54 protein-coding genes and 1 pseudogene are annotated in these 53,436 nt (G+C 44.4%); 32 read left to right on the top strand and 23 right to left on the bottom strand.

Translation table 11 applies throughout. The features are described 5' to 3' along the window. The 3 genes from BW947_RS17740 to BW947_RS17730 form a co-directional block, all read right to left on the bottom strand. Nucleotides 1–280, bottom strand: a 280-nt coding sequence (locus BW947_RS17740; protein ID WP_143562273.1) for a transposase, incomplete at its 3' end; no start/stop codon positions are given. A gap of 44 nt (nt 281–324) precedes the next feature. Further along, on the bottom strand, nt 325–1,146 hold the full coding sequence (locus BW947_RS17735) for an AAA family ATPase (RefSeq protein WP_076502122.1): 822 nt from the start codon (nt 1,144–1,146) through the stop codon (nt 325–327). Nucleotides 1,147–1,263: 117 nt separating this feature from the next. Beyond that, nucleotides 1,264–2,076: an NYN domain-containing protein gene (locus BW947_RS17730; protein ID WP_076502120.1), complete on the bottom strand. Its 813-nt coding sequence runs from the start codon at nt 2,074–2,076 to the stop codon at nt 1,264–1,266. A 1,198-nt stretch (nt 2,077–3,274) separates the two neighbouring features. Here BW947_RS17730 and BW947_RS17720 point away from each other — a divergent pair. Further along, complete coding sequence (locus BW947_RS17720) at nt 3,275–3,661, top strand: carboxymuconolactone decarboxylase family protein (protein WP_076502116.1); 387 nt, start codon at nt 3,275–3,277, stop codon at nt 3,659–3,661. Between the two features lie 124 nt (nt 3,662–3,785). Here the strand turns inward: BW947_RS17720 and BW947_RS17715 are convergent, their stop codons facing one another. Further along, entirely contained in the window at nt 3,786–4,037 is a 252-nt protein-coding gene (locus tag BW947_RS17715; RefSeq protein WP_076502114.1) for a DUF2999 family protein, read from the bottom strand. A 295-nt stretch (nt 4,038–4,332) separates the two neighbouring features. Here BW947_RS17715 and BW947_RS17710 point away from each other — a divergent pair, with 295 nt between their 5' ends. The 4 genes from BW947_RS17710 (at nt 4,333) to BW947_RS17695 (ending at nt 9,288) form a co-directional block, all read left to right on the top strand. Beyond that, nucleotides 4,333–5,829 carry an ATP-binding cassette domain-containing protein gene (locus BW947_RS17710; RefSeq protein ID WP_076502130.1) on the top strand — a complete coding sequence of 499 codons (1,497 nt, stop codon included), beginning with the start codon at nt 4,333–4,335 and terminating at the stop codon, nt 5,827–5,829. Between the two features lie 241 nt (nt 5,830–6,070). Further along, nucleotides 6,071–8,038: a M1 family metallopeptidase gene (locus BW947_RS17705; protein ID WP_076502112.1), complete on the top strand. Its 1,968-nt coding sequence runs from the start codon at nt 6,071–6,073 to the stop codon at nt 8,036–8,038. A gap of 453 nt (nt 8,039–8,491) precedes the next feature. Further along, nucleotides 8,492–8,788: a DUF134 domain-containing protein gene (locus BW947_RS17700; RefSeq protein ID WP_076502110.1), complete on the top strand. Its 297-nt coding sequence runs from the start codon at nt 8,492–8,494 to the stop codon at nt 8,786–8,788. Beyond that, nucleotides 8,785–9,288 (top strand): NifB/NifX family molybdenum-iron cluster-binding protein, encoded by a 504-nt coding sequence (locus BW947_RS17695; RefSeq protein ID WP_076502108.1) that lies wholly within the window; start codon nt 8,785–8,787, stop codon nt 9,286–9,288. Before BW947_RS17700 ends, BW947_RS17695 begins: the two co-directional genes overlap by 4 nt. A 39-nt stretch (nt 9,289–9,327) precedes the next feature. Here the strand turns inward: BW947_RS17695 and BW947_RS17690 are convergent, their stop codons facing one another. Beyond that, nucleotides 9,328–9,675 (bottom strand): thioredoxin family protein, encoded by a 348-nt coding sequence (locus BW947_RS17690; RefSeq protein WP_076502106.1) that lies wholly within the window; start codon nt 9,673–9,675, stop codon nt 9,328–9,330. Between the two features lie 59 nt (nt 9,676–9,734). After that, nucleotides 9,735–10,343, bottom strand: coding sequence for an excalibur calcium-binding domain-containing protein (locus BW947_RS17685; RefSeq protein WP_076502104.1), 609 nt, complete (start codon nt 10,341–10,343; stop codon nt 9,735–9,737). Between the two features lie 409 nt (nt 10,344–10,752). On the opposite strand from BW947_RS17685, the gene BW947_RS17680 reads away from it, so the two are divergent. The 7 genes from BW947_RS17680 (at nt 10,753) to BW947_RS17650 (ending at nt 19,925) form a co-directional block, all read left to right on the top strand. Continuing rightward, nucleotides 10,753–12,792: a TonB-dependent receptor gene (locus BW947_RS17680; RefSeq protein ID WP_076502102.1), complete on the top strand. Its 2,040-nt coding sequence runs from the start codon at nt 10,753–10,755 to the stop codon at nt 12,790–12,792. A 207-nt stretch (nt 12,793–12,999) separates the two neighbouring features. After that, a complete protein-coding gene (locus BW947_RS17675; protein ID WP_076502128.1) occupies nt 13,000–14,496 on the top strand; it encodes an alkaline phosphatase family protein in 1,497 nt (498 codons plus the stop codon). 40 nt (nt 14,497–14,536) lie between these two features. After that, nucleotides 14,537–16,177, top strand: coding sequence for an alkaline phosphatase family protein (locus tag BW947_RS17670; protein WP_076502100.1), 1,641 nt, complete (start codon nt 14,537–14,539; stop codon nt 16,175–16,177). Nucleotides 16,178–16,378: 201 nt separating this feature from the next. Beyond that, nucleotides 16,379–17,107: a hypothetical protein gene (locus tag BW947_RS17665; RefSeq protein WP_076502098.1), complete on the top strand. Its 729-nt coding sequence runs from the start codon at nt 16,379–16,381 to the stop codon at nt 17,105–17,107. 268 nt (nt 17,108–17,375) lie between these two features. After that, entirely contained in the window at nt 17,376–18,206 is an 831-nt protein-coding gene (locus tag BW947_RS17660; RefSeq protein ID WP_076502096.1) for an AraC family transcriptional regulator, read from the top strand. 112 nt (nt 18,207–18,318) lie between these two features. Further along, nucleotides 18,319–19,008, top strand: coding sequence for a LysE family translocator (locus BW947_RS17655; RefSeq protein ID WP_076502094.1), 690 nt, complete (start codon nt 18,319–18,321; stop codon nt 19,006–19,008). Nucleotides 19,009–19,169: 161 nt separating this feature from the next. Further along, nucleotides 19,170–19,925, top strand: a complete 756-nt coding sequence (locus BW947_RS17650; protein ID WP_076502126.1) for a phosphatase PAP2 family protein — start codon at nt 19,170–19,172, stop codon at nt 19,923–19,925. 61 nt (nt 19,926–19,986) lie between these two features. On the opposite strand, the gene BW947_RS17645 is transcribed toward BW947_RS17650, so the two are convergent. Beyond that, a complete protein-coding gene (locus BW947_RS17645) occupies nt 19,987–20,535 on the bottom strand; it encodes a DUF2799 domain-containing protein (protein WP_076502091.1) in 549 nt (182 codons plus the stop codon). 493 nt (nt 20,536–21,028) lie between these two features. On the opposite strand from BW947_RS17645, the gene BW947_RS17640 reads away from it, so the two are divergent. Both BW947_RS17640 and BW947_RS17635 read left to right on the top strand, forming a co-directional pair. After that, entirely contained in the window at nt 21,029–21,889 is an 861-nt protein-coding gene (locus tag BW947_RS17640) for a PA4780 family RIO1-like protein kinase (protein WP_076502088.1), read from the top strand. A 1,157-nt stretch (nt 21,890–23,046) separates the two neighbouring features. Further along, nucleotides 23,047–23,733, top strand: a complete 687-nt coding sequence (locus tag BW947_RS17635) for a YiaD family glycine zipper/OmpA-like lipoprotein (protein ID WP_076502124.1) — start codon at nt 23,047–23,049, stop codon at nt 23,731–23,733. A gap of 245 nt (nt 23,734–23,978) precedes the next feature. Here the strand turns inward: BW947_RS17635 and mgtE are convergent, their stop codons facing one another. The 11 genes and pseudogenes from mgtE to BW947_RS17580 form a co-directional block, all read right to left on the bottom strand. Beyond that, on the bottom strand, nt 23,979–25,343 hold the full coding sequence (gene mgtE / locus BW947_RS17630; protein WP_076502085.1) for a magnesium transporter: 1,365 nt from the start codon (nt 25,341–25,343) through the stop codon (nt 23,979–23,981). Between the two features lie 253 nt (nt 25,344–25,596). Beyond that, nucleotides 25,597–25,872: an HPr family phosphocarrier protein gene (locus BW947_RS17625; protein ID WP_076502082.1), complete on the bottom strand. Its 276-nt coding sequence runs from the start codon at nt 25,870–25,872 to the stop codon at nt 25,597–25,599. Continuing rightward, nucleotides 25,859–26,713: an RNase adapter RapZ gene (gene rapZ / locus BW947_RS17620; RefSeq protein ID WP_076502079.1), complete on the bottom strand. Its 855-nt coding sequence runs from the start codon at nt 26,711–26,713 to the stop codon at nt 25,859–25,861. Before rapZ ends, BW947_RS17625 begins: the two co-directional genes overlap by 14 nt. Continuing rightward, a complete protein-coding gene (ptsN, locus tag BW947_RS17615; RefSeq protein ID WP_076502077.1) occupies nt 26,710–27,153 on the bottom strand; it encodes a PTS IIA-like nitrogen regulatory protein PtsN in 444 nt (147 codons plus the stop codon). Before ptsN ends, rapZ begins: the two co-directional genes overlap by 4 nt. 2 nt (nt 27,154–27,155) lie before the next feature. Next, complete coding sequence (gene hpf / locus BW947_RS17610; protein ID WP_076502074.1) at nt 27,156–27,443, bottom strand: ribosome hibernation promoting factor; 288 nt, start codon at nt 27,441–27,443, stop codon at nt 27,156–27,158. Between the two features lie 28 nt (nt 27,444–27,471). Further along, nucleotides 27,472–28,950 (bottom strand): annotated as a pseudogene (locus BW947_RS17605) (RNA polymerase factor sigma-54). Between the two features lie 107 nt (nt 28,951–29,057). Next, nucleotides 29,058–29,789 (bottom strand): LPS export ABC transporter ATP-binding protein, encoded by a 732-nt coding sequence (gene lptB, locus BW947_RS17600; RefSeq protein ID WP_076502071.1) that lies wholly within the window; start codon nt 29,787–29,789, stop codon nt 29,058–29,060. Further along, nucleotides 29,786–30,340 carry a lipopolysaccharide transport periplasmic protein LptA gene (gene lptA, locus BW947_RS17595; protein ID WP_076502068.1) on the bottom strand — a complete coding sequence of 185 codons (555 nt, stop codon included), beginning with the start codon at nt 30,338–30,340 and terminating at the stop codon, nt 29,786–29,788. Before lptA ends, lptB begins: the two co-directional genes overlap by 4 nt. Beyond that, the gene (gene lptC / locus BW947_RS17590) at nt 30,327–30,887 is read right to left on the bottom strand and encodes an LPS export ABC transporter periplasmic protein LptC (RefSeq protein ID WP_076502065.1); all 561 of its coding nucleotides are present in this window, start codon (nt 30,885–30,887) and stop codon (nt 30,327–30,329) included. Before lptC ends, lptA begins: the two co-directional genes overlap by 14 nt. Next, nucleotides 30,884–31,435: a 3-deoxy-manno-octulosonate-8-phosphatase KdsC gene (kdsC, locus tag BW947_RS17585; protein WP_076502062.1), complete on the bottom strand. Its 552-nt coding sequence runs from the start codon at nt 31,433–31,435 to the stop codon at nt 30,884–30,886. The genes lptC and kdsC overlap by 4 nt, the downstream gene beginning before the upstream one ends. Beyond that, nucleotides 31,435–32,412 carry a KpsF/GutQ family sugar-phosphate isomerase gene (locus BW947_RS17580; protein ID WP_076502059.1) on the bottom strand — a complete coding sequence of 326 codons (978 nt, stop codon included), beginning with the start codon at nt 32,410–32,412 and terminating at the stop codon, nt 31,435–31,437. Before BW947_RS17580 ends, kdsC begins: the two co-directional genes overlap by 1 nt. 644 nt (nt 32,413–33,056) lie before the next feature. On the opposite strand from BW947_RS17580, the gene mlaF reads away from it, so the two are divergent. From mlaF to murA, 7 genes are read left to right on the top strand one after another with little or no spacing between them, the layout of a single operon-like run. Continuing rightward, a complete protein-coding gene (gene mlaF / locus BW947_RS17570; protein WP_076502055.1) occupies nt 33,057–33,875 on the top strand; it encodes a phospholipid ABC transporter ATP-binding protein MlaF in 819 nt (272 codons plus the stop codon). Continuing rightward, nucleotides 33,872–34,657, top strand: coding sequence for a lipid asymmetry maintenance ABC transporter permease subunit MlaE (gene mlaE / locus BW947_RS17565; RefSeq protein ID WP_076502052.1), 786 nt, complete (start codon nt 33,872–33,874; stop codon nt 34,655–34,657). The genes mlaF and mlaE overlap by 4 nt, the downstream gene beginning before the upstream one ends. 57 nt (nt 34,658–34,714) lie before the next feature. Next, nucleotides 34,715–35,188: an outer membrane lipid asymmetry maintenance protein MlaD gene (gene mlaD, locus BW947_RS17560; RefSeq protein ID WP_076502050.1), complete on the top strand. Its 474-nt coding sequence runs from the start codon at nt 34,715–34,717 to the stop codon at nt 35,186–35,188. An 11-nt stretch (nt 35,189–35,199) separates the two neighbouring features. Further along, nucleotides 35,200–35,862 (top strand): MlaC/ttg2D family ABC transporter substrate-binding protein, encoded by a 663-nt coding sequence (locus BW947_RS17555; protein ID WP_076502047.1) that lies wholly within the window; start codon nt 35,200–35,202, stop codon nt 35,860–35,862. Then, on the top strand, nt 35,859–36,143 hold the full coding sequence (locus BW947_RS17550; RefSeq protein WP_076502045.1) for an STAS domain-containing protein: 285 nt from the start codon (nt 35,859–35,861) through the stop codon (nt 36,141–36,143). Before BW947_RS17555 ends, BW947_RS17550 begins: the two co-directional genes overlap by 4 nt. 19 nt (nt 36,144–36,162) lie before the next feature. After that, the gene (locus tag BW947_RS17545; protein ID WP_076502042.1) at nt 36,163–36,420 is read left to right on the top strand and encodes a BolA family protein; all 258 of its coding nucleotides are present in this window, start codon (nt 36,163–36,165) and stop codon (nt 36,418–36,420) included. 9 nt (nt 36,421–36,429) lie between these two features. Further along, complete coding sequence (gene murA / locus BW947_RS17540; protein WP_076502040.1) at nt 36,430–37,689, top strand: UDP-N-acetylglucosamine 1-carboxyvinyltransferase; 1,260 nt, start codon at nt 36,430–36,432, stop codon at nt 37,687–37,689. 113 nt (nt 37,690–37,802) lie between these two features. On the opposite strand, the gene degS is transcribed toward murA, so the two are convergent. Both degS and degQ read right to left on the bottom strand, forming a co-directional pair. Beyond that, on the bottom strand, nt 37,803–38,885 hold the full coding sequence (degS, locus tag BW947_RS17535; RefSeq protein ID WP_076502037.1) for an outer membrane-stress sensor serine endopeptidase DegS: 1,083 nt from the start codon (nt 38,883–38,885) through the stop codon (nt 37,803–37,805). A gap of 115 nt (nt 38,886–39,000) precedes the next feature. After that, nucleotides 39,001–40,353, bottom strand: coding sequence for a Do family serine endopeptidase DegQ (degQ, locus tag BW947_RS17530; RefSeq protein ID WP_076502034.1), 1,353 nt, complete (start codon nt 40,351–40,353; stop codon nt 39,001–39,003). A gap of 425 nt (nt 40,354–40,778) precedes the next feature. Here degQ and zapE point away from each other — a divergent pair, with 425 nt between their 5' ends. From zapE to rlmB, 7 genes are all read left to right on the top strand, one after another. Beyond that, entirely contained in the window at nt 40,779–41,891 is a 1,113-nt protein-coding gene (gene zapE, locus BW947_RS17525; RefSeq protein WP_076502032.1) for a cell division protein ZapE, read from the top strand. Between the two features lie 290 nt (nt 41,892–42,181). Next, nucleotides 42,182–42,610, top strand: a complete 429-nt coding sequence (rplM, locus tag BW947_RS17520) for a 50S ribosomal protein L13 (protein ID WP_076502029.1) — start codon at nt 42,182–42,184, stop codon at nt 42,608–42,610. A 15-nt stretch (nt 42,611–42,625) separates the two neighbouring features. After that, the gene (gene rpsI, locus BW947_RS17515) at nt 42,626–43,018 is read left to right on the top strand and encodes a 30S ribosomal protein S9 (protein ID WP_076502026.1); all 393 of its coding nucleotides are present in this window, start codon (nt 42,626–42,628) and stop codon (nt 43,016–43,018) included. Between the two features lie 140 nt (nt 43,019–43,158). Further along, the gene (locus BW947_RS17510; RefSeq protein ID WP_076502023.1) at nt 43,159–43,347 is read left to right on the top strand and encodes a DUF2065 domain-containing protein; all 189 of its coding nucleotides are present in this window, start codon (nt 43,159–43,161) and stop codon (nt 43,345–43,347) included. A gap of 528 nt (nt 43,348–43,875) precedes the next feature. Next, entirely contained in the window at nt 43,876–44,517 is a 642-nt protein-coding gene (gene motX / locus BW947_RS17505) for a flagellar protein MotX (RefSeq protein WP_083948263.1), read from the top strand. A gap of 54 nt (nt 44,518–44,571) precedes the next feature. After that, nucleotides 44,572–47,043, top strand: coding sequence for a ribonuclease R (gene rnr / locus BW947_RS17500; protein ID WP_076502018.1), 2,472 nt, complete (start codon nt 44,572–44,574; stop codon nt 47,041–47,043). Beyond that, the gene (gene rlmB, locus BW947_RS17495; protein ID WP_076502015.1) at nt 47,044–47,784 is read left to right on the top strand and encodes a 23S rRNA (guanosine(2251)-2'-O)-methyltransferase RlmB; all 741 of its coding nucleotides are present in this window, start codon (nt 47,044–47,046) and stop codon (nt 47,782–47,784) included. 85 nt (nt 47,785–47,869) lie between these two features. Here the strand turns inward: rlmB and BW947_RS17490 are convergent, their stop codons facing one another. After that, nucleotides 47,870–49,306, bottom strand: coding sequence for an MFS transporter (locus BW947_RS17490; protein WP_076502013.1), 1,437 nt, complete (start codon nt 49,304–49,306; stop codon nt 47,870–47,872). A gap of 221 nt (nt 49,307–49,527) precedes the next feature. Next, nucleotides 49,528–50,271 carry a DUF481 domain-containing protein gene (locus BW947_RS17485; RefSeq protein ID WP_076502010.1) on the bottom strand — a complete coding sequence of 248 codons (744 nt, stop codon included), beginning with the start codon at nt 50,269–50,271 and terminating at the stop codon, nt 49,528–49,530. 213 nt (nt 50,272–50,484) lie between these two features. On the opposite strand from BW947_RS17485, the gene rpsF reads away from it, so the two are divergent. The 4 genes from rpsF to rplI are packed head-to-tail and all read left to right on the top strand — an operon-like array spanning nt 50,485 to nt 51,924. After that, nucleotides 50,485–50,880 carry a 30S ribosomal protein S6 gene (rpsF, locus tag BW947_RS17480; protein ID WP_076502007.1) on the top strand — a complete coding sequence of 132 codons (396 nt, stop codon included), beginning with the start codon at nt 50,485–50,487 and terminating at the stop codon, nt 50,878–50,880. Nucleotides 50,881–50,888: 8 nt separating this feature from the next. Then, on the top strand, nt 50,889–51,194 hold the full coding sequence (priB, locus tag BW947_RS17475; RefSeq protein ID WP_076502004.1) for a primosomal replication protein N: 306 nt from the start codon (nt 50,889–50,891) through the stop codon (nt 51,192–51,194). 12 nt (nt 51,195–51,206) lie between these two features. Further along, nucleotides 51,207–51,434 (top strand): 30S ribosomal protein S18, encoded by a 228-nt coding sequence (rpsR, locus tag BW947_RS17470; protein WP_006083042.1) that lies wholly within the window; start codon nt 51,207–51,209, stop codon nt 51,432–51,434. 37 nt (nt 51,435–51,471) lie between these two features. Beyond that, nucleotides 51,472–51,924 (top strand): 50S ribosomal protein L9, encoded by a 453-nt coding sequence (gene rplI, locus BW947_RS17465; RefSeq protein ID WP_076502001.1) that lies wholly within the window; start codon nt 51,472–51,474, stop codon nt 51,922–51,924. A 285-nt stretch (nt 51,925–52,209) separates the two neighbouring features. Here rplI and BW947_RS17460 read toward each other — a convergent pair whose 3' ends face one another. Further along, entirely contained in the window at nt 52,210–53,331 is a 1,122-nt protein-coding gene (locus tag BW947_RS17460) for an ISAs1 family transposase (protein WP_076501089.1), read from the bottom strand. Nucleotides 53,332–53,436 lie beyond the last annotated feature (105 nt).

Below are 53,436 nucleotides of genomic sequence, written 5' to 3'. Positions count from 1 at the left end.
AGAGAGCTGTAGCCTTTTTTAGGATTTCTTTCTCAAGGTTAATACGCTCAATTTCTCGTTTAAGTGCCCTTATTTCAATCTGCTCAGGCGTCATGGGTGAGGCTTTAGGAGCAATCCCTTGGCGCTCGATCTGAAGCTGCGTTACCCACTTACTGACCGTTGATTTACCTACGTTCATGGCTTTGGCTGCCGCTTCTTGTGTATAGCCCTGGTCAATGACTAATTGGGCAGTTTCGAGCTTAATCGCTGCGCTATATCGTGCACGTTTACTTTTATTCATTTTGTCACCTAAATTCGCTATGAATGAGATCATAACATTTCTTATTAGGTGGCCAAATTCACTATGCCACTACAGTGGGAGTCTAAAGTTGTAGTTGATTCTGCAATCGGCAAATTATTTAGTGATTGTAAAAACGCATTTACTTTAGTCGATGGGTTATATCCAAATATTGGGTGCGGTGCTGAATGATGTTTCTGTTCATCTAAAAGTCTTCTTTTCACTTCAAGACAAACACTTACTAGTTCATCAAGTAACTTGAGTTCTGCTGGTTTGTACTCAACGCGATCTTCTTTGGAAATATAATGTACTGCTGACTTCGAATCGAAAATACGAATGGACTTTAACTCTGGGCTATCCTCTCCATCCTTTTCCCATATATAAGGGATCGGCTCTCCACCTGCTGAGCTAAAACACAGTGTGGCTTGAGGATTTTCAGTCGATGGCTTGAAAATATTCGTCAGGATATTAGGGACCTCGCCACGAGTTAGACACGCGCTTTTTAGGATTTTTGCATAACTAGATTTACCCGCACCATTGTCCCCATAGACGACTGTTAAACCATTAGGGGCGAAGTTTAGGGTTTGGCCTGGTACAAGAGATGAAACGTTCCGAACCATACCTAGGGAAAGTAAATTTATAGAGTGTTCTTCAACATCGAATCCCATTACTTTTACTGGTGATATATTTGCTGGATAGATCTGATCTTTTAGTAAGAGTCCAAATTCCATTTTTGCAAGGTTATATAAGACATCAACAAATTCAGGTTTGATCTCTCCATGGCCTAAAGCTATGCGAATAGCGTGACGCCACCAAAGCGGTCTACCATCCTGATTAACCCATTCAACGACCTTTGCTACTTGTGACATAACGATATCCTATTTCATTAGCTTAAATTTGGTAACGGCAGCAGTCTTTAATGGTTGTTACTTGGTTCAATAAATGTAGGGCTTGTTTCGTCGGTATTTCCTTTGCGCTCAGCCCATTTATTTCCCACTTTTCTTTGCGCGCTTTATGTCTCTGACCAAAACCATTGATTTATTCGGTTTTCGTATTTCGAAGAGATCTATAGCCGCGAATAGATCTACAAGCTTTTTGAAACCATAGTTTCTTTGGTCGAAAGAGCTGTGGTTAGATATATGAGCGCCTATTGGACCGAGTTGCGCCCAACCATTTTCTTCTTCGGTTGCTTCAATCGCTTGACGCAGCATGTTGATTAGCTTGGTGTCGCTTTTCAGATTGCACTTTTGCAGGGCGATTGGTTTGGGAGGTTGGGGGGCTTTAGCTGTCTCGGATTGGGCCTTTGACTGCTCTGCGGTTTCTACCTGAATGGTTGCGTCTGCCTCTTCTGGTTCTATTACCGATACAGGCTCTGCGTCGAGGTAGAGGAAGCGAGAGCAGCTATTCACAAAAGCGGCTGGTGCTTTACGTTCTCCGAAACCAAAAACGGTTTTGCCGTCAGCTAAGGCTCGGGTTACCAAAGGGGTAAAATCGCAATCCGAGGATATCAGACAAATAATGTCGATATCTTTTGTATATAGAATGTCCATCGCATCAATGACTAGCGCAATATCACTGGCATTTTTACCCTTGGTTAAATCGAATTGTTGAATAGGCTGAATGGCATATTCATGCAGGATATCTTCCCATGGCTTTAGGTTCGGGCTTTTCCAGTTACCATAAGCCTTTCGAATACTGATTAATCCGTGTTTTGCAAGCTCAGCGAGTACCACATCAAACTTCTTGGCTGGCGCGTTATCAGCATCAATGAACACCGCAATTTTTTCTTTATTCTGCATTTTTGTTCCAACGAATGTGGTTGTTTTTAGTCGTTCATTAAGAAGATAAGTTGGTTTGAGCTTTGAAGTTAATGATGATTGCTTTTTATCCAATGATTTAAGCACGCTACCGCCCATGGCTCTTGCTACCAGACAGCAAATACAGACAATAAATTTTAATAAAAACAATAATAAAGCTATCAGTCTGTGGTTTGTAAAACCTTAAACTGAATCACAATTAGTTCAGAGGGGGAGCATCTTTAAGGAGAGGTATAGAAAGCTTTTCCTTGCCTTGTTCGCTTTTCTAGAGCGGATCTTCCCTGATTTATTTATATATCGCCATATTTTATTAGCGAGATTTTCGCTAACACCAAACTAGCGTTGATTGATTAAGTAATTGCTTAAGTGTTGTTTATCAATCAAAAATTTAAACTAGCGTACAGCATATGGTGAATCGCAACAATAGTGAGTTGTTGCCCAGTAAACCAAAGACGGAATATGCATCTTTTTATCAAATAGCACGCAACACCAAAGCGATAGACGTTAATTTAACGAGCCATCCATTGTTAAATTTGCAGAGTGTATGCTTATAAAAAGGCATACAGATAACTGGAGAGTTGGTTGAATTAAGCATTGGCATGTAAGTGACCGTTGACGGCATGGATGCCGTCGTCGAGCCCTCATGGATGAGTTTATGGCGTGTCACTGGAATGACAGTGCTTAATAATCAGCTTCCGCTGTTAAGCAGCAAACGAGCAGCAAAAGAATTTAACGAGCCATCCATTGTTAAATTTGTAGAGTGTATGCTTGTAAAAAAGGCATACAGATAACTGGAGAGTTGGCTCGATTAAGCATTGGCATGTAAGTGACCGTTGACGTCATGGATGCTCTTTCACATTTATGTGATCGCGGCATTTGCACTTCCGTATGCAGCAGATGCCGTCGTCGAGGCCTCATGGATACTTTTTGTGAAATAAAAGGGGTGGCGTGTCACTGGAATGACAGTGCTTAATCATCAGCTTGATTTACTTTGGCTATTAAGCCGCAAACGAGCAGCAAAATAGTCTGCCAACCTTTGAAAGATCGAAAGCGAGGACTGACACATTTCTTTCTGAGTTATTTACAAAAAAATATAGGTATCTTTGTGTATTCCAAGCTTTGGCGGTGGTTCAATAAGTCTAATTACATAGCTTAATCACATAAGAAGAAGGATGTATCGATGAACGATGAGCAATACGAGAAAGGGCTTGAGGTGCGTCGTGCTGTGATGGGCGATAGCTATGTAGATAAGGCGCTCAGTAGTGCGACGGATTTTACGCAACCGCTGCAAGATTTAGTTACGGCCAATTGCTGGGGTGAGGTTTGGGTGCGTGATGTCATTTCAAGGCAAACGCGCAGTTTGATTACCATTGCGACGCTGGCGGCATTAAAGGCACCGACTGAGTTGAAGGGGCATGTGCGGGGCGCGCTAAACAATGGCTGCTCGGTTGAAGAAATTCAAGAAGTCTTACTGCATTGCACCGTTTACTGCGGTATGCCCGCGGGGATTGAGGCTTTTAGAGCGGCAAAAGAGGCGATTGAGGAGTGGCAGGCGCAAAATAGTTAGCTCTCAACTGATGACTGTTTAGCATCAATGCTTTTGATATTTCATCGTTTTAACATTCGCTAGGGGAGTTGAGTTACGCGTATTCCCCTAGCGCACGATGGCGACAGACTTCAAAAGTCGGCGCTTATTGTTGCAGTTTGGCTTTTGCGGCTTCTACTTTTGAGAAATCCAAACCGAGTTCGAGTACGGCTTCTTTAATCAAGGCAGGTTTCTGCATCACTAACCCCAGCAGTTGTTGTAATTTTTCGGCAGGGATACCTAATTGACCGAGCGTGCCCATCGCCATTAATGGATTTTCGGTTAATGTTTGAAATAGCTCGTGAATTTTAGCGTCGCTGACGTTATGTTCTTTTAAGATGGCAATAATGGGGTTCATTACAATACCTTGTTGATATGAAAGTTAAACAGGTGCCGATTTTATCACAGTTCTGTCAGAGTGGTTGCCTCATACCAGCTTGACCATTACATTATACAGCCCCTTATCTATGCCATTCAGCGCATTAGATTTTATTCCCAATAAGCTTTACTCTGATGACTTATCCCTTATTAATCTACTGATAAAAGCCTGAGCTATTTTCGTGCTAAGTGATTGTGTTACTTAACAGGATTGCTTTGTGCAATTACGTTATGCCGCTTTTATCATCCCCTTAAAAATAGAAGGAACTGTGGTTATGCTTGATGTTGTCGCGAACCAAGACAAAAGTATTGTGGTTAAACAGTTGCGATATGGGCGTGACAATGAGGTGCTAGTCGTTGATGAATGGCAATTACATCCTGCAGAGCACTGGGCGATTTTTGCGACCGATAGTTACAGTGGTTCTTTGCTTGGGCGGATATTAACCGGTGACATTCAGCCCGATGAAGGGACGATTACTGGCCTGCCGCAACGTATCGGTTGGGTGTCACTGGGGCAGCAGCAAGCATTGCTGGAGCGCGAGTTAGAAAAAGACGAATTAGATTACGGCTCAAGTGTCGAATCCTTAGTGCTTGAATGCTGCCAAGATGCTAGCCAACTCCCAGTGCTATTACAAAAAGTGGGGCTTGAACATTTGCGTTTGCGTGGTTTTCAGCTGTTATCAACTGGCGAGACGCGCCGAGTTATGCTAGCGCGGGCACTGGCAATTTTGCCACAATTGCTGATCTTAGATGACCCTTACGCAGGGCTTGATATTGAGCATCAAACGAGTTTATCTGAGCTACTGAGTGAGGTAGCTGAGCATACTCAGTTGCTGATCATTACCTCACGCCAAGAAGAATTGCCGCCGTGTATCAGCCATGTGGCGCTGTTTAATGGCGAGATGCTCAAATCGGGGCAGAGTGTGCATAAGCTCAGTCCGCCTATGACAATTGAGCAATGGCACAAGCATCCGGTGATGGCGCAGCTTAATGCGTTATCGGCGCAGCGCAGCGATGAACTATTGGCCTTGATGGAGCGGCAACGGCATAACGCCGAGGCGTTTTCCCCTCTGGTCGAGATTAAAAATGGTAAAGTGGAATATGTCAGTGGGCTGATTTTTAGCGGTGTGAATTGGCGCATCGAAGCGGGGCAGCATTGGCAAGTTCGCGGGCCAAATGGTTGTGGTAAAAGCACTTTGCTGGGGCTGATTTTAGGTGACCACCCCCAATGCTATAGCAACGACATTACGCTTTTTGGCCGTCCTCGTGGAAGTGGCGAGAGCATTTGGCAAATTAAACAACGGATTGGCATAGTGTCGTCGGCGCTGCATTTGCAATATCGCGTTAGCTGTTCGGCATTAGATGTGCTGCTTTCAGGCTTTTTTGACTCGATTGGTTTGTACCATAAACCCACTAAACCTCAGTTAGATTTGGCGAAGGAATGGCTAACCATTTTGCATATGAGCGGGCTTGCGAGCACGAGTTTTAAGAAGCTCGATTATGGTCAACAGCGATTATTGCTTATAGGCCGCGCCTTGATTAAACAGCCATTATTGCTGATTTTAGATGAGCCGTATCAAGGCTTAGATTTTATCAATCGCAGCTTAGTGATGCGGGCGCTGGAGATGATAGCTGAGCATCATCTGAGTCAGTTGTTGTACGTGTCGCACCATAGGGAGGATGCATTGCCCGCTATTCATAATTTCGTGGATTTTATTAAGCAGGGCGATGGCTATTCGGTGCAGGTGAGTTATGGCGAATCTAAGGATTGAGCAAGACTTAATAAACAGCCACTGCCAAGTCATGGCTGTTTACCAGTTTGCTGAGCTTGCTATTTCACTAGCGCTAACCCGCATCAGCACACCCTTTGTAACAATTCCTCGGTGCTTAAATGCATTTTAAGGGCTGCCTGATTTGGCTTGAGTTGGTATCGTATAGGCCATGTTTAGCGTCAGTCTAAAGCGCTACTGCTGTTGTGTGTATCCATCTAAAAATAATAAAGGAATCTCCATTATGCCTTATTGGCTCAGGGCAACTGCCATCCTGTGGGCTGGCTGCTCGGCGCTTGCTGTTGCGGCGCCCACTACATCCGTATCTTCACACTTTGATCCACAAACCTTGTTTGCGCCGCTATCGCTACCTTATCCTGCAACGGCGTTGCGTAATGGCGCGGGCAAGCCCGGGGCAATGTTTTGGCAGAATCGTGTCGATTACAGTTTGCACGCCACTATTGATACACAAAACGATAAGTTAAGCAGCAAAGAAGTCATCACCTACACCAATAACAGTCCCGATGCCTTACCAACGCTGTGGGTGCAGTTAGATCAAAACATGTACCGTAAGGATTCGCGCAGCACTGTGGCGTCCGAATGGCGCCGTGATCAATTTACCGATGGATATCAATTCGATAAGGTCACAGTGTTGATCGGCGGTAAACGCTATGATGCTAAATTCTTAATCGATGATACCCGTATGCGGGTGGATTTGGCTGAGCCTCTGGCGGCGAATGGCGGCAAGCTACAGTTGCAGATTGATTACAGCTATCAAGTTCCCGGCGTTTGGGGCGGCCGCACTTCAGTCACACCGTCGAGCAATGGCAAAATTTTTGAAATCGCCCAGTGGTTTCCACGCATGGCGGTGTATGACGATCTCCATGGTTGGAACAACAATCCCTACATAGGCTCTGAGTTTTACTTGGAATACGGCACCATAGATTACACGGTCACAGTGCCGGGTAACTATTGGGTGGTGGGATCTGGCGAGTTAGTGAATCCAAAAGATGTGCTAACTAAAACCGAGCAGCAGAGATTCGCTGCGGCCAAGCAAAGTGATAAAACTGTGTATATCCGCACCTTAGCAGATCTTGCTAAAACCGACAGTCGCCCAAGCGCGGACAAAACCTTAGATTGGCATTTTCGTATGGAGCACACCCGCGATGTGGCCTTTGCGGCATCCCACGCATTTGTGATTGATGCGGCGCGAATTAATCTACCCAATGGTAAAACGTCGCTGGCGATGTCGGCTTATCCCGCCGAAGGTGTGGGCTCGAATAAATGGGATCGCGCCACTGAGTATGTGAAAGCTAATATCGAGCATTTTTCCCAATGGTATCCCTATCCTTGGCCTGCAGCGGTCAACCTCGGCGGTCAGGGCGCTGGCATGGAATATCCCGGCATAGTGTTTGATGGCATGGACGATAAGGACGATCTGCTGTTTTGGATAACCGCCCATGAACTTGGCCATAACTGGTTCCCTATGATTGTGGGCTCAGACGAACGTCGCCACGCCTTTATGGATGAAGGGTTTAATACCTTTATCGATGTGTATGCCTCGGATGCCTTTAATCATGGCGAGTTTGCCCCTAAACGCGACAGCGAATATGCGCCTAAGGGCGGCAATCCTGTAGATGAAATCTTGCCTGTGTTGGCTGATGTAGAAGCGCCTACTCTGATGGCACCCTCGGAAGCGGTTGCAGAAACCTATCGCCATTCAGTGAGTTACTTTAAAGGTGCATTAGGGTTGGTCTTGCTACGTGAGCAGATTTTAGGGCCAGATAGATTCGATCCAGCCTTTAAAGAATACATTGCCACTTGGGCGTTTAAGCATCCTACGCCATCGGACTTTTTCCGCTTTATGGAAAGCGCCGCAGGTGAAGATCTCGCATGGTGGTGGCGCGGCTGGTATCTCAACAATTGGCAGCTGGATATGGCGGTTACTGGTGTAAAAGCTGTGGATGATAAACATGGCAAAGGCACAGCTATTAGTCTGACCAGTAAACAAAAGTTGGTTATGCCTGTCACGCTGCGTTTGCAATATGTCGATGGGACGAGTGAGGATTTTCGTATTCCGGTTGAAACTTGGATGCACCGTGTTTCGCCAACGATTGTCTTACCTGTCACTAAATCCGTTAAAACGGCAACACTGGATCCCGAACATAAATTACCCGATGCCGACCGCAGCAATAATAGCCTGATTTTGTAATTGGTTTAGTTTCTAAAATCCCCAAAGCGCCCTAGTGGCGCTTTTTTTATAGGATTTTTTGCTGGTTGTTACAATGGGTTTTTACTGAAATCACATCTATAACAATGGCTTAGTGTTTGTTTTTTGCAGGAGCTGCTTGGGTTTGCACTTAGCTTGAGGTGGTTAATTAGCCATGCTTGATATAACTAACTGTGAGCTGTGTTGCAGTTTGTTATGCCACTGGCGTGAATAATAGTTTCTGGCCTAGGCCAGAAACTTGGCGGTTCTTATGGTTCATCAATTGAACTTAGCTATTGAACTTAGTTATCAAGCTTACGAATCGTCTATATCCATTTACTGCGTTGACTAAGTGCTCCAGAGTTTTGCTATTTGTGCACAAGACGTGCACAAAAATCTAAAGCACGATTTCAATAGATAAAGACTATTTCAAAACTATTTTAAGATATTAAAACTATGCCAAGACCCAAAAAATGCCGTCAATTATCGAGTTGTGTGCCCTGTAGCCTCTTTAAGCCTAATGGGATCCCAGCGGTTGAATTAACCCATATTCAGCTAGAGGCCGATGAGTTTGAGGCCCTCGAATTGGGGGATGTTAAAAGATTAAGCCAGCTCGAAGCTGCAGCCATGATGGGGATCTCTCGGCAAACCTTTGGATACCTGCTCGCCAATGCCCGTAAAAAAGTGGCGACGGCGATTACTCAAGGTCAGGTCTTGAGGTTGCCAACCCAAACAGACAAGGATTTATTATGATTATTGCCATGCCAATGAGCCGCGAACGGCTCGCCAGTCACTTTACTAAAGCCATGCAAATTGGTTTTTATAACGAACAGTTTCAGCTGATTAAACTGGTTGATAACCCTGCGCTTGAGGGTGACTGTAGTGCGAAAAAAGCCATGCTTGAGCTGATTATTCAACAGGGTACCGATATTGTGATTGCCCAGAATATCGGTGAGCGCATGTTAGGAAAGTTGCTCGATACGGGGATTAGCGTGAGTAAAGGCAGTGCCAGTCAAACTGTGGCGACTTTGCTTGCACAAACGGTGGATCTTAATCTTAGGTTGACGGATGCATCCCAAGGTCGCGTTTCACTAAAACATGCCGCTAAAGGTGGATGTTGTCACTCTACAGGAGGCGGTTGTGGTTGCGGTAGTAAAGCTAGTCCATCACGCCTTATAGAAGCACCAGCAGCGCAGGTAAAGTTTGATAAGTCAGTGCATTACGCAGGCTTTAGACCGCTGACGCACAAGTAATCCCAGTGCTAATTCTGGATTATTCCATCTCGATTAAACCTATTCCGTCACGATTAAACCATAGGGGCGTGCAAGCGCCTCTTTTATATCCGCTAGCGAAAATACTTTAGAAAACCGTCCAAAGGTTTTGCCATAAAACACACATTCCACCACAGGCAGGGTAAATACATTGTGGCTCGCCGCTATCTCAGCTTGGGCTTGGCAATCAATATAGGCCATCTGCATCAGCGGGAACGCTTGCGCTAACATCTCAGCAATTCTTGGTTTGAGCGTTTGGCACACGCCGCAGTGTGGCGCGCCAAATAACAACAGCACCGCCGTATGCTCGGTTAACATGGACTCAAGCATCTCAGGTGAATCAATGTGCGTGATGATATCAGTGTGCATGTGAGGCTCAAATTTTCATATGTTTATCACTATTCCAGACTATCAATGCGGCGTATGTCTTAGCCACACCACTGACGTTCACAGGGAATGCCGTCACCGTTGCCATCCATTTGAGTATTGGGGCAATGTTGGATATAGAATGTCGCTTCTGCGCAGGAACTCATGTGGCTGCAATGGGTTTTACCCGCTTCACATTGGAATCTTGGCGTTGCAGGTGTTTGTGTTCTTGTTTCATTAAGTGGCATTTGTTTAATATCATCATTGGTCAGTATGGGGGCTTCATTGAATGCTTGATATTTTTGATAGCCGAATACTCCAATCGCAATGATCACCAACAGCGGTATTATGCTGTTTAAGGATGATTTACGTGAGCGATGAGGGGTTTGGTAGCGACTATTAATATTTTCACTACCAGAATGGGAGCGTGGCGTTGGGCTTGACGCAACAATGGCCACGCCTTCAATTGAGGCGATAATGGCTTTTATTTTGCCGTCACTTTGCACTTCTGTTTGATACAAAATGCTGTCGCCCACGATTGGTTTTCTCGCCATCTTTTTCAGCGCTGAAATGTGAATAAACACATCCTGTGCATTGTTTTTTTCTGGCTGAATAAAGCCAAATCCCTTTTCATCGTTCCAGCGTACTAATACGCCTCTTTCCATGAGCATGATTAATGTCCTTAGTTTAAGTCTGCGCTTAAGTTACTTAGCCCAAATAATTTTTGCAATTTTTATCTTTTACTTTAACAGTTTAGAAATCAATGATATTGCGATTGGTGGGATTTAAGCTTTTTAGCAACGTTGGTTTTATGTTATGCAGCGCTTAATTAGTCGTCAAATTCAGTAGTCAAATTGGTAATGTATTTCATCTCTATTCATTAAATACGCTAAAGAAACGTGATATATCGACGGACATTTTGTCCTTCAATGAATAAAAATGTGCGATATCGCACAAAGAAAGCGAACTCTCCTGTCTGTTGTTGATTTTTTGTTCGTCAGAGTTTGAACAAGATCTGTTTTTTAGCTGCCATTAGCAGGTTAAATCGGCACCATTGATCATCAGTATGAGGATAAAAGGATGAAACTGGTTTTCTGGTTATTCCCACTTTGTGGTTTATCAAGTGTCGTTATTGCCGAAACAGCTACGGATAATATTGAACGACTTGAGGTTCATGGCAGACAAATTAATACCTTAGGCCATAGTACATCCGCATCGGAGGGGATTGTTGGTGCGGCAGAAATCGCCAGTCGTCCTTTATTGCGTACTGGAGAAATTTTAGAATTTGTTCCCGGGATGATAGTGACTCAACACAGTGGTTCGGGTAAGGCGAATCAGTATTTCTTACGCGGCTTTAACTTGGATCATGGTACCGATTTTAATACCAAAGTTGACGGTATGCCGGTCAATATGCGTACCCATGGACATGGCCAAGGTTACACCGATCTTAACTTTGTGATCCCAGAACTTTTGGGTGAAATCCGCTATGCCAAAGGGGCTTATTATCCTGAGGTGGCCGATTTTTCCGGTGCGGGTGCCGCCCAATTGCTGCTGGCGGAACAATTACCCCACAACCAAGTGGGTGTGACTTTGGGGGAATATGGTTACCAGCGGCTGGTGGCGACGCAGGAGTTAAACACTGATATGGGGCGGTTTATTCTTGGCGGTGAGGTACAAGCCTATGATGGTCCGTGGACGGATATTGATGAGGATGTGAGTAAAGTCAGTTTGGTGGCGCGTTATTTAACTCGGCTCGGTGAGGGTGACTTAAGCGTCACTATGATGGCCTATGACAACAGCTGGAATTCGGCGGATCAGATCCCCGCCCGCGCGGTAGATTCTGGATTAATCGATTTTTACGGCTCGTTAGATAAAGACGTCGGCGGTGATTCAAGCCGCTATAGCGTGTCAGCCAATTACGATGCGGGCGATTGGCAGGGAAATGTGTATGCCATTCGCTCGACCATGAATTTATTCTCTAATTTTACCTACTTCTTAAACGACCCCGTTAATGGCGATGAGTTTGAACAAGTCGATGAGCGTACGCTTTGGGGTGGCGATCTGAAACGCGACTGGCAGACTTACCTTGGCGGCACTCAACTGAATTACAGTGTGGGCGGCGATGTACGTTATGACGATATTGGCGCAGTGGGTTTGTATAACACTAAGGCGCGACAAAGGTTGAATACGGTCAGGCTTGATGAAGTGCAAGAGTTGTCGAGCGGCATATTTGGCAAGGTGGAGTGGCTGCCCGCAGAGCAATGGCGCTTCAACCTTGGGCTGCGTTACGACTATTTTGATGTGCAGGTCGACAGTGATAATCCACTGAACAGTGGCGATGCGTCCGATGGTATGTTCAGCCTTAAGGCGGGCGCTTCCTATTTGTGGAGCGATAATCTTGAGTTATATGTAAATGCAGGCCAAGGGCTACATTCGAATGATGCCCGTGGTGCGACCATTAACGTCGATCCCGTGAGTGGCGATGAGGTCGAGAAAGTCGATCTGCTCGTGCGCTCCAATGGCGGCGAATTTGGGGTGAAATATTATGATAGGGACTTTATCAATTTCTCCGCCGCGCTTTGGTATCTGCAATTAGACTCAGAACTCGTGTTTGTCGGCGATGCAGGTAACACTGAACCGAGTCGCGCATCTGAACGTTATGGTGCTGAATTAACGGCTTATTATTGGCTGAATGATGCCATCAGTATCGATATGGAGTTGGCTTGGACCAATGCGAGATTCACTGAAAATGAAATCGAAGAGGGCAAGTATATCGATGGCGCGGTTCCTTTTGTTGCCAGTGCGGGCATCACCTATCGACCCGACGGCGATGGCCTGTATTCGAGTGTACGCGTGCGCCACCTTGGCGAGCGGGTGCTCGACAGTTTCAATGATCACAAGGCCGATGCGACCACATTAGTTAACCTCGCGCTAGGATACGAGTTCCGCCGCTTCGACACTAAGCTTGAGCTGCTCAATGTGTTCGATAGTAAAGATCACGACATAGATTACTTCTATGCCTCACGCCTACCCGGTGAAGCTGCCGAAGGCGTTGAAGATCAGCATTATCATCCTGTTGAGCCGCGTATGGTAAGAGTGAGCGTGAGTTACCATTTCTAAGATTACCCCTTCCTTTGCTAAGTTTGGCCACCATGTTGGTGGTCAAACTTAACGTCTGGCATATTGTTAGTTGAAATAAATCTGACACTTAGTTGCAATAAAACCGCCATCCAAATCACGCCTATTCGTCACATAAATGCCTGAAAATCGTGTCGCCTCTACAGGGAATACCCTCATACACTCAATAATAAATCGGTGATGAACGTGATGAATATTAAACGGATCGCTGCAGCTATCTCCTGCAGCTTAATGACGGTTGTAGCCCATGCTGCAGTCCTGCCCGCAACACAAACAGACAGCCAGTGGTTTAAAGACAGTGCGGCAAACGTGGTGGCTAAAGCCCAAGTCGACACTAAAAAAACCGCTAAAAATGTGATTTTATTTGTCGGTGACGGCATGAGTATTTCGACGCTAACGGCAGCCCGTATTCTGCAAGGGCAGGATAAAGCTGACAACCAAGGCGGCGAAGAAAACTTCTTAAGTTTCGAACAGTTCCCCCACACGGCGTTAGTGAAAACCTATAACACTAACCAACAAACGCCAGATTCTGCGGGCACTATGACGGCCATGGCGACAGGCGTTAAAACCAAGGCGGGTATTATCTCTATTTCAGATACCAGCTTACGTGGTAACTGTTTGTCTTCAAAAGGCAATGAACTTGTTTCTCTGGTCGACCTTGCTAATGCCAAAGGATTATCAACAGGCATAGTCACTACGGCGCGTTTAACGCACGCCACGCCAGCGGCAACCTATGCCAAAACCCCTGAGCGCGATTGGGAAGGCGATTTCAACTTACCTGCCGAAGCGGTTGCGAACGGTTGTACCGACATCGCAAGCCAATTGGTGATGCGCGATGAAGCTAATTCGTTAACTGTGGCATTAGGTGGCGGCCGTAGCTACTTTCTACCCACAACAGTGAAAGATGGCGAGAACAAAGCCGGTAAACGTAAAGACGGTAAAGACTTAACTAAAGCTTGGGTCGATAATTTCAGCAAATCTGCTTATGTGTGGGACAAAAAAGGCTTCGACGCCATTGATGCTGCCAACACAGATCATTTACTCGGCCTATTCAATCCATCACACATGGAATACGAAGCAGACCGCGCTGATGACGTCGGTGGTGAGCCATCACTAACTGAAATGACCGCTAAATCCCTCGATATTTTGAAGAAGAACGACAAAGGCTACTTGCTGATCGTTGAATCTGGCCGTATCGACCACGGTCACCATGCGGGCAATGCGAGCCGCGCGTTGACCGATGCGGTTGAATTATCTAATGCAGTGAAAGCGGCAATGGATGCAACGAGCAGCGATGATACCTTGATCATGGTAACAGCGGATCACAGCCATGTGTTCACTATCGCAGGCTACCCAAAACGCGGTAACCCTATCTTAGGTTTAGTGCATAACGTCGATGGCACATTAGCGACGGCGAATGACAACAAGCCTTACACCACGCTGGCTTATACCAACGGCCCAGGTGCTGTGGTGGGTGTGCGTGACGACTTAACCTCAGTCGATACACAAGATAAAGATTTTATGCAACAAGCGCTTATCCCAATGGAAAGTGAGACTCACGCCGGTGAAGACATCAGCTTACATGCCAGAGGTCCAGGTGCAAATCTGGTTCAGGGCGTGATTGAGCAGAACGTGATCTTCCACATTATCAACCAAGCGCAGCAGCTTGGCGGCACTAAGTACTAATCACTCATTAGTTACTGAGTCCTCACTTTTGGAGCAAAAAATGAATAAGAAATTACTAGTAGTCGCGATTTCAGCCATGCTGGGTTTAGCCGCATGCGGTAGCGATGGTGATAACGGTACCGCGGGAACACCGGGTAGCAATGGATCAAATGGGGCGAACGGTAGCAACGGTAAAGATTGGACTGCTGTTAACCAGTGGTATATCGATGCACAAGCTCGCGTGACCAAAGCAGAAGGCTTAACGGTTAACAATGATGTTGGCGCCGCTAAAAACGTGATCCTGTTTGTGGGTGACGGTATGGGCGTATCAACCATTACTGCCGCACGTATTTTAGAAGGCCAGCTAAAAGGCAAAACAGGTGAAGAAAACTCGTTATCTTTCGAAACTCTGCCTTATGTGGGTCTTTCTAAAACCTATAACGTTGACGGCCAAACGCCAGATTCTGCAGGCACTATGTCGGCGATGATGACAGGTGTAAAAACTGACGTGGGCGTGATTTCACAAGCTGAAGGCGTAGTACGCGCTAACTGTGCTTCGACTAAAGATCAAAATCTTGTGACATCACTTGAGCTTGCCGCAATGGCGGGAATGGCAACGGGCGTGGTAACGACTGCGCGTTTAACCCACGCAACTCCAGCGGCGACTTACGCCCATGTGCCAGAACGTGATTGGGAAGCAGATTCAAACCTACCTGCAGAAGCTGTGACTAACGGCTGTAAAGATATCGCCGCGCAAATGCTCGACTTTAACTACGGCAGCGGTCTTAACGTGATGATGGGTGGCGGTCGCCGCGCCTTTATTCCTAAGACGACCGTTGATCCAGAAGGTAAAGCGGGTAAGCGTAACGACGGTCGTGACCTCACTGCTGAGTGGATGAACAAATACACTAACGCCGCTTACGTGCAAGACAGGGACGGTTTCCTCAGTGTGGATGCGGCAAGCACAGATCATTTGCTTGGCCTATTCAACTCATCGCACATGGAATACGACTACGATCGTAAAGAAGCCGGCGTGACTGGCGAGCCATCACTGGCGGAAATGACGGCTAAGTCGATTGATATTCTGAAGAAAAACTCAAAAGGCTTCGTGCTGATTGTTGAAGCTGGCCGTATCGACCACGCTCACCATGCAGGTAATGCGGCGCGTGCGCTGTATGACACAGTGGCATTGTCTGAAGCTGTGCGTGTGGCGATGGAAAAAACCTCGGCAAACGATACCTTGTTAATGGTTACAGCGGATCACAGCCATGTGTTTACCATCGCAGGTTATCCAACTCGCGGTAACCCTATCCTAGGTCTAGTGAAGTCTAACGACGCCAACGGCGTTGCTGAAGTGACTAACTCTACCGATGCTAACGGTTTGCCATATACCACAGTCGGTTACGCTAACGGCATGGGCTATGCGTCATTAGCAACAGGTGGCGATGAGCGTTACAACTTCCCAGTGGACGCTGGTCGTAAGGACTTGAACTTTGTTGATACCCAAAGTGCCGGATTCCACCAAGAAGCCCTAGTGCCATTAAGCGATGAGACCCATGCTGGGGAAGATGTAGCGATTTTCGCCCGCGGCCCAAGTTCGGATCTTATCCAAGGTACGGTTGAGCAGAACCACATTTTCCACGTGATGAACCGCGCGGCAAATTTAGTGGCTAAAGCTGATGAAGCGGCTGCCGTTAAGTAAGACCCGCTTAGTCTCTGCATAGTGAAGTAAGAAATAGTGCACTAAGAAATAGTGAAGTAAGACATAGTGCAGAAATAGTTAAGTAAAAGCAGTGCCGATGGATGGCATACGTCATCCATCGGCCTTTAGCCTAACGATTTAACATACTAAAGCGTTTACCAAAGCTTAAGTGTTGACCCTGTTCAGCAAGTGAGAAGTCTAATGAAAAACCGTCTATTGGCTCTAATGTTATCCTGCTTAGTTCTGCCAAATGTTGCTATGGCAGCGCAAGAGGCTCAGTGTCCAACGCTACAAGCCGAGCATTTAAAGGCTCAATATCAAGTGACCAATGGCAAGGGCCAGCAATGGCAAATGACCCTCATCCGTAATGGACAAGACTTTATTATTCAGCGTGATGGATCAACATTTGAAGAATGGTCGAGCAATGGCGAGTACGTGCGTTATTTCCCCGCTGAAAAACGTTCTGTGACTTACCGCAAAGGTGATTTGCGCGCACTGAACATTCAGCACGATCGCGACCAGTTGTACCATGTAGTATCGCCAGCATTGCCGACTCACATGACCAAGACACAATCTAAGCAAGAGGCGTGTTTTGCGACTCAAGGCTTTGAAGGTAAGGTTAACGGCTTAGAGAGTGAGCTTGTTTGGATTGATGCAATCAGCCTGCCCGCTGAGTTTATCTTAGGTCAATCTCAACCTAATCTAGCCTACAAGCTGGTGGGCGTAGAGCCATTTAATAGCGATGCTTTTGTGGTATTAACCCAAGATTATCAAGATATTGATTTTGCCGATGTTGGCGACAGTGAGTCGGATCCTTTTATCGCTAAGATGATCAACCAAGGCTTTATTGAACATGGCGGTAGCGGTTTTTACAACAGTGAAGGCCAATCGATTGAAGCTCAGGGCGGACACGGCAGCCATTCGCACTAATCCGCATAAGTGTAAGTGATACTGACGAGCTTAGCGCTGAGTAGCACTTATAACGTAAGCCAGTCCGCATTTATAAGCGCCCACAGAGTTGGGCGTTTTTGCTTTTATTCGGCGCTAATGTGAACACCCATTCATGCGCACATCCCATCAAACCATGTGGCTGCAATAATTTACTATTCCCGCGCTGACGATGAAGGCTAGAATGAACCCTAGTGGATTTGAGTTTTCCCAGTTTTGCAACTGATGTTATAGGTAATAGCCGCGAGCGATGAGTACAGCAACACCCATTGAAAACATTAATTATTGGCGCCACCCTAGCTTATCAGGCATAGAACTGAGTCAGGCAAAATTCACTCATTTTAGTTTTGATAAACATGTGCATCTGGATTACCACTTAGGCGTGGTCACCCAAGGTGCGCAGCAGTTTGTGAATAAGGGCAGTAGTTATCAGCTTGGACAGCAGAGTCTCTCGACGCTTAATCCTGATGAAACCCATGATGGTCAAAGCTGCTATGCAGATGGATATAGCGTTAAAGTGATGTCTATTCCGGTGGCATATATGAATGAAATCAGCCAAGAGCTGGGCATTAATGAGCATTTTTTCTCCGCGCCTATGGTTGAGGATGCTCGCTTATCTCGCTATTTTACCCAATTACATGAGCAACTTATTCAAGGCCAATTCTCTGAACTGGCTAGCGAGTCCCATCTACTCTATTTTTTGAATTTATTACTTCAACGGTATCCCGCTCAAGCGATAAAGTCGACTCCACCACAAGGTTTATCGTCATTACAGCTGAATGTAATTAAACAGCGTATTTACGATGAACCTTGGCAGAATACTCAACTTGCGACGCTTGCCTGTGAAGTCAATTTAAGTAAGTTTCAGTTTTTACGTCAGTTTAAACAAGCCACCGGTATGACACCCCACGCATATTTAAAACGAGTAAGATTGGAGTTGGCTAAAAAGTCCCTTAGCGCTGGTGCGCTAGTGGCCGATGTGGCGCAGCAGTTGGGCTTTTTCGATCAAAGTCATCTTAACAAGGCTTTTAAACACGCCTTTTTACTTTCGCCAGTGCAGTTTCAGCGTCGTATGCTTTAACACCATCGGTATTTTCAACTGATGCAATTTATTACAATTCAGCCCTCGATTAAAGGGCAATACTGATCTTTCAATCGCTTATTAACCACATTAGTACGGAGTCGTATTACCCATGGATTTATCTTTATTACTGACTTTGGGTGTCATTCATACCGTCGCCTTGATTAGCCCTGGGCCTGATTTCGCCATTATGGTCAAAATAGCCACCCAGCAACGTAGAAATACCGCATTGGCCGCAGCAGCGGGAATTTCAGTAGCAATTTTGGCTCATACGATTTTAAGTCTAACGGGCGTGAGCTTAGTGATTAAAAGCTCGCATATTTTATACTTAGTGGTGCAAATCGCCGGCGCTTCTTACTTAGCTTGGATGGGTTTTTCTGCCCTGCGTTCTGGCATGGCGATGTGGCGTAAACCCCTTACCAGTGTTGATGAAGCTAATGACAATGTGCAAGAAACGAGCGTGGATAACGTATCAAAAAAACGTGTGATACCTATGTCTCAACGACAAGGTTTTTTAACGGGGTTGTATACTAATTTATTAAATCCCAAGGCACTGGTGTTCTTTTTAACGCTATTTTCAGCACTCATCACGCCCGATGTTACCGCGAGCACTAAACTGGTATCCGCTGTGTTGCTATTTGTATTGTCATTGGCTTGGTTCGGACTGCTGGCCGTTATGTTGTCAAAGGCGCAGGTGCAACTGAAATTACAGCGTCTTACGCCGACCATTGACGTAGTGATTGGCGTGATTTTTATGTCCGTTGCAGTTGCGATTGTGACCAACCTTGTACTGACGGCTTAGTGTTGGTACAACCCGATTATATTTGAGCCATATCTTCAGCTTTATTTATCCCCTTGGCTTTTTAATGGCTTAAGTTTTTGATAAGAATTCATCTTTATTCTGAGCTGAAATTCTGGCGATGGGATAGATGAGTGCATACCACGACACCACATAATGTCAGTGTGACATTTTTTAGTTTTGCTAAAGGGCATTTATTGCTACCACTGTGCTTTTTTGCCGCCATTATTGGGGTACTTGAATGGACGCACACGGACATGAGATTAGCCAGTGAGCTATTTCATTGGCAAGGCGGTGTGAACTCTTGGCCTTTGAGGGGGCATTGGCTTACTGAGGGGGTGCTACATGTTGCGGGGCATTATTTTGTTATTTTACTGGCGCTGAGTGTTGTTATCGCGATTGCCATGAGTTTTCGTAATGACACAGTAAAACTGTACCGTAAGGGGCTGATTTTTCTTTTCTGTAGTGTGCTAGCCAGCGTGCTATTAGTGCGAATAGGTAAAAGCGTGACCCATATGACCTGCCCGTGGGATGTGGTCGAGTTTGGTGGCAGTATGCTGCATTCATCCTTATTTGCGCGTTTACCCGAGGGTGCCGAGTTTGGTCAATGCTTCCCTGGCGGCCATACCAGTGGTGGCTTTGCTTGGGTCGCTTTATTTTATGTATTTAAGGAATATCGTCCAAGTTTAGCTAAATTCGGATTAGCGTTTGGCATGATCTTAGGGCTGGCTTTTGGCATTGCTCAAGAGCTGCGGGGCGCGCATTTTTTAACTCATGATCTGTGGAGTTTAGCCATTGCGTGGACGTCGTCTAGCTTGCTCTATTATGCTTTTTTTCTACGACCTCAGGCGTCGAAATTGCCCAGTGTGGTCAGAAGTATGCCATTCATTAAACCCCAACCTCATAATAGAACGGCTTAAATAGCGCCTAATGGCAGCGTTAGCCAACACTGATCCCTATGGGCATCAGTGTTTTTGGCGCTTAATATTTAAATTCAAAGCGTATATCGGGTCTACGTAGGCGATATCTTTCATCTAGCAGTTGTTGTTTTTCATTGAGTAGGTTGTTTTTTTGTTTTAATAAGCTCGCTTTATCAGTGAGATTATTGAGCTTGCCATCAATACTGCTGATTTCTCTATCAATGGCATTTAAACGTTCGACAATATCCGCCATACGTTCGTTAATTTGATATTGCTGATGCCCCTGATTGTAACGTTCAACAAATTCGTTACTGCTACAAACGCCATAATAGCTTTGTCCTGCTAATCCAATACGGTAGCCATTTTCAGGTTGGCAATAATTGGTCAATCCTTGTAAATATCCCTGCTTCCACTGCGCCGTATCGACACTAAGATTAAATTCGCTACAATCTTTTTGGTATTGATTAAGTTGTCCTGCATTTGCCCCTCGATTACCATCGGCGAGCCCAAGTGAAAACCAATCATTATTAGCGCACTCTTCAATGGATAAGCTACTGCATTGCGTCATACATAAGACTGAAAAGGCGAGGAGAATACTACTATGACGCATTTAGAAAGCTCTTTGGATAGTGTGGCCGTTAGGATAAAGGCTGCAACTCACGAGATCTAGCGTTATCTACAGTGATTGGTGCAGTTTTAGCCTAAATGTTTCTCAATCTTTATTACTGTAGTGAAAGTTGTTCAAGTGTATGATTTTATTTGCTAAAATTAGGTTTTATTTTAGTGGTGGTGAGGCGGTAGACTGAAGTTATCTTAAATTTAAATCTGAGTAGCTAAGGTCGTAGTCGTTATTTTGAATCTTATTTTTATAGCGATAAACAAAAAAGTTCTTTTTCGTTTAAGTTTGATTTTAAACTGCTTTCTTTAACAAAGTCTTGAGCAAATCTGGTATTGTATTTGAGACGTAAGTGCTTTAATTTTTTTACTTAAAATTCGTATATTAATCCTGAACAATATTCATCAAACTTCAGCTGGAGACCGCTTTTGTATGAAGATTTGCCCGCAGTATTCCATATCATGCCTAAGTAAGGTATAAGGGCGCTATGAAAACTCCGAAACGAATCCAACCCCTGGTTGATGAAGGACTGGTCGATGAGGTCATTAGCCAGTTAATGAGCGGTAAAGAAGCCACAGTGTACGTTGTACGCAGTGGTGATGATATCCGCTGTGCCAAAGTGTATAAAGAAGCTGACAAACGTAGTTTTAAGCAAGCGGTGTTATATCAAGAAGGCCGAAAAGTGCGTAATAGTCGTCGCGCGCGCGCGATGGAAAAAGGCTCTAAATTTGGCCGTGATCAGCAGGAAGAAGCTTGGCAAAGTGCCGAGGTCGATGCGTTATATCGTTTAGCTAATGCAGGCGTTCGTGTGCCTACACCTTATGGCTGTTTTGATGGCGTGTTGCTAATGGAGTTAGTAACTGATGCCGATGGCCATGTCGCACCTAGATTGAACGATGTCAGCATGCCGGCAGAAAAAGCGCTACGCGATCATGCATTAGTAATGGAATACGTTAAGTATATGCTGTGCGAGGGCTTGGTACACGGTGACTTATCTGAGTTTAACGTGTTAGTGGATAGCGAAGGGCCAGTGATTATTGATTTACCTCAGGCGGTCGATGCGGCTGCTAATAATCATGCTAAATGGATGCTAGCACGCGATGTGAATAACATGACCCAGTATTACGGCTTGTATGCGCCTGAATTATTAAAAACCCAATATGCTAAAGAGATTTGGGCTTTGTTTGAAGCGGGTGAATTAAAACCAGATACCCCATTAACGGGCGAATTTACTGAAGTGTTAGTTGAAGCTGATGTGAGTGCGGTACTCGAAGAAATCCAAGCGGCTTTTGAAGAAGCGCAAGAACGTAAACAGCGCATTCAAGAGGCTAACGAAGAAGATTATTAACCACTCGTTGTTAATAAAAAGTTGGTATAAAAATGACGATCAGAGTAGCGTCTTTTTTATACCAAAAATTAAGTTTAGATTTGGGTTTATGGTTTTATTTTATGACTACTTTAGCCCACTATTAGCTTAGTTTTTATTGGCCAGTGGCCCATAGTCAATGTGATAAAATGACAAGACTTGAGAGAGAAATATGTTCATGACTTGGGGGAGCACAATGTACATATTTGATCTTGGGGGAGATAACGCTCTCTCCAGTCTTGCCGAAACCTTTATATTGCTGCTATCTAACCTGTAGAAGCGCAGCGCTTATCCCGTGCTATATTTTCTAACCTTCATTAGGTGTATCTGTTTGGACGACAAGGTCGGACTAAAAGGGCACCATTATTATTTTTATGAGTACTTCTTTAAAATCGTTAGCGTTATCAGCATGGCGATATTTTGTTTCGTCCGACCTCGTCTATCTGGTACTCGCTTAAGCCATGGCATTAGTGTTATGCGAGGGTTTAACTTATTGAATACGGCTTATCATTGAGGCATGTATTCTTTGTCGATGTATTTATTTCTACTCTACATCCCATTGGCTCAGGCCTATATGGCATAAATCAATCCATTTGTAATGACATAGCGCAATAATCTTGTTGACTGTGTTCATGTCTGCTCCTGGTTGACTCTCTATTCGATAGCATACGCTGCTCTTATCGGCCGATTTCATGTGAATGAGTCCGGTTAAAAAGTGCTTTATTTTCTAAAAAACTAATAAAGCCAATCTCATACACACTTAGTAATATGTAAGATCCATGCCAACATATGCATTTTTATTTATCCATTTAAAATCAATCATTTAATCTGTTTGTGTTGGTATTGTTAATCTTTGTGGATAACAATAAGGGTGCAAGATGCACTCTTTTGGTGCCACTGTATTAATATGATTTAGAAAGATAAAAGTTTGATGAAGCAAGAAGGCTGTACTTTTGCTGACTAAGTAGATGATTAACAGAATTGAATATCGATAAAAGATGGCCTTAGTCACAATTGCTTATATACTGCCAGCCTTATGGCAATCCATTCGATTATTGAGTGATTGAATGGAAGTGATATTTCTAGCTTTTTTTGAGCAGGATTCACAGTTATCAATCATATATAGAGGTTTTTTAATGATGAAGTGTTTTCAGGCAACGCAATTTAAGCCGTCCTTGTTAGCCATAGTGGTAATGACTACCACATTAGTTGCATCGGGTTGTACCACAATTAATCCCTATTCAAATGAAGAACAAACAGCCAAAGCAACCACGGGATCATTAATTGGTGCCGTTGCAGGTGCCGCTATTGGCGTTGCCTCTTCGAGTAAGAGCGACCGCGGCAAAGGCGCATTAATTGGCGCCGCATCTGGCGCTGCTGTAGGTGGCGGTATTGGTTATTACATGGACGTGCAAGAAACTAAATTGCGCCAACAATTGGCCTCAACGGGTGTTAGTGTGACTCGCAGTGGCGATAACATTATTTTGAACATGCCTAATGAAGTGACGTTCGGTGTTGATCAAACTGAATTAAGTGATGGAGCCAAACGAGTGCTCAACTCGGTAGCGTTAGTGGCAAAAGAATACAGTAAGACGCAACTGAACATATTAGGTTATACCGACAGCAGTGGTTCAGACTCTTATAATTTACGCTTATCACAAGTGCGTGCGAGTGAAGTCGGTAACTATCTGATGAGTAAAGGCGTTGCCTCTGCACGTGTTAAATCTCAAGGTATGGGCGAATCCAGCCCGATTGCATCGAATGCAAATGCGAACGGCCGTGCGCAAAACCGCCGCGTAGAGATCGTATTAACTCCAACGGGTTAATTGTCTGGTTTAGCCACGAGATTAATGATAAAAAGTCGCCTGAGGGCGACTTTTTTGACACATTAACTATTGCTTGGCGATGCGCATATTGCAGTAAGACGTTTTAGCCTGTTACAACATGTTATTTAAGTGATTAACACCACAATCACATTACCGTTATCAGCTAAATGACAAGTAGCTTTATTCGTTATGGTTTCCAGCCACTAAACAAATGGTTTTATTGTATTCGCTTAAATGTTAGCGCGTTAGTGCATTAAGTAGATTGTTGCTAAACCAAGGAAGGCAAATAAGCCTACAATATCGGTTACTGTGGCTAATACCATACCGCCAGCAAGCGCAGGATCGATTTTAAGTCGTTTTAATATCAATGGAATACTTGCGCCAGCAAGCCCCGCAATCGTCATATTAATCAGCATAGCGCCGCCAATGAGCCCTGCGAGTGGGATATCATCTTTCCACACAAATACCGCGATAAAAACTAAGATTGACCACATTAATCCATTAAGAAATCCAATCGATAATTCTTTACCGATAAGCCAGCGTGCGTTGCTCTGGCCTATATGACCTAATGCAATACCACGGATCACTAGCGCTAAAGTTTGGTTTCCTGCAACGCCCCCCATGCTCGGGACAATTGTCATTAATACCGCTATAGTGGCAAATTGCTCAATAGTGCCTTCAAACATATTGCTGACAGACGAGGCGAGCAAGGCGGCGAATAAATTAATAGAGAGCCAGAGTGAGCGACGCAAGGTACTTTTAAGCACTGGGCCAAAAGTATCCTCATCATCATCCATACCAGCCATACCCATCATCGAGTGTTCTGCATCCTCACGGATAACATCGACCACATCATCAATAGTGATACGTCCAAGTAGCTTGCCATCATTATCAACAACTGGGGCGGACACCCAGTCATTACGTTCGAATTTTTTTGCCACCTCACTGTCGGACATACTAACCGGAATGCTCTCAATATCAGGATCCATAATATTGCGGATCGTTGTATTTGGCGCGCAGGTGAGTAAATCGGCAAGCCTAACGCCACCTAGTACTTTATCTTTTTTATCGACGACATAAAGTGTGTCTGTAGTGTCGGGTAGGTTGCCCCGCTGACGAAGATAACGTAGTACTACATCAATATTCACATCGGGTCTTAGCGTCACTGTATCTGTGTTCATTAAGCTGCCTGCGGTCTCATCGGGATAAGATAAGGCCTGCTCTACCCGTTGACGGTTTTGTTCCGTCATCGACTGCAACACTTGTTTATAAACGGCGTCGGGTAGACTACGTAAAACATAGGCGAGATCGTCGGTATCCATACTTGCGGTAGCTTTGGCTACTCGCTCAGGGCTCATGCCACGGATTAATGGATCCTTTAGCTCCTCGCTCAATTCATCGAGTATGTCACCTATGTGTTCTTGGTCGATCAATTGCCATAACACTTGTCTGGCATCGGGCGGTGATGATTCCAAAATCAGCGCAATATCAGAGGCGGCCATTTTCTGAAGCATATTACGCACGTGCACAAACATACCGCTGCTAAGTGCTTGGTTTAGCTGGTCAAGACTATGTCCGGGATGATCGTTTTCTGGATTTTCTACGGGCATTTGTCCTCCATTGTGCGGCAACTTGGATTGAGTGTGTAACAGCTTGAGCTTGGCTTAACGAAGACTTGTCCGTGCAGAGAATAGCTATTTCTGCGTGGATTAAGGCGCAATAAGAGTTGGCTTAAGTTATGGCACAGCGGTAATAATCGCTAGTGTAATAGCCCTTGGCTCATGCCGTCGAGCGACAAATATGATGCCGTGTCTAAAATTCAGTTTATAAGATTCACTAGAGGGTAATTAAGATAAAGTAAGACTAACAGGCTTCGTCAAACTTAGCGTCGATTAAGGCACAAATTGCGTCTAGAGCGGGCTCTGCATCGGGGCCTTCAGCGATAATGTTAATGGTTTTACCCATACCGGTCTCCAGCATCAATAAACCAAGTACGCTGGCGGCCGATGCCTGTTTATTACCTTGTATCAAAGTAATCACTGCATCAAAATCAGATGCCAGTACCACCAATTTAGTGGCGGCACGGGCATGTAATCCGAGTTTATTGCAGATGGTTATCTGACGTTCAAGCTTTGGCATTATCAAGTTCTCGATGGCGCGCATAAACCTGATGCTTGCTATTCCTAAAGCGTTTAGCTAATTGCTCTGCAACGAAAACGGAGCGGTGCTGCCCGCCAGTACAACCAATGGCGACGGTTAAGTAACTGCGGTTGTTACGCTCAAGGTGTGGTAGCCACGTTTCGAGTAGATTTTCGATTTGCCAGATGAGCTTATTCACCAGTGGTTGACGATTTAAGAATTCAGCCACGGGTTCATCTAAGCCTGTGAGTGGGCGCAGCGCTAACTCCCAATGAGGGTTGGGTAAGAAGCGTACATCGAACATAAAGTCCGCCTCTGCTGGCATACCATGCTTAAATCCAAAGGATTCAAAGTTAATCACTAATTCTTTATCAACACTGCCTAGCAGGATTTGTCTCACTTGGTCACTCAAATCATAAATATTCAAATTAGAGGTATCTATGTAGTGATCGACCAATTTTGACATAGGCTCGAGCAGCTTGCCTTCCTGTTTTATTGCTTCTTGCAATGAAACTTGGCTCTTAGATAAAGGATGGAGGCGACGGGTTTCGCTGTAACGCTTAAGCAAAATTTTATCGCTAGAATTAAGGAAGAAACTCGTCAACTCAATGCCAGCAGGCAGACTTTCGAGCTGTTGAGTTAATACTTTATCTTGCTCAGGCATGTTACGCACATCGACACTGATAGCGACGAGCTCGTTATTACCTTTAAGTTGGTCAAGTAAAGCCCCAATCAGTGGTAGCGGAAGGTTATCGACGCAATAATAGCCGAGATCTTCGAGTACCCTAAGAGCAACAGATTTACCAGAGCCTGAGCGACCTGACACTATAACCAGTTTCATCCTGTGATTACCTGATAGAGTTCTGTTTCATCATGTGTCTTACGCAATTGTTTCAATATTTGCTTGTCACTCAGTTTTTCGGCCATGCAAGACAAGGTGCTTAAATGCTGCTGACATTGGTCAGCAGGCACCAGTAATGCAAATAAAATATCAACCGGTTGCTTATCAATAGCATCGAATGCTATTGGCTCTTCGCACTTAATTAGTACGGCAATGGGTTGATCTATATCGGCTAATCGACCATGTGGAATGGCGATACCGTTACCTATACCTGTGCTCCCCACTTTTTCGCGCGCCACTAGGCTTTCGAATATCTCTTGAGATGAGAGGGTCGGGTACTGGGCAGCAACTAGGTCGCTGATGAGTTCCAGTACTTTTTTCTTACTGCCCGGAGTGGCGCAGGTAGTGCACTCCGGCCGCAGTATGCTACAAAGTTCCATTATTAGTGTTTTGTTAACTTCTCTTTGTGTTTAATAACCTGACGATCAAGCTTATCTATCAGGGCGTCTATAGCTGCATACATATCAGTATGCTCGGCAGTGGCAAATACTTCACCGCCGATGAGGTTTATCCTCGCTTCAGCAATTTGTTGTATTTTCTCAACATTGAGCACAACGTGCACATTATTGATCTGTTCGAAATGGCGTTCAAGTTTTGAAAACTTTTCTTCTACATATGCGCGTAACGATTCGGTAATTTCAATGTGGTGCCCAACTAGGTGTATGTGCATAGAAACGTCCTCCGATATTCACTGTAGGTTATAAGCTCTTACGTTGATTAGAAGGAGGAATAAGCATAGCTTCTCGGTACTTCGCAATAGTTCTGCGTGCTACATTTATTCCCTGCTCCGCCAGAAGTTGTGCCATCTTACTGTCACTTAATGGTTTTTTCTGATTTTCTGCTGCAACCAGTTTTTTAATAAAGGCTCTAATTGCCGTTGATGAACACTCACCACCATCATCTGTACTGACATGGCTAGAGAAGAAGTATTTTAGTTCAAAAAGCCCTTTTGGGGTATGCATGTACTTTTGGGTTGTCACCCGCGAAATGGTTGACTCATGCATTTCTACTGCTTCGGCAATATCATTAAGCACCATAGGCTTCATTGCTTCTTCACCATACTCAAAGAAGCCTTGCTGGTATTGGACGATACAGTTAGCGACTTTGAGCAAAGTATCATTACGACTTTCTAAACTCTTAATAAACCACTTTGCCTCTTGCAGGTGCCCACGAATAAATTGGCTGTCGGCTTGGTTTGCAGAACTGCGCGCCATAGCTGCATAGTGTTGATTTACATTTATTTTTGGCATATTGTCAGGATTGAGTTCAACCACTCAACGGCCATTTTTCTTCGACACTGATACATCGGGTATAACGTATTCGTCCTCGTTGGGGGTAATCAATAAACCCGGGCGAGGATTAAGGGTTTGGATGAGTGCTATGCCGTCTCTTAACTCATCTTCTTTGAGCTTAGTTTTACGCATCAACAGTCTAAAGTCACGTGCCGCAATGAGATCTAAATGATCTTTAATCAGCATGCGGGCGTTACTTAGATGGGGCGTATCGGGCGCAAAGTGGGATAATTGGATTAATAGGCATTCGCTTAAATCTCTGGCGGCGACACCTATCGGGTCAAAATGTTGAATACGCTTAAGTACGGCTTCGACTTCATCAAGTTCAACCTCTGGATTACCTATGGCCTCTAGAATTTCTTCAGTGCTTTGGGTCAGATAACCTTGGTCATTTATCGCTTCGATAATCGCGGTAGCAATGGCTAAATCAGTTTCCGAAAAGGGGGTGAGATTTTTTTGCCATTCTAAATGCTCATATAAACCTTCGCTGGTCTCTCCTTGAAAGGGCATATCGTCTTCGCGACTCCCACCTGGGCCTGAATTAGGTGAGGCGGTAAACACTTCATCCCAAGTCGTATCCATGGGGAGATCGTCCGGCATGGATTCTTGAGTCAAAGATTCTGCGGTATCGACAGTGGAGTTATCTTTTTCTGGTGGCAGAGCAACAGATTCACTGAAATCGGTATCCGATAAGGCTTGGTTTACAGGGTCTTTAGTTGCGTCGAATTGATCCTCTTCCAGCTCGAGAAGGGGATTAGAATCTAAGGCTTGCTGGATCTCTTGCTGCAGTTCTAATGACGATAGTTGCAACAGACGAATTGCCTGCTGTAACTGTGGCGTCATGGTTAACTGTTGACCCAGTTTGAGCTGGAGTGACGCTTTCATGTTACCGCAGATCCCTAAGTTATTATTATTAGATGGGGTCGCTTATTCCCCTCTTTAGTCGAGCCGTATGCCAGTATAATTTACGGCCATCGACTCCCTTTGGTTAACTATAGCCTGAATTGTTCACCTAAGTACACAGCCCTAACCTGCTGATTGTCTAAGATCTCTGCTGGTGTTCCTTCTGCAATCAGGTTTCCGTGACTAACAATGTAGGCATGTTCACACACATCTAATGTCTCGCGCACATTGTGGTCGGTAATTAGCACACCAAGGCCACGGCTTTTAAGTTGCTCAATGATTTTTTTGATGTCGATAACTGAAATCGGATCGACCCCAGCGAAAGGCTCATCAAGTAAAATAAACTTAGGATTAGCCGCTAGCGCACGCGCAATTTCAACACGACGACGCTCACCACCCGACAACGACATACCTTGGCTGTCACGTATGTGGGTGATATGAAACTCTTCCAGCAGATGTTCTAATTCTTGATCTCTTTGTTCTTTGGTTAGCTCTTTGCGAGTTTGCAGCACGGCCATAATGTTGTCATGTACGCTCAGCTTACGAAAGATACTGGCTTCTTGTGGTAAGTAACCAATGCCTTTGCGGGCACGCAGGTGCATCGGATCGGCGGTTAAATCATCATCATCGATAAAAATGTGGCCTTTATCGCTCTTTACCAATCCGACAACCATGTAAAATGTGGTGGTTTTTCCCGCCCCGTTTGGGCCTAGTAGACCAACGACTTGACCGGTTTTTACCGTCAAACTGACATCTTTAACGACTTGGCGGTTCTTATAACTTTTCGCTAAATTTTGTGCTCTTAGAGTGATCTGGGTCATTTAGAACCCTGCTTTTTGACAGGTTTATCGGTTGAGGTGCCGGGCTTTATATCATCTTGATAACTTTCAGGCTGAATAATCGTAATCACGCGATCATCACCACTACCAGTACTTTCAGCAATTAATTTTTGCTGAATGATGTCGTAGCGGATTAAATTCCCTCGGACTTGGCTACCCGCTTGATCTAATGAAGCTAATCCTTTGAGGGTGAGGGTACGGCTTGCCATGTTATAACTAATCTCTTTCGCACTTGCAGATGCTGGGCGACCATCGTCTAGGACTTGAGTATAAGTGGCAGGATTACCCGTGGCGACTAAGGTTTTACTGCTTTCACCTTCAGCAGAAAATGCACGTAGTTGATCCGCAATAATTTTGATAGAGCCTTGAGTGACTTCAACCGGACCAAAAAAGATAACTTGGTTATTCTTAATATCTGCCGTTTGGCTTACGGCTTTAATCTTTACTTCCTGTTTTAAATCATCCACTTTCGCGAAGGCACTCATGCTCATTATAAGAATGAGGCTGGCAAGTAATACGTTATTTTGCTTCATATGTTCCTACTACCTGACTGGTCAATCGCACTTCTTGTGCATTAAGGTCGGCAAAAAGGCCTTGGCCTTGAATATTAAAATCTTTTCCTGTGACATAAATGGTGCGGTCAGAGGTCATTATCATTGTATTGAGATCGAGTTCCAGATAACTGGTGGACAAGGTTTGAATCGGTTCTTCTGAGCTAATAGCATCAATAATGACATTATTCTGTAATACCACCTTGCCGGTTTCTTTATCAAGTTTGCCTTCATCAGCCTTAAGTTGCCATTGTGCTTTACCTTGGTCGGGGTACACAAGATAAACAGGTTGAGTGAACAAGGTTTGATTAGTGGAATCAAAATGTTCCATATGTTTCGCAGTAACACGACTGTTGACAAGTCCTTGTTCATTAAACTCGACACTGCGCAGGTCTTCCACGATGTAATCTGGGGTATTTTGATCTTTTACTTTATTATCTGCATCATTATTGTGCTTGTTTTGCACTTGCCAATACAGCGCCAGCGCAGTACCGAAAAATGCAATAATCGCAAGCGTCACACGGCTCATATACTCATTCCATGGGCCGAGGTGAACTTATTTTGACTTAGCAGTAACAGGTCTGTGAGTTCACGCAATGCCCCGTGGCCACCATTAAGGGTGGTAACAAAGTGAGCATGCTGACGGACATAAGGATGACCATCGGCAACGCTAACCGCTAAACCAACCACGTTCATTACCGGTAGATCAACCATATCGTCACCGATATAAGCCACCTCATCAGGGGTAACGCCATAAAGCGTGAGTAATTCCTCATAGGGTGCAAATTTATTGTCTATACCTTGGTAAATATGTGTCACGCCGAGCGCTGCCATACGGTTCTCAACGATTTTGGATTGGCGCCCTGTGATGACCGCAAGATGAAAACCGCTAGTGAGCAGCGAGCGCACACCATAACCGTCGCGGGTGTGAAATGCTTTTAGCTCTTCACCGTTATTACTCAAGTAAATACGCCCATCAGAAAACACGCCATCGACGTCACAAATCAACAGTTTAATCTTTTGCGCGCGTTGCCACACATCATTACTGATGGGGCCGTAAAATCCTTGCTGTGGCATTAAATGACTCCTGCTTTAACCATGTCTAGCATGTTAAGTGCACCAATAGGATGGCGATCTTTATCTATTACAATCAAACCGTTAATATTTTTCGAATCCATTATTTGCAGTGCTTTAGCGGCCAATATGTTATCCATAATGGTAACGCAGTTACGGGTCATTACATCGGCAATGGGTGTTGTTCGTAGATTCACTTCAGCATCAATGACTCGGCGTAAATCGCCATCGGTAAAGATACCGACAAGCTTACGTTCATCATCGATAATCGCTGTCATACCTAAACCTTTTTTGGAAATTTCGTACAGGGCTTCGGTGATACAGATATCATGGTTGACCAGCGGTAGGTCATCACCGCTGTGCATTACATCGTTGACCTTTAACAGTAATTTACGGCCAAGTGCGCCGCCAGGATGAGACATTGCAAAGTCATCACGGGTAAAACCTTTGGCCTGTAACAGTGCTATCGCGATGGCATCACCCATGACCAAGGTTGCCGTGGTGCTTGACGTGGGAGCAAGTCCAAGTGGGCAAGCCTCTTCAGGTACCCCAATACATAAATGGACTTTTGATAAGCGCGCCATATTGGACTCTGGCTTACTCGTTATGGCAATCACAGGCACGCCCATACGTTGGATAACGGGCATTAAGGTGAGGATTTCGCTCGATTCACCTGAATTTGAAAGGGCTAAAATAATATCATTATCCGCTAACACGCCAAGGTCGCCATGGCTGGCTTCACCCGGGTGCACAAAAAATGCCGGCGTACCTGTGCTGGCAAGGGTGGCTGAAATCTTATTACCGATATGGCCAGATTTGCCCATTCCCATCACAATGACTTTACCGGTACAGTTGAGAATTAACTCGCAAGCCTCTGCAAATTCAACTGAATCTACATACTGATAAAGATTGTCTAGGGCTGACTTTTCAATGTCGATAACTTTGCAGCCCCATTGGCGCAGTTGTGATTTGTCTACCATGTCTATCTCTCTTTTTGCATTGTCTTTGTCGCCCCAGTTATGGGATTGGAGTAGCACAATTTGGTACGCGATAAAGATGATATTTAATCGGCGTTCTGCCAAGTATCTTTTATTTTCAGCCAATTTCGTGACTGTTTTATGGCGATGCTTTATCTAAAACCGTAAAACAATCGCGGCAGGCTAGGACGATTGAGTTAGTTCGTCAAGTTCAGCGATAGTAGTTATTCATGTAGAACAAGCAGTATCGCGATAGACCATCTTGAGCAATATCATCGTCTTTGTGGTTTATTTCAATGGATTTATTCTGTCTCGTGGTGGGTATTATCCCGCAGAATATTTCTAAATTTGTACTTAAGCCTCAGCTTATCCATATTTTAAAGTGGATAAGGATCGAGCTAAGTGCAAACGAAATAACCAATAAAACCTATTCTGCAACTAGATTTAAAACATTAAGTAACATTTAACCGGTGCAGAGTGAAAACTTATGGCGCATTTTCGCTGTAAATGAGTCAAATTGAAAGTATCGCAGGCCGATAGTGTCGATTCGGTTGTAGGTTAAAGCGCAATTACGTACAATTTGCGGCTCTTTGTTGGGACGGTCTTGCAAGATTGGGATTGCCTCTTTGCAAATGTTGGGATCAAGCATGACTCAAGAACAAACATCGTTGGTTGAGATCCGTAACTTGGGGTTTAGCCGCGGTCAGCGCGCAATATTTAAAGATATTAGCCTGTCCATTCCACGGGGCAAGGTGACGGCGATTATGGGCCCCAGTGGTATAGGCAAAACGACACTGCTGAAATTAATCGGTGGTCAATTAACGCCAGACAATGGGCAAGTGTTATTCGACGGCCACGATATCCACGGCGTGAGTCGCAATGAGTTATTTCAGTTACGTAAGCGTATGAGCATGCTGTTTCAAAGCGGCGCGCTGTTTACTGACATTAATGTATTCGATAACGTCGCATTTGCGCTACGTGAACATTCAGGGCTACCAGAGGATATCATTCGTACTATCGTGCTGATGAAACTCGAAGCCGTGGGTTTGCGTGGCGCCGCGCAGATGATGCCAAGCGAATTATCTGGCGGTATGCAGCGCCGTGCCGCATTGGCCAGAGCCATCGCACTGGAACCTGAAATGGTGCTGTACGATGAACCATTTGCAGGCCAAGACCCAATATCAATGGGTGTATTGGTGAAGCTTATTCGTGAGTTATCCGATGCGCTCAATCTTACCTCCGTTGTGGTATCCCATGACGTAGATGAAGTGCTTGGCATTGCCGATTATGTGTATGTGGTGGCAGACAAAAAAGTCATCGCTCACGGCACGCCAGAGGAATTAAAGCACGCCGATAATCCGCAGTTGAAACAGTTTATTCAAGGCGCGCCGGATGGCCCAGTGCCGTTTCATTATCCTGCCAGTGATTATCAACAAGAATTGTTAGCAAAGGGAGTTGGCAAGTGAAGTTAATCGACAGTATTGCTGACTTGGGCCACAGCGCCATTGAGTTTGTACTTGGTTTTGGCCGTGCTGGGCTGATGCTGTGGGGCGCTATTTTTCGTTGGCCACGTGTGCGTAAAGGTTTTCCATTATTAGTACGGCAGATTTATGTGGTCGGCGTGCAATCTATGGTGATTATTTTAGTCTCAGGGCTGTTCATCGGCATGGTACTTGCGTTACAAGGCTACAATATTTTAGTCGGCTTTGGCACCGAAGAAAGCTTAGGCCCTATGGTGGCATTAAGTTTACTGCGTGAGTTAGGACCGGTAGTCACAGCCTTATTATTTGCAGGACGGGCAGGCTCAGCATTAACCGCTGAAATTGGGTTAATGAAAAGTACCGAGCAGCTCTCAAGTTTAGAGATGATGGCTATCGACCCATTAAGGCAGATTATTGCCCCGCGCTTTTGGGCTGGGGTTATCAGTATGCCATTGCTGGTGTTGATGTTTACTGCGGTAGGTATTTACGGCGGTCACATTGTTGGCGTGGAATGGAAAGGTATCGACAGTGGTGCGTTTTGGTCTATTTTACAGGCGTCGGTTGAATGGCGTCAGGACATAGTTAACTGCTTGATCAAGAGTGGCGTGTTTGCCGTAGTAGTTACTTGGATTGCGTTATATCGCGGTTATCAAGTGATCCCTAATCCGGAAGGCATCAGCCGAGCAACGACGCAGACGGTCGTTCAGTCGAGCCTCGCAGTATTGGCATTGGATTTTTTACTGACAGCCCTGATGTTTGGCCGCTAACGGAACACTGCGGATTTCGACACAGGATTAGATGCATTAACAGAGTGGTAGCTAAGCATGTTGACACGAAAAATTGAATTATTAGTGGGTATTTTTCTTTTAACCGGACTGGCCGCGTTTTTGGTCTTAGTCTTTAATGTTGCCAATATTGAAGTTAAAAGCAGCGACAGCACCTATACCATAAAAGCCAATTTTACCAATATTGGTGGCTTGAAGGTACGCTCACCTGTCAAGGTTGGTGGTGTAGTGGTCGGCCGGGTAAGTAGTATTGATTTAGATCCGGTTAAATTAGTCGCTGTAGTCACAGTTGTGATGGATAAGCGCTATGACAAATTTCCAGAAACCAGTAGCTTAGCTATTTTGACTTCAGGTTTATTGGGTGAGCAATTCTTGGGGTTAACACCTGGTTTTGTTGATGATGATGTCAGTATGCTAAAAGATGGCGATAAAATTGACGACACTCGTTCAGCATTGGTATTGGAAGAGCTGATTGGTCAGTTCTTATATAGTATGGGTTCGAAGGATAAATAGGGGTTACCGCTATGTTTAACATCTTATCTCGCTTTTTATTGCCGCTAGTGATGGTTTTAGGGACAACAAGTGCTATCGCCGCTGATGTGGTTGTGGACACCAAAGATCCCTATGCCATGGTAAAAGCCGTTGCCAATAAAACCTTTGATCGTTTTTATAAAGATAAAGCGCTTATCGATGCCGACTCTGATCATTTAAAGGTCATTGTTCGTGAAGAGTTAATGCCCTATGTCGATTATAAATACGCTTCTTACAAGGTATTAGGTCAATATCTTAAGGATTCAACCGAAGATCAACGCAACCGTTTCGTTGATGCTTTTGAAGGTTATTTAGTCTCTACCTATGCGCAAGCTTTTACTGAATACACCAATCAAAAAGTGGAGTTTTCACCGGGGGTTGATTTCAGCCAAGAGAAAATAGTCGATGTAAATATACAAATCATTGAAGCGGGTCGCCCGCCCATTAAAGTACTCTTTAAAGCGCGTCGCTTGAAAGATGACACATGGAAAGCCTTTGATTTGGTAGCGGAAGGTGTAAGTTTACTGTCTTCTAAACAGTCTGAAATTTCTAACCTTATTCGTCAGCAGGGTATCGATTCTGTGATTAAGATGCTTGACGAACGCACGAAAGAAAAAGTCGTCATCAAGGCTAAATCAGGGAAGTCGCAATCGTGATTGAATTTGTGCAACAAGGCACAGTTTGTCACCTCAAAGGGCGTCTAACCCAAGCCGACGTTATTACACTGTGGCCACAGCGACAGCAATTACTGGATGATTCCATACAGACGTTGTCTTTGTCTGAGCTTCAATACAGCGACAGCGCTGGTATAGCCTTTTTATTGGCGCTAGTACGTGAACATAGCCGACCGCTTGAATTGATTTTAGCGTCTCCCCAGCTGAAAAAGTTAATTGATTTATATGATTTACATGCCTTCTTTACCGAAGAAGCGCATTAAAAATAAGGTGAAAGACGTCATGGAATGCAGCTTAATAGAACAAATTTTACGTGATGCGTTAGGGCTCGAAGAAGTCCACGCTAGCTCGGATGGTAGCCATTATAAAGTGATCGCCGTAGGCGAGTGCTTTGATGGAATGAGTCGAGTTAAACAGCAACAAGCCATTTATGCACCGTTGACAGCACACATTGCCAGCGGTGAATTACATGCATTAACGATTAAAGCTTTCACGCCGACTCAATGGAAACGCGAAAAAGTTTTCAACATGCCTAGCTAGTGAGGAAAAGTGGATAAACTAACAATTAAGGCGAGCCCTCCGCTTGCCGGTGACGTGATCATTTCAGGTGCCAAAAATGCGGCTTTGCCTATTTTAATGGCAGGCGTATTAGCTGAAACCGACTTTGTGGTTTCTAATGTGCCCAATCTGCGTGATGTCAGTACTAGCTGTAAATTATTACGCTGCCTCGGCGCCGAAGTGACTGAACTTGGCGACGGACAAATTCGGATTTCAACGACTAATTTGAATGAGTTTTGTGCTCCTTACGATCTCGTCAAAACGATGCGTGCCTCTATATTGATCTTAGGGCCATTATTGGCTCGATATGGAACCGCTGACGTTTCATTGCCTGGCGGCTGTGCTATTGGTGCAAGACCAGTGAATCTTCACTTACATGGCCTTGAAATGATGGGCGCTAAGATTGAAGTGAAAGAAGGTTATATCAAAGCCCGTGTTGATGGACGTCTTAAAGGCGCTCATATTTTTATGGACATGGTCAGCGTTGGTGCAACTGAAAACTTACTGATGGCTGCGGCATTAGCCGATGGCGAAACCGTAATTGAAAACGCGGCTCGTGAGCCTGAAGTGATCGATCTAGCCAATTGCTTAATTGCAATGGGCGCCAAAATTACCGGTGTAGGCAGTGCGACACTGCGTATTCAAGGGGTTGAGCGTTTACAGGGCTGCCATTATCGCGTTATGCCAGATCGTATCGAAACGGGGTCATTCCTGGTTGCTGCGGCGGTCACTCGTGGCCGTATTCGTTGCTTAAAAGCTGACCCAGCCTCACTTGAGTCGGTTATCGCTAAGCTTGAAGATGCGGGCGCGACGATTACTACGGGTGAAGATTGGATTGAGCTCGATATGCAGGGCAAACGTCCTAAAGCCGTTAATATTAAAACTGCGCCTTACCCTGGTTTTCCTACCGATATGCAAGCACAGTTTTGTGTACTCAATGCCTTAGCACAAGGCACTGCTACAATTACTGAGACTATTTTTGAGAACCGCTTTATGCATGTGCCTGAACTTATCCGTATGGGCGCGACTATGGAGCTTGAAGGTAACACCTGCATCATCCATGGGATTGAGTCCTTAAGTGGCGCTCAGGTGATGGCGACGGATTTACGTGCATCAGCAAGTCTAGTGATTGCGGGCTTGGTGGCCGATGGACAAACGATAGTGGATCGTATCTATCATTTAGATCGTGGCTACGAGCATATTGAGAATAAGTTTCAAGGTTTAGGCGCTGAGGTTGTTCGTATTCAGTGATAGGGACTTATTTAGCCCTCCAATATTAAAATCTCGATATATTAAAAAACCAGCTAAAAGCTGGTTTTTTGTTGTCAGTATTTTGTTCATCGCACCTAATGTAAAGTGCTGCTCTAGTTATCGACCACAACCTTTTCATCGATAATGACGGGTAACTCCTGTTGTTTACCTTGGCGTATTACCGTCATCATCACTTTTTTGCCCGGTGTGGTTTCTGCAATACGATCCATCAGCATTTCTACGCCGGGTACATCCTCATCATCGTATTTGATAATAACATCCCTTGGCATGAGCTGTGCGCGCGCTGCTGGACCATTAGGATCGATACCTGTGATGAGCACGCCTTTGAGATCGGGCAGGTTCAGTATTTGCGCCACCACTGGGTTAATCGGCTCGCCAGAGATACCTAACGCACCGCGGATTACGCGACCATTTTTAATCAGCTTATTCATAATGCTATGGGCTAACTTAATGGGAATGGCGAAGTTTATTCCGTGACCGCCGCCTTCTTCACCCACTTGGAATGCCGCGGTATTAATTCCGATAAGGCTACCATTAGTGTCAATGAGGGCGCCGCCTGAGTTACCCGCATTAATTGCAGCATCGGTTTGCAGGAAATCTAAATAACCTGAACTTAAACCGTTTCGGCCCGTAGCACTGATAATGCCTTGGGTAATGGTTTGGCCTAAGTTATAGGGATTACCAATAGCGAGTACAACATCACCGACTTGAGGTGGGCTTTCAAGGTTAACAGGTACAATGGGTAAGTTGTCACCTTCAATTTTGAGTACCGATAAATCAGTTTCAGGATCAAAACCTACGACTTCTGAAGTAAATTTACGGCCATCTTGCAGGGCAACGACAATCTCATCAGCTTTTTTAATGACATGGTAATTAGTGAGAATATAACCTTCTTTACTCATTATCACACCAGAGCCAAGGCCTTGCAGTGATCCTGAATTTAGTGGGCGAGTTTGATCTATGCTGAGGCTATAAATATTTACCACCGCAGGGGCAGCACGGCGTACCGCCTTAGCAAATGACAGTTCAACAGTGTTATTAGCCCGAGTTTGTAGCAGATTATTACCTAGTGATTGGTTATCGAAATAACGTGTCACTAATAAAAATATAGCCGCCATGATAAGACCGAAAAGGGTGGCTTTACCGAGATATAACAAAGTGTCTTTTATCGTCATGGCAGGATGGAATCTTAAAAAAGGTGAGTTAGATTAACATGTTTAATCTATGTAAGCATAGGGAGCCAAGGCTCCCTATGCTTATCTTAGGTTGAAAATGTGGTTAATGTAGTGATTAACGTAATACTAAATACAGCATGCTCTTATCGCGCATTATTTTCAGTGCAACAGCGCCTTCTTGATCTTTTAGCTGGGCTTTAAGGGTTTTAAGATCCTTAATCGTGGTGCGGTTAATCCCCACAATGACATCGCCTTTTTGTAAGCCACTCATCGCTGCAGGAGAGCCTTGAGCAACCTCAGTAATTTCAATACCTTTAGATGAGTTTTCTAAGGTTGCCCCTTGCAGCATAGGATGCACAGCGCCTGCTGCTGACTCAGTACTTTGGCTAGCTTCGCCCAATGTGACTTTAACCGTTTTCTTATCACCATCGCGAATAATGCCTAATTCAACTTTGGCTCCCGCACCCATAGTGGCGACTTTGGCTCGTAATTCTTGGAAGGATTTAATGCCACGACCATCGACACTAACAATAATATCACCCGCTTTAATTCCCGCTTTTTCTGCAGCACTTCCTGCTGTGACTTCATTAACGAAACCACCATGCTGAGTATCTAAACCAAAACCTTGTGCGAGTTGGCTATCAAGATCGCGTCCCGAAATACCTAATACACCACGGCGAACTTCACCATGCTCAGCAATTTGTGCAACTAAACTTTTCACCATATTGGCTGGAATAGCAAAACCAATACCTACGTTACCACCGCCTGGCGCCACAATTGCTGTGTTAATGCCAATTAACTCGCCGTTTAAGTTAACGAGTGCGCCACCTGAGTTACCACTGTTAATTGCTGCATCGGTTTGAATAAAGTTCTCTAGCATTTCAATGCCTAAGCCGCTACGGCCTAACGCGCTGACAATACCGGATGTAACGGTTTGACCTAAACCGAAGGGATTACCGATAGCAACAGCAAAGTCACCAACACGAAGTTCATCAGAGTTAGACGATTTTATTGCAACTAGATTTTTTGCCTCAATTTGCAGCAATGCAATATCAGACTCTGAATCAGTACCAATTAATTTAGCTTTTACTTCTCGTCCGTCGTTAAGGCCGACTTGAATATCATCTGCGCCATCAATCACATGGTTATTTGTAACAATATAGCCTTTTTCCGCATCAATGATGACGCCAGAACCTAAGCCCCTGAAAGGACGTTCTTGTACTTGTTCTTGCGGTGCATTAGGTCCGAAGAAATAACGAAAAACATCAGGTACTCTTTGTTTCGAAACATGAGTACCAGTGACGGCAACAGAAACTACCGCTGGAGTTGTGCGCTCAAGCATAGGCGCAAGACTTGGCATAGATTGCCCATCAACCGTCTGAGGAATCGCTGCCTGTGAAACAACGGGCATCATCGTCAGGGTTGCGGCTAACATAGCGGCTGAAAGTACTGATAATTTTGTTTTCATCTATTCATAACTCCAAATAATGGTTAATCGATCCGGATGTAATGCATCAGCAATTGTGCGAGCGTCAGATCAACTCTGTATCGGTACCGGCTCTTTGCCTAGGTAACAACTCTGACACGCACCTTATTGAAAAAGTTCTTCAATATTAAAATATGTTAATTTTTATTAGCGATTTACACGATCTTTATGAGCGTTTCAATACCAAAAAATGGGGACGTTAGCCTTGTTATTCAAGCTAAGGTTTATTTCGCTCACAATAAACTGAAATGATTTACAGCATAGCCCTTTGAGCACAATTTACCCGCTTTTTATACTGTATTGTCTGTTTTCATCCAGCATTACGTTCTGTATTGATATATCCTGCGTGACATTTGCCGTGTTAATATTGTGCTAGTTTTAATAACGGACATATAGAGAATCAAAAAGTGCCTCAGTTAAGCCCTTGGCAACATTATCAAAAAGATCTCACCCGTGATGGTTTTTCCCATGATCCGGCTCAAGAAATTGCAGTTAAAGCTTTACAACGTGTTTTTGAAGATTTAACCACCTCGGCTACGCCTAATTCAGGTCTTGGAAAATTTTTTACCGCTTTGGGTCTTAAATCAGCACCAGCAGCACCGAAAGGACTCTATCTTTGGGGCGGTGTTGGCCGTGGTAAAACGTATTTAATGGATACGTTTTTTGATGCTTTGCCTAGTGGTCAAAAATTGCGCGCGCATTTTCATCGTTTTATGCATCAGTTACATCATGATTTGGATGAATTAAAAGGCGTGCGCGATCCTTTATTAGTCATCGCAAAAAAAATGGCAGCTGAATATAAAGTTATCTGTTTTGATGAGTTTTTTGTCTCAGACATTACCGATGCCATGTTATTAGGAACGCTGTTTCAAGCGTTATTTAAAGAAGGTGTTGTGCTTGTTGCAACCTCTAATATTATTCCTGACGATCTCTATAAAAATGGATTGCAGCGGGTGCGTTTTTTACCTGCGATAGCATTAATTAATCAGCATTGTGAAGTGTTAAATGTAGATTCTGGTATTGATTATCGATTGCGAACGCTTGAGCAAGCTGAGATTTATCATTACCCATTAGATGCCGATGCGGATGCTAATCTATTACGTTATTTCAGCCAGTTAGCACCAGAATTAGAAGTGTTGACAACGGATATTCAAATCGATGGACGCTGCATTAATATTCGTCAGCAAGCACAAGGCGTGTTACTGGTTGATTTTAGAGCATTGTGTGATGGCCCTCGTAGCCAGCGCGATTATATGGAATTGGCGCAGCAGTACCATACTGTACTCGTCAGCGGTGTAGAGCAAATGGGCGCATTTTTAACGGGCGATGATATCGCCAGACGTTTTTTAGCGATGGTCGATGAGTTTTACGAGCGTAACGTGAAACTGATTATATCGGCCCAAGTACCACTTGAAGATATCTACAACGATGGTTTATTGAGCTTTGAGTTTAAGCGTTGTTGCTCACGTTTGATTGAAATGCAATCCCACGATTATTTAAAAACAGAGCACCTACCTTAGCCGCTTAAACTCACTGTTTAACTTTAATGCCCGCTGTAAATCACCCGCAGCGGGTTAATCCCCAGGATGACTAGCTATATAGCTTGATGTTTTATTGTTTTTCTCAAAATATCAGGTGATTTTTAACTCAGCTTTGTCTATACTCCGCAGCCTGCCCACGTTACTCCGCCAATTGGGCGGAAGTTGTAAGCCGAAGTCAGTGCTCGAAGGGGTGCTAAAAGGCAATTTTGTGTTATTTGCAAGCGCAGATAACATGTGAGACAGAAAATTAACTTTGGGTTTTTGTAATAATGAAGACTTTTACTGCTACACCAGAAACCGTAACTCGTGACTGGTTCGTCGTTGATGCAGACGGCAAAACTTTAGGTCGTATCGCAACTGAAATCGCTATCCGTTTACGCGGTAAGCATAAGCCAGAATACACGCCACACGTTGATACCGGTGATTATATCATCGTTGTTAATGCTCAAAAAGTGACTGTAACTGGTAACAAAGCGAAAGGCAAAACGTACTACTCGCATTCAGGCTTCCCTGGTGGCATTAAGCAAATCAGCTTTGAAAAGCTGCAAGCGCAAAAGCCAGAAATGATCATCGAGAAAGCAGTTAAGGGTATGTTACCAAAAGGTCCTTTGGGCCGTGCCATGTTCCGTAAACTAAAAGTTTACGCTGGCGCAGAACATAACCACACTGCACAACAACCTCAAGTTCTTGATATCTAAACGGGATTTAAGCAAATGGCTGCAACTCAGTATTACGGCACTGGCCGTCGAAAAACATCTACTGCTCGCGTTTTCGTTAAAGCAGGAAGTGGCAACATCGTTGTAAATCAACGTCCTTTGGATCAGTATTTTGGTCGTGAAACTGCTCGTATGGTTGTTCGTCAACCATTAGAGTTAGTTGAAATGACTGACAAGCTGGACATCTATGTAACTGTTAAAGGCGGTGGTACTACTGGCCAAGCAGGCGCAATCCGTCACGGTATTACCCGTGCTCTGATGCAATTAGATGAAGCTCTGCGTCCATCACTACGTTCTGCTGGTTTCGTTACCCGTGACGCTCGTAAAGTTGAGCGTAAGAAAGTGGGTCTACGTAAAGCACGTCGTAAGCCACAATTCTCTAAGCGTTAATTCGTTTTTGGAATATCAAAAAACCCAGCTTTGCTGGGTTTTTTATTGGCTAAATTTTATAATATTACCATTATGCTCTTGCGATTAAATGTACTGGGATACTCTTGTTTTTGTATTCTACGATTGAGTTTGGGGTGAATATGACTTTCCAAGTTTTTATGCTGGCAGTAGTACTTGTATTGATTTTAGAAGGAGCTGGGCCACTGTTATTCCCTAATAAATGGCGACGTTATTTAAATGAGCTCTCTCAGCAAAATCAGCATGTTATTCAGCGGTTTGGAGGCATTTTAGTGACAGTAGGCATCGTCATGTTTATTATTTTCACGTAAAAGTCTACGACAATAAAGTGATTGGCAGAATTGGCATTAGGCTAACCTACTAATAGAAGATACCTTTGGCGTTTTGCGAGTCGGCGCTCCATTTAATCTAACGCTTAGCTCACATTAACAGTGTTAGTGACCTCTGATTGACTAAATAAGATATATTGGATGTCTGAAGATGGAATGGTTGTTAGCGATAACATATCGCCTGCACTATTTCTAAAATGCAGCTTTGTTGCTGAAGGTTATGAATAGATTACGCCCGTTTATGAGTTTATATTAGGCTGATGTGAGTCGATTTTAGAGCAAGATCAATTAATTACAGCCACCTACAGTTATCAAACCTCTTGTAGCGGTATTAGAAATACTAATCCACATTATCTCGATGAATTCCCATCGTAACTAAATCATGATTTTAGTGAGTTCGCCCAATTAAAGCAGTGATTCTTAGCCTTTACTACGAAGATATATGCTTTTCTCTGTTTAATTCAACGGTTAGAAATCCAGCTCAAGCTCAAGAAATAGGTTATACTGCCGATGTATGTATTCATCCTATTGTCATTGAGAGTTGTTATGCTACGTACAGCACTGGTTGCGCTATTACCTTTAATCTCTTCAGTATGTTTTGCACAAACTGAAGCGGTGGATATTTATAGCCAAGATCAATTGCTTGATTTGATCCGTAGCAATCAATACTTAGCAAAAGTGAAACAGGATGATTGCCAGCTAGTCCAAGACATTGAGGCGCGAGCCCAAGTCTTAAAACAGCCTTTATATCAGTTTCTATGGGGCGAAATGCTCAACCATGGGACCTGTGTAAAAGCCAATCCTGCAAAGGGTATTGCTTTGTTGCGTGACTCGGCCGAACAAGGTAGCTCAGAAGCGATGTTAAAGCTTGCCGAGTATTATCAGAGCGGGAAATTTGTCATCCGCAATAAAGATAGGGCAGTACATTATTTACTGCCTGCAGCTGCAAGTGGTGATTTAACTGCTCGCATGACGTTAGTGCGTTTATTCAGTGAAGGTGATGGTAGTTCTAGGGATTATGAAATGGCCTATCACTGGTTATATAACGATGTATTTACGGACGAGGCGACACAGAAAAAAGCTTTGTCTTTACTGAAGGCGTTAGCAGCTAAAATGCCCCCTAGTGCAGTGGCGCGGGCCCAGCAAGAATAGTTGTTAAGCCGTTAAGTTGTCTCTCAATATAGAGACACATTATTTGGATATTGAATGATCAAAGACCCTCATTTTGAGCGTGAACAGGATAAGTACGAAAACCCTATCCCAAGCCGTGAGTATATTATCGATTACTTACGTTCTCAGAAATCACCCATCACTCGTGACAGCATTGCTGCGGCATTAAACATTCATGAGGAAGAACCTCTTGAAGCCCTGCGTCGTCGCCTACGTGCGATGGAACGCGATGGCGAGTTGGTATTTACTCGCGGGCAGAGCTATGGCTTGCCTGAGAAGATGGATCTGATCTCCGGCACTGTTATCGGGCACAGAGAAGGCTTTGGCTTTTTCAAACCCGACGAAGGTGGTGATGATTTATTTATTTCAAACCGCGATATGTTGATGTACTTTCACGGTGATAAAGTGCTGGCACAAAAGGCTGGCACAGATCGCCGTGGCCGTCGTGAAGCGCGTTTAGTTAGATTGATCCAGCCGCGAAGCGCTGCAATTGTCGGTCGTTATCATGTTGATAGCGGCATGGCATTTGTGATTGCTGACGATAAGCGTATTACTCAAGAAATTTTAGTCGCGAATGAAGATCGTAACGGCGCTCGTCAGGGCGATGTTGTGGTGGTGGAGTTAACGCGTCGTCCAGGTCGTTTCGTTAAAGCTGCAGGCAAAGTGACAGAAGTACTCGGTAAGCAAATGGCGCCGGGGATGGAAATTGAAATCGCCCTGCGCAACTATGACTTACCGCATACTTGGTCTCCGGCAATCGAGAAAAAACTGCGCCGCATTCCCGATGAAGTAACTGATGCAGATAGGGTGGGGCGAGTCGACTTACGTCATTTACCTTTAGTGACTATTGATGGTGAAGATGCCCGCGATTTTGACGATGCCGTGTATGCAGAGAAAAAGGTTGGTGGTGGCTGGCGTTTATGGGTTGCGATTGCTGACGTAAGTTACTATGTACGTACTGACTCTGTTTTAGATACAGAAGCACGTGCTCGCGGTAACTCGGTGTATTTCCCATCGCAAGTTATCCCTATGCTGCCGGAGAAAATCTCTAACGGCCTATGTTCGCTAAATCCTCACGTCGATCGTTTATGTATGGTCGCTGAGATGACGGTGTCTGCTAAAGGTAAGTTATCGGGCTATAAGTTTTATCCGGCAGTGATGTATTCACACGCTCGCTTCACTTACACCCAAGTCGCGGATATGTTAGAAGGTGGCCCAATTGCGCCTGAGCATGAAGCCCTATTCCCGCATCTGCAATGTTTACAATCTTTGTATTTAGCACTTGATGAACAAAGGGCTGAACGTGGTGCGATTGCGTTTGAGACGATGGAAACGCAGTTCATTTTTAACGAGCAACGTAAGATTGAAAAAATCGTACCGCGCGGTCGTAATCAAGCCCATAAAATTATTGAAGAATGCATGATTTTAGCCAACGTTTCGGCGGCTAAGTTTGTCAAAAAACATAAAGGTGAAGTGCTGTACCGCGTACATGAAGCGCCCTCTGAGCAAAAGCTGGCAAACTTTAAAGAGTTTCTTGCTGAGCGTGGTTTAACTATGGGTGGCGGTTTAGAACCGACACCATCTGATTATCAAAATTTAATGCTACAAATTGCCGAACGCCCTGATGCTGAGCTTATCCAAGTGATGCTGCTGCGTTCTATGCGCCAAGCCATTTACACCCCTGATAACGAAGGTCACTTTGGTTTAGCACTAGAAGAATACGCGCATTTTACATCGCCTATTCGCCGCTATCCGGACTTAGTCTTACATAGAGTGATCCGTTATTTACTGGTAAAAGAGCAGGGTGAAACTACTGAGAAGTGGACGCAGGATGGTGGCTACCATTATCAACTTGATGAGCTCGAAAAACTAGGTGAAGAGTGTTCAACCACTGAACGTCGTGCTGATGAAGCAACTCGTGATGTCAGTGATTGGCTGAAGTGCGAGTTTATGCAAGATCATGTTGGCGATACTTTTGAAGCAGTGATTGCATCAGTCACCAGTTTTGGTTTGTTCGTGCGTTTAAATGAATTGTTTATCGATGGTTTAGTGCATATTTCAAGCCTAGGCAGCGATTACTATCAGTTTGACTCTATGCGCCAACGTCTTATTGGCGAGCATACTAAGCAAGTTTATCAAGTTGGCGATCCTGTGACGGTGAAAGTCGCCGCAGTTAATCTCGATGACAGACAGATTGACTTAGTCATGTTGGGTGATGATGGTAAAGGTAGCAAGCGTAAAGCGTCAGCTAGCCGTGATAAGCCAATGACAGCCCGTGAACGCGTTAATCGTGAAGGTGCTAAGCAAGGCAAAACGAACAAAATCGCGACATCTACAGCTAAGACTGAAGCAGGCAAAGCCAAACCTAAGGCTAGTACTACAACGAGTGCTAAGTCTAAAGCTAAAACGAGTACTAAGGCTAAAGCAGCGCCCAAAGCTCAGAAAACAGTAGAAAAAGATCCGGCTACCAAGCCCAAAGCCGCTAAGCGGAGCACGAGAAAGAAATAAATGAAAAAACAAGATATTATTTTTGGGATCCATGCCGTTGAAGCCCTGTTAAAGCACAGTCCTGAGCGCATTATTGAATTATGGCTGTTACAAGGTCGCGATGATGAGCGTTTAACGGCATTGGCTAATGAGGCCAAATCATTCGGGACAACAATTCAGTTGGCGTCACGTAAGGTTTTAGATGACAAAGCTGAAAGCAGCCAACATCAAGGTATTGTGGCGCGCGTCAAAGCCGCTAAAGTGTTAAATGAACAAGATCTGGATGTGCTGCTTGCTAATACTGAGCAACCTTTCCTGTTGATTTTGGATGGCGTGACGGATCCCCATAACCTCGGTGCTTGCTTACGTAATGCCGATGCAGCCGGTGTACAAGGTATTATTGTGCCTAAGGATAACTCAGTTGGCTTAACTGCCACTGTGAGTAAAGTGGCCTGCGGCGCAGCAGAAACTGTACCGTTATTTCAAGTCACTAACTTAGCGCGCACTATGCGCCACCTACAAGATAAAGGTGTGTGGATTGTGGGGACTGCTGGTGAAGCCGACTGCGAACTGTATCAAGCCGATCTTAAAGGATCGCTAGCGATTGCCATGGGCGCCGAAGATAAAGGGCTGCGCCGTTTAAGTCGTGAGTCATGCGATTCGCTTATTTCAATTCCTATGGCGGGCAGTGTGTCTAGCTTGAACGTATCGGTAGCGGCGGGTGTTTGTCTATTTGAAGCTGTGCGTCAGCGTCGTAGCTAACATTTAAACTACGCAGTGATACCATGCTTGCGGTAATCAGAAACGGCTTAGCTGTAAATACAGTTAAGCCGTTTTTTTATGAGTATTATTTAACTAAAGGCTTTGCTACGTTAACTTGATTATTTTCAGAGCTATCGGTTTGGGTAACGTCTTCATCAGTCTGCCAAGTATCGAAACAAAATGTGAGTTGCTCTTCATTACTCTCAATTGCGTCATCATCGACGCCATCAGCCCCTAAATCATATTCGTCCTCATCAGCATTAAACGATGGTGTCATATGTTCTTGAATCGACTCAACATCAACTCGTGGATCGAGTGCGGCTGCCAGTGGTGAGGAGACTAAATCACCGGTCGCCATAATATAATCTTGGGTCACGTTGGTTTCAATTATTTGCTTTGAGTGTAGATAATGTAAACGAATTAACAGTATTAAGGTACAGGCCGACATGAAGCCATATAACATGCTGTTGCCCAGCCATTGCATTAACGTTGAGGCGATGAGTGGGCCGATACTGGCACCTAAGCCAAAGGTTAATAGAATGGTGGCTGATAAACCTACCCGTTCATTTTGTTCGACGCGTGAGTTAGCGAGTGCAGTAGCAAGTGGATAAAAAGTAAAGCCTAAAATACCAAAGAGAAAAGTCATTACTAGCGATATAACAGGGTGATAGGGGATCAGGCAGATCGCCAAGGCTAAGATACCGAGTAGTACACAGTTGATACGAATAAGGCGACTGCGAGACATAATGTCAGATAGCTTTCCCATCGGCCATTGCGCCAGTAAGCCTGCTAAAATTGTTGCTGTCATATAGGTGGCAACTTTTTCTGGTGGTAAACCTAAGTTGCTTGCATAGGCGGGCGCGAGACCATAAAAAGAACCGACTATCATGCTGCCAATTGCTATGGTAGTGAGTGCTTGCGGTGCTTTTTTCCAATAATGGGCAATTTTAAGCGGTGCCGGCACCAAAGGTGCGGGGTGAAGGCGGCGGGTGAGTGAAATTGGTACGATACAGAGTGAAAAGCAAATAGCGATAAGCAATAGCGGTTCTAAACCTAATTCTGGGAAGATACTAATGGCGCCTTGGCCCAAGATTAAGCCAAAGTAAGAAACAATCATATAACTGGCAAATACGGTACCCCGTTGGCTATTCTCGGCTTGCTCATTAAGCCAACTTTCCAACACCATGTATTGGCACATCATACCCATGCCGACAATCAGCCGTAGCAGCAGCCAAATAGTTAGTTCATCTACTAAAGCGTGGCCTAAAGCTGAGGCTGCGACTATCCCTGCACTGGCGACAAAGGCACGAATGTGGCCCACTTGAGCAATAAGCTTATGACCTATCTTAGAGCCCGCAACAAGACCAATATAGTAGGCTGACATCATGCCGCCAATCCATATTTGTGGCACATGCATCACAGAAAGTCTAAGGCCAAGATAGGTTGTGAGTAAGCCACCGGCCAATACCATTAATAAAGTCGTGCTATATAAAGAGGCAAAAGTGCGCAGCGGATTAGTCATTTACAACTCCGAAAACACTATAAAAATAACAACGTGGAGTGAGTATATCAGGGGTTAGTGTTTAAGTTGTGTTACAAGTTGTTGGTAAGCTTTGACTCACTTCCCATTTTTAGGTGAAATTTTATTAAAATGCGGTGAGGTAACGTAGGCGTACTACAGTCTATTTTAAAAATTGGAAATCCATAAACTGCGTTATAAAAGATATGTCATTAAGAGTGAACTTATCTAAAGGTATAAAGCAGGTTAAAAGTGGTAATAGTGTCTGTTTGTTGGCTGCCATCAGGAACGATTTCAGTATATTTGATGTTCATTCCGATTTTAAATGCCCAATCTTGGAATACGAGATTTTTGTAGCTCATGTCTAAGGTGAGGGTATTATTGTTCTCGCCAACTTCAGCAGTCAGATCCGCATTTAGGCTGCTATATTCCTGTAGTTTTTGAGAGAACTTAGCCGCTGTACGTAAAATGACATCTTTTTCAGCATCAGGATCAGGAACATCAATTGATTCAGCGGGCATGTTATATCGGTAACCGGGGCCGACTTCGAGGCTTAGTTTGGTTTTATAACTACTGATGGCATTAAAACCGTAACCACTAGAAAGTGTTGATATTTGTGTGTAACTACCAAATTGATCCCAAGTAAAATCACCGCGACCGAAAATATAACCCTTAGTGAGTTTATAATTCGATTGCAATTGTAGTTCGTATTTTTCGGATGTGGTTTGGTTTTTCTCAGAGGCAAAATAGGCTTTTAATATGGCCTCTTGCTTGGTTCGTTCAGTATCGTAAATCAGCTGAGTACGGCCATTAAAACTACTGGATTCATTATTGCCAGTATTGAGCTGTAAACCCGCTTCGATTTCGGCTGTAAAATCACTGGGCGGCTCTTGATAGTCTGGAGGAACAAGCGCAAGCGCAGGTAATGAAAGGAAAAATAAACTGATTAGTATGATAACTTTTAGCATTATGTTTAATTCTTGATTAGCAGATTTCAGATGCTCAAATATAGGTGAGGCGCCATCATACCTGTATTGATTAGCGAGGCAAAGTTATTGCTTGAATTTCTGGCTTGCTTTCTGTACTATCTCGCGCTCAAATCAGTCACTATTTTTCGTTCCTTGCCTCCATTTGGTCTGACTGAGCCAATACCGAGGCTACATAACCGTAAGGAGCAATAAATGCGTCATTACGAAATCGTATTTATGGTTCACCCAGATCAAAGTGAACAAGTACCAGGTATGATTGAGCGTTACACAGGTGTTATCACCGAAGCTAACGGCACAATTCACCGTTTAGAAGATTGGGGTCGTCGTCAACTGGCTTACCCAATCCTTGATCTGCATAAAGCTCACTACGTTCTAATGAACGTTGAAGCCAAAGCAGAGACGATCGAAGAGCTAGAAACAGCTTTCCGTTTCAACGACGCAGTTCTGCGTAATATGGTAATGCGTACTAAAGTTGCCGTTACTGAAGCATCTCCGATGGCTAAAGCTAGAGATGAGCGCGACTCACGTCGTGGCCCAGCTGGCGAACGCTCATATGATGAAGCTCACGCTGAAGAACACGCTGAGTAAGGTAATCTGTGACCACCAATAACTTGGTGTTATCTGGAACGATAACTCGTTCAAGACGCTTTAAAAGCCCAGCAGGTATTGCACACAGTGTAATGATGTTGGAACACAAATCGCAGCGTTATGAAGCAGATATGCTCCGCAACGTCTACGTACAAATTCAAGTGATATTGAGTGGCCCACGCTTTGAAAGCGTGGCAGATGATCTGAAAGCAGGTGTGGAAGTGCAAGTGAAAGGCTTTATGACGCTTCAACAGGGGCGTAATGGTCAAAATCGCTTAGTCATCCATGCCGAAAATGTCGAATTGAAAACTTAGGAGACTGTCAACATGGCACGTTATTTCCGTCGTCGCAAGTTCTGCCGTTTCACCGCTGAAGGTGTTGCAGAGATTGATTACAAAGATATCGTTACTTTAAAGAACTACATCACTGAAAGCGGCAAAATTGTTCCAAGCCGTATCACTGGTACTAGTGCTAAATATCAGCGCCAACTAGCTCGCGCTATTAAGCGTGCTCGTTATCTTTCTCTACTGCCATATACTGATTTACATCAGTAATTTGCAGTATTCCTAATCGAATATAGAGGATTTGATAATGAATGTTATTTTACTAGATAAAGTTGCAAACTTAGGTAGCTTAGGCGACCAAGTTTCAGTTAAAGCCGGTTATGCTCGTAACTTCCTTTTACCTTACGGTAAAGCGGTAGTTGCAAATGCTGCAAATACTGAAGTATTTGAAGCTCGTCGCGCTGAATTAGAAGCTAAATTAGCTGCTGACTTAGCTGCTGCTAACCAACGTGCTGAGAAAATTGCTGCATTAGAAGCTGTTGTTATCGCTTCTAAAGCGGGTGATGAAGGCAAACTGTTTGGTTCAGTTGGCAACCGTGACATCGCTGATGCAGTGACTGCTGCTGGTGTTCAACTAGCTAAATCAGAAGTTCGTTTACCATTAGGCGCTCTGCGTACTACTGGCGACTTCGAAGTTGAAGTTCAGTTACACACTGAAGTTAAAGCTTTTGTTAAAGTTTCTGTGGTTGCAGAAGCTTAATTACAACTCGCTTTATACATTAAGAAGCACCGCTTAGGCGGTGTTTTTTTATGGGCGCAATTTGTGAAACACGTCACTCCTAAGTAATTCCAATTACTTTAATTATATGTTCAGTTCAGAATCTTACAGATATCTCAATCCAAGGTGCGTTTAACTTCCGCTAAATGAACAGATATTTAATGCGATTGGTATAAGATCATAACGTCGTCAAATTGAAAAGCCTTACCCATTTTAATGGCTAAAAATCGTTCGCGCTCTCACTCAGGGCAACCGCATGAGTGTTCATTAATTAGCCACGCCACTAAATCCAGCATTTAATACCGCTTCTAAGTATGCTGTTTTCATCCAGGCTCGTTTTTGTTTAGCTGGTATGCTTCCTTTTGAAGGTTCGCTTCTAAGCATATTCAATGCGACTTGGCGTAACATAGCCCAATTCTCAGCACCATGGTCTTGATAAATTTGGCAAACATCTTCCCGCATACAAACATCTAACACCCAATGCAGGCTATTTTCTACAGCCCAATGATCACGCACTGCTTCAGCGAGTTGTTGCTCTGTCAGTTCAGCCGAGCTGATATGGTAACGATACATGAGTTCTGGCGCTTTTCCTTTTTGCTGACGAAAGCTCATACTCATACCAAGTGTTTGTAATTGAGGCCATTGTGAGAATTTTTCTGTAAACTGTTTGGCACTTAAGACATGGTAAACTCGCGCTTCGATACGACCATGTTGTTGCTCAAAGCTTAAGCCACCTAGCGGGGCTTTACGTGTCTCAGAAAATGCTGTTTCTACAGCTTTATGCAGATTGCCCTGATTACTTTTTAGCGTAAATAAGTAATCGCCACCTTGCTCGACAATGTGCTCTGCAATGTTAACTTGGCAGCCCATGGCATCAATCGAAACTAAAGCACCTTCAATATCCAGAAGCTTTATTAGCTCTGGGATTGCAGTGATTTCATTAGACTTTTCAGAGGTCTTGACTTGCCCAAGAACGAGTTTGTTTTTACATGCAAACGCATTCACCATATGAATTGTTGATTGTCGGTTTCCACGTTGATAGGAGCCTCTCAATGTCTTGCCGTCTATCGCGATAAGTTGACCTTGCGTTATTTCATGCACGGCTTGCATCCACTTTATGAAACACAGCCTAAATTGCTCGGGATCAATACGTGATATGGTCCTCGCGATGGTGTCATCGACAGGGACACCACCATTTAAATATCCATGCTGTTGAAACCAATCAAGATGACCGTCAGCGTAATCTCGGATCTCGCTCCAACCCTCGGCTCCAGCGATAACACCACACAAGGTAACAAATAAAATATCTTCGAGCGGATAAGTGATTTTAGCCGATTGACGGGTATCGGTGAGCTCGCTGAAAAAGGTTGTGAAGGTTTCAAGGTACATAATTTACTCTCCTAAAAGAGAGTATAAGATCACAGCTAAGCAAGGGCGTCAAACAGATTATGTGTCAACATTATCAGTTCAAAAAACGTTCACGATCTCACCCTG

The organism is Shewanella morhuae, from assembly GCF_900156405.1.
GTDB classification, from domain to species: domain Bacteria; phylum Pseudomonadota; class Gammaproteobacteria; order Enterobacterales; family Shewanellaceae; genus Shewanella; species Shewanella morhuae.
Note: the sequence above shows the minus strand (reverse complement) of the source record. Positions and strands in the feature narration are given on the sequence as shown.

Excerpts from the sequence above, each read along its gene's own strand:
- BW947_RS17735 (WP_076502122.1), bottom strand. The coding sequence starts at position 1,146 with ATGTCACAAGTAGCAAAGGTCGTTGAATGGGTTAATCAGGATGGTAGA.
- BW947_RS17730 (WP_076502120.1), bottom strand. The coding sequence starts at position 2,076 with ATGCAGAATAAAGAAAAAATTGCGGTGTTCATTGATGCTGATAACGCG.
- BW947_RS17720 (WP_076502116.1), top strand. The coding sequence starts at position 3,275 with ATGAACGATGAGCAATACGAGAAAGGGCTTGAGGTGCGTCGTGCTGTG.
- BW947_RS17715 (WP_076502114.1), bottom strand. The coding sequence starts at position 4,037 with ATGAACCCCATTATTGCCATCTTAAAAGAACATAACGTCAGCGACGCT.
- BW947_RS17710 (WP_076502130.1), top strand. The coding sequence starts at position 4,333 with ATGCTTGATGTTGTCGCGAACCAAGACAAAAGTATTGTGGTTAAACAG.
- BW947_RS17705 (WP_076502112.1), top strand. The coding sequence starts at position 6,071 with ATGCCTTATTGGCTCAGGGCAACTGCCATCCTGTGGGCTGGCTGCTCG.
- BW947_RS17700 (WP_076502110.1), top strand. The coding sequence starts at position 8,492 with ATGCCAAGACCCAAAAAATGCCGTCAATTATCGAGTTGTGTGCCCTGT.
- BW947_RS17695 (WP_076502108.1), top strand. The coding sequence starts at position 8,785 with ATGATTATTGCCATGCCAATGAGCCGCGAACGGCTCGCCAGTCACTTT.
- BW947_RS17690 (WP_076502106.1), bottom strand. The coding sequence starts at position 9,675 with ATGCACACTGATATCATCACGCACATTGATTCACCTGAGATGCTTGAG.
- BW947_RS17685 (WP_076502104.1), bottom strand. The coding sequence starts at position 10,343 with ATGCTCATGGAAAGAGGCGTATTAGTACGCTGGAACGATGAAAAGGGA.
- BW947_RS17680 (WP_076502102.1), top strand. The coding sequence starts at position 10,753 with ATGAAACTGGTTTTCTGGTTATTCCCACTTTGTGGTTTATCAAGTGTC.
- BW947_RS17675 (WP_076502128.1), top strand. The coding sequence starts at position 13,000 with ATGAATATTAAACGGATCGCTGCAGCTATCTCCTGCAGCTTAATGACG.
- BW947_RS17670 (WP_076502100.1), top strand. The coding sequence starts at position 14,537 with ATGAATAAGAAATTACTAGTAGTCGCGATTTCAGCCATGCTGGGTTTA.
- BW947_RS17665 (WP_076502098.1), top strand. The coding sequence starts at position 16,379 with ATGAAAAACCGTCTATTGGCTCTAATGTTATCCTGCTTAGTTCTGCCA.
- BW947_RS17660 (WP_076502096.1), top strand. The coding sequence starts at position 17,376 with ATGAGTACAGCAACACCCATTGAAAACATTAATTATTGGCGCCACCCT.
- BW947_RS17655 (WP_076502094.1), top strand. The coding sequence starts at position 18,319 with ATGGATTTATCTTTATTACTGACTTTGGGTGTCATTCATACCGTCGCC.
- BW947_RS17645 (WP_076502091.1), bottom strand. The coding sequence starts at position 20,535 with ATGCGTCATAGTAGTATTCTCCTCGCCTTTTCAGTCTTATGTATGACG.
- BW947_RS17640 (WP_076502088.1), top strand. The coding sequence starts at position 21,029 with ATGAAAACTCCGAAACGAATCCAACCCCTGGTTGATGAAGGACTGGTC.
- BW947_RS17635 (WP_076502124.1), top strand. The coding sequence starts at position 23,047 with ATGAAGTGTTTTCAGGCAACGCAATTTAAGCCGTCCTTGTTAGCCATA.
- mgtE (WP_076502085.1), bottom strand. The coding sequence starts at position 25,343 with ATGCCCGTAGAAAATCCAGAAAACGATCATCCCGGACATAGTCTTGAC.
- BW947_RS17625 (WP_076502082.1), bottom strand. The coding sequence starts at position 25,872 with ATGCCAAAGCTTGAACGTCAGATAACCATCTGCAATAAACTCGGATTA.
- rapZ (WP_076502079.1), bottom strand. The coding sequence starts at position 26,713 with ATGAAACTGGTTATAGTGTCAGGTCGCTCAGGCTCTGGTAAATCTGTT.
- ptsN (WP_076502077.1), bottom strand. The coding sequence starts at position 27,153 with ATGGAACTTTGTAGCATACTGCGGCCGGAGTGCACTACCTGCGCCACT.
- hpf (WP_076502074.1), bottom strand. The coding sequence starts at position 27,443 with ATGCACATACACCTAGTTGGGCACCACATTGAAATTACCGAATCGTTA.
- lptB (WP_076502071.1), bottom strand. The coding sequence starts at position 29,789 with ATGACCCAGATCACTCTAAGAGCACAAAATTTAGCGAAAAGTTATAAG.
- lptA (WP_076502068.1), bottom strand. The coding sequence starts at position 30,340 with ATGAAGCAAAATAACGTATTACTTGCCAGCCTCATTCTTATAATGAGC.
- lptC (WP_076502065.1), bottom strand. The coding sequence starts at position 30,887 with ATGAGCCGTGTGACGCTTGCGATTATTGCATTTTTCGGTACTGCGCTG.
- kdsC (WP_076502062.1), bottom strand. The coding sequence starts at position 31,435 with ATGCCACAGCAAGGATTTTACGGCCCCATCAGTAATGATGTGTGGCAA.
- BW947_RS17580 (WP_076502059.1), bottom strand. The coding sequence starts at position 32,412 with ATGGTAGACAAATCACAACTGCGCCAATGGGGCTGCAAAGTTATCGAC.
- mlaF (WP_076502055.1), top strand. The coding sequence starts at position 33,057 with ATGACTCAAGAACAAACATCGTTGGTTGAGATCCGTAACTTGGGGTTT.
- mlaD (WP_076502050.1), top strand. The coding sequence starts at position 34,715 with ATGTTGACACGAAAAATTGAATTATTAGTGGGTATTTTTCTTTTAACC.
- BW947_RS17555 (WP_076502047.1), top strand. The coding sequence starts at position 35,200 with ATGTTTAACATCTTATCTCGCTTTTTATTGCCGCTAGTGATGGTTTTA.
- BW947_RS17545 (WP_076502042.1), top strand. The coding sequence starts at position 36,163 with ATGGAATGCAGCTTAATAGAACAAATTTTACGTGATGCGTTAGGGCTC.
- degS (WP_076502037.1), bottom strand. The coding sequence starts at position 38,885 with ATGACGATAAAAGACACTTTGTTATATCTCGGTAAAGCCACCCTTTTC.
- degQ (WP_076502034.1), bottom strand. The coding sequence starts at position 40,353 with ATGAAAACAAAATTATCAGTACTTTCAGCCGCTATGTTAGCCGCAACC.
- rplM (WP_076502029.1), top strand. The coding sequence starts at position 42,182 with ATGAAGACTTTTACTGCTACACCAGAAACCGTAACTCGTGACTGGTTC.
- rpsI (WP_076502026.1), top strand. The coding sequence starts at position 42,626 with ATGGCTGCAACTCAGTATTACGGCACTGGCCGTCGAAAAACATCTACT.
- BW947_RS17510 (WP_076502023.1), top strand. The coding sequence starts at position 43,159 with ATGACTTTCCAAGTTTTTATGCTGGCAGTAGTACTTGTATTGATTTTA.
- motX (WP_083948263.1), top strand. The coding sequence starts at position 43,876 with ATGTATGTATTCATCCTATTGTCATTGAGAGTTGTTATGCTACGTACA.
- rnr (WP_076502018.1), top strand. The coding sequence starts at position 44,572 with ATGATCAAAGACCCTCATTTTGAGCGTGAACAGGATAAGTACGAAAAC.
- rlmB (WP_076502015.1), top strand. The coding sequence starts at position 47,044 with ATGAAAAAACAAGATATTATTTTTGGGATCCATGCCGTTGAAGCCCTG.
- BW947_RS17490 (WP_076502013.1), bottom strand. The coding sequence starts at position 49,306 with ATGACTAATCCGCTGCGCACTTTTGCCTCTTTATATAGCACGACTTTA.
- BW947_RS17485 (WP_076502010.1), bottom strand. The coding sequence starts at position 50,271 with ATGCTAAAAGTTATCATACTAATCAGTTTATTTTTCCTTTCATTACCT.
- rpsF (WP_076502007.1), top strand. The coding sequence starts at position 50,485 with ATGCGTCATTACGAAATCGTATTTATGGTTCACCCAGATCAAAGTGAA.
- rpsR (WP_006083042.1), top strand. The coding sequence starts at position 51,207 with ATGGCACGTTATTTCCGTCGTCGCAAGTTCTGCCGTTTCACCGCTGAA.
- rplI (WP_076502001.1), top strand. The coding sequence starts at position 51,472 with ATGAATGTTATTTTACTAGATAAAGTTGCAAACTTAGGTAGCTTAGGC.
- BW947_RS17460 (WP_076501089.1), bottom strand. The coding sequence starts at position 53,331 with ATGTACCTTGAAACCTTCACAACCTTTTTCAGCGAGCTCACCGATACC.